Here is a 53,178-nt window from a genome sequence, read left to right as displayed (position 1 = left end):
GCAGAGATGGCAACTAAGGTTGAGGCTGCAAAGAATTTAGTGTATAAGGCAGCTTGGAAAAAACAAACAGGACAAAACTATAGTATGGATGCCTCAATGGCAAAGCTTTATGCATCAGAGACTGCAATGGAGGTTACAACAAAGGCAGTTCAGATATTTGGAGGATATGGATATACAAAGGATTACCCTGTTGAAAGAATGATGAGGGATGCAAAGATAACAGAGATATACGAAGGAACTTCAGAGGTTCAAAAGATGGTTATTTCAGCAAACATTCTAAAGTAGAGGGGTGAGGGTATGAACATATTAGTTTTCACAAAGCAAGTACCAGATACTAACGAAGTTAGAATAGATCCAAAGACAGGAACACTAATCCGTGAAGGAGTGCCAAGCATTATAAACCCAGATGATATGAATGCAATAGAGGAGGCATTAAGAATAAAGGAGGAGGTTGGGGCTAAGGTAACTGTCGTTACTATGGGGCCACCTCAGGCAGAAAAGGCACTAAGAGAGGCACTATCTATGGGTGTTGATGAGGCAGTTTTATTAACAGATAGAGCCTTTGCAGGAGCAGATACTTGGGCAACCTCCCTTGTTCTTGCTAAGGCAGCAGAAAAGTTAGGATATGATTTAATAGTTGCAGGAAGACAGGCAATAGATGGAGATACAGCACAGGTTGGACCAGAAATTGCGGAGCATCTAAACCTTCCACAGGTAACATATGTTGAAAAGGTTGAAATTTTAGATGGTGAAGTTAGGGTAAGACGTGCATTTGAGGATGGATATGAAACACTACGTGTTAAGCTCCCCTGCCTTTTAACCTGTATAAAGGAGCTAAACAATCCAAGATATATGAATATATACGACATCTTTACCTGCTACAGCAAGGACATTAAGGTTATGGGCTTATCTGATTTAGGATTACAAAAGGAAGAGGTTGGTCTTATAGGTTCACCAACTAAGGTTAAAAAGTCCTTCACAAAGGGACCTAAGGCTCAGGGTGAAAAGTTTGATTTACCACCTCACGAGGCAGCAAACATTATTACTGAAAAACTAAAGGCAATGCACCTTATATAAGGAGGCGATAGTATGAAAAAGGGTGTTTTTGTTATTGCTGAACAAAGGGATGGAAATCTTCAAAAGGTTAGCCTTGAGCTTTTAGGTAAGGCAAGGGAGATTGCAGATAAACTTGATGGAGAAGTTGTGGCACTTCTTCTTGGATATGAAGTAGACAAACTCACAGATACTCTAATACACCACGGTGCAGATAGGGTTATATTAATAGATAACATTCACCTAAAACACTATACAACAGATGCCTACACAAAGGCAATTTGCGAAGTTGCAAAAAAGATGAATCCAGAGATAATATTCATAGGTGCAACCTACATAGGACGAGACCTTGGCCCAAGGGTTGCCGCAAGGCTTAAGACAGGTCTTACAGCAGACTGTACAGGCCTTGATGTAGATGATGAAATAAAGAATCTCCTTATGACTCGTCCAGCCTTCGGTGGAAATATTATGGCAACAATTGAGTGTCCAAACCATAGACCTCAAATGTCTACAGTAAGACCAGGAGTATTTAGCGTCCCCTGTGCAGATTATGAAAGAAGAGGGGAAGTTGAAAGGTTTGATATTAACATAAAAGAGGATGATATAAAGGTTAAGATTGAAGAGATAGTAAAATCAATGAAGGAGAAGATAGACATAACAGAGGCAGACATTATAGTATCAGGTGGACGTGGAGTAGGAAGCAAGGAAGGATTTACATTACTTAAGGAGCTTGCAGATACCCTTGGTGGAATAGTTGCAGGCTCAAGGGCAGCTGTTGATTCAGGATGGATTGAAAAGGATAGACAAGTTGGGCAGACAGGAAAGACAGTAAGACCAAAGCTATACATTGCCTGCGGCATATCAGGTGCAATTCAGCATCTTGCAGGAATGCAGGAGAGTGAATATATAGTTGCTATAAATAAGGATTCTGATGCACCAATTATGGCAGTTGCAGACCTTGCGATAGTTGGAGACCTATATAAGGTTGTTCCAGAGCTTATTAAGGAAATTAAGGCCTATAGACAATCCTGTGAAGTAATGTAGGCAGCTGACCATCTTGGCAGTTGACCTTTATATATAAAAAAGGGGGTAAGCTTATGAAGGGCAAAACTATAAATGAAATAAATATAGGAGATAGGGCATCCTTTGAAAAGACAATATCAGAGACAGATATATATCTATTTGCAGGAATAACAGGGGATTTAAACCCTGCACACATAGACCAGTTAGAAGCTGAAAAGGGAATGTTTAAGGGAAGAATAGCCCACGGTATATTAGTTTCAGGATTGATATCAACTGTACTTGGAATGTATCTTCCAGGGCCTGGTACAATATACCTTGGTCAAGAGCTTAAATTTTTAGCACCAGTTAGAATAGGGGATACAGTAAGGGCAGAGGCAGAAGTTATAGAAAAGATAGAGGAAAAGAATAGAATAAAGCTAAGAACCCAATGTATAAATCACGAGGGTAAGGTTGTAATAGACGGCATAGCAACAGTTATGCCCCCAAGATGATTTGAATGGAATATTACTTGTTTAATTTTAAACCCCATAAAAGGATTTTTAGGCAAGTTAGCTTAAAACAAAATCCTTTATGGGGTTTTTATATAATAACCTGTATAGACATTATTCGGATGTAATAAGTTTATTTGATAAAACTAAGAAAAAATTTTTGCACTCTTTTATTTTGAATTTTCAGAATATATAATATAAATATAAATATAAGTTTACTTTTATAAATTTAACATTTTTAGGCGTAATATTTGGGTTATATATTAGAATGATGTTTTATTAAAAATCAAACAAGCATCCTAAAGGGCCTATTGTAAGATTTAGGATAAATTTAATAATACATAATAACTGCTTATTCGTATTATAACTTTTGGCATAAAAGTTGCTAACTAATAAGTAACAAAAGTTATTTATTAGTTAGGAGGTAAACTTATGAGATTACAAGGAAAGGTTGCAATTATTACAGGAGCGGCAAGGGGAATAGGTAAGGCAACAGCCGAAAAGTTTTTAAAGGAAGGTGCAAGTGTAGTAATTTGTGACATCAATCAGGAACAAGTTGATACAGCAGTAAACGAGCTAAAGGCAATAAGCGAGAATGTTATAGGAGTTAAGGTTGATGTTACAAACAGGGCAGAGGTTGATGAAATGGTTAGATTAACTGTTGAAAAGTTTGGTAAGGTAGACTGCCTTGTAAATAATGCAGGTATAACAGCAGACAATACTTTACTTAAGATGACTGAAGCAGAGTGGGATAGAGTAATTGACATTAACCTAAAGGGTGTATTTAACTGTGGTCAAGCTGTTGCAAAGGTTATGGTAGACCAAGGAGGTGGAGTAATACTTAATGCAACTTCTGTTGTTGGTCTATATGGTAACTATGGACAAACAAACTATGCTGCAACTAAATGGGGAGTTATAGGAATGACAAAGACTTGGGCAAAGGAGCTTGGTAAAAAGGGAATTAGAGTAAATGCAGTAGCTCCAGGATTTATTTTAACTCCTATGACAGAAAAGATGCCAGAGAAGGTTCTTGAAATGATGAAGGATAAGGCTCCACTTAAGAGACTTGGTATGCCAGAGGATATAGCAAATGCATATGCCTTCTTGGCTTCAGATGAGTCAAGCTTTATAACAGGTGCTGTTTTAAGTGTAGATGGAGGCATTGTACTATAATTTACTTAATATGATATTAAGAGGACAGTTTAACTGTCCTCTGATAGTTTTATAAAAAAACTGATAAATTTTAAACAAAGGGGTGTATATTATGGCAGTATCAATGATTGGTTTTTATCATTCAAAGGTTGGGAAATTAGAAAACGAAACAATTTATAGTCTTCTTGTTGAAGCAGGTAGAAGGACAATTGAAGATTCAGGACTTGAACCTAAGGATATTGATGCAATATATGTAGGAAATTATAGTGGCGGTGGATTTAATAAACAGGAACACATTGCTCCTTTTGCTGTTGAAATTCATCCTGATTTAAGATTTAAACCCTGCACAAGAGTTGAAAATGCTTGTGCATCAGGATCAACAGCAATAGAACAAGCAATGCTTGCAATAGAGTCAGGAAGAATTAAAAATGCCCTTGTTATTGGCGTTGAAAAGATGACATCTCTAAAAACTGCAGGGGTTACAGAGGTTTTAGCAATGGCATCCTACTATCCAGAAGAAGGTGGAAAGGGATACTCCTTCCCAGGCCTTTACGCAGAGTATGCAAAGGGATATATGGCAAAGTATGGATACTCTAAAGAGGAACTTTGGGATATGCTATCCTACATCACAGTTAAGGCACATAAAAATGCTATGGCAAACCCACTTGCTCAAATGCACGTTGAATATGAAAGAGAATATGTAAGAACAATACAGGAGAAGAATCCTTTAATAGCAGACCCATTAAAACTTTCAGACTGCTCACTTGTTTCAGATGGTGCAGCTGCAGTTGTTTTAACAACAACAGAAAGGGCACTTGCTATCAAGGACAAGGTTGTTGAAATAAAGTCCCTTGCACACACATCAGACTATCTATCAATAGTTGAGGGAAAGAGACCAAACTACAAGCTTGAGGCTGCACAGGCAGCAATTCAAAGGGCTTTAAGGGATGCAAATATGACAATAAATGATATAAATGTAGCGGAGGTTCACGACTGCTTTACAATAACAGAACTATTAATCTACGAAGCTATGGGACTTGCAGAAGAAGGAAGAGGCTTTGAGGCAATTAAAAATGGAGATGTTTATGTTGGAGGAAGACTGCCTGTTAACCCATCAGGAGGATTGAAGGCAAAGGGACATCCAGTTGGTGCAACAGGAGTTTCAATGCACGTTCTTATTGCAAAACAGCTCTTAGGTGAAGCTATAGGTCTTCAAGTAGAAAACGCAAAGGCTGGTTTAACACTAAACATAGGAGGAAGTGGAGCAACCAACATAGCCTCAGTTCTTGTTAGAATAAAGTAAAAAAGTGCCACCCAGGTGAAATGTGACATTTTCTATATAATGGAACACACTCATCTGGGTGGTTCTATTTAAAATAAAGTTGCTTTATATCCTCTATAAATTTTAAGAAGAGGATTTTTTTATTTTGCATTTTGAATATAATAAATAGAATAAGGGGGTGATTAAATGGAGGTATTTAAGAATTTTGAAATGAATTTAGATAAAAAGCACGTACTTGAGGTTTTAGAGGCATACCTTCCTTCGAGTGGAGAGGACAGGGATGTGATATATGACAGACTAATAGATGAACTTTGTGATAATATAGAACCAATTGGATTTTTTAAGTTTATAGAAAAACCAAAGGAGTATGATTTTGAGTCCTTTAAAGAGTGCAGTAAAATAGCACCCTGCCTTATAACATTAGGTTCAAGAATAACAGATAGAATAGATAGTTTGTTTAGTGAAAATAAATTTGTAGATGCTGTTATGCTGGATGTAATGGCAAGTACACTCCTATTTGAATATAACAGCCAGATGTATGAATATATATTTAACTATTTTTATGATTTAGGGTTTGGTATAACCTGCAGGGTTGCTCCAGGTGATGGTGAAATACCTATCGAATATCATGCGGATATAATCGATAGGCTTAACATAGATAAAAGGCATAGCATATACACAGTAAAGGGCTATGCAGTTCATCCACCAAAATCCCTAACCTATGTTCACGGTGTGGATGAGAGACTTGAAAAGGTAAAAAGACGCCATTCCTGCAAAGTCTGTCCTAATATAAACTGTAAAATTAGGGCTGTTAAGGAAAGGGCAAAGGGAATATTTTAAAGCCTTCTATTTTGTAGGAGGCTTTTTTAAATATAAAAAATTATGTTAATAATGGAACAGGAATAGAGCAGGATAATATAATAAAATAGGAAAAGTATGGATAATGTCACATTTCACGTGGGTGGCACTTTTTGGGGGGATGGAAATGTTTTTAAACCCGATAAAGAAGAGCATAGCAAGAACTTCTCAAAACAAATATATTCTAATAAGACTAAATCAGAGGAGATTGTATCTAATTGTAAATGAAAAGGTGTTTTTTTCATTTAAAATCGCAATAGGTAAAAAATCAACACCAACACCAAAGGGACAGTTTAAGATAATTGATAAGGCTTTAAATCCTGGCGGTGCCTTTGGGACAAGGTGGATGAGGTTTTACAAGGGATATGGAATACACGGTACCAACAATCCTTCCTCAATAGGCTATGCAATAACAAATGGGTGTGTTAGGATGTATAACAAAGATATAGAAAGATTATTTCCGTTAGTTCCTGTAGGAACGAAGGTTATAATTACAGATTGATTTTGAATTAATCCTTAAAATTTGCTAAAATAGTAATGTGTTTAGGGAAAATATTATATAATATTATTAGATATAATATACCCAGAAAGGGGAATGAATGTGAAAAAGGATAAAAATATAATGGTATGTGTTACACAACAAAGGACTTGTGAAAGATTAATTAAAAAGGGAAAGGAATTAAGGGATAAAATAGATGGAGAATTACACGTTGTTCACGTGGCAAGGGAGGATGAAAATTTTTTAGGCAACAGCAAACAGGCGGATGCGATAGAATATCTATATGGTATATCAAAATCTGTAGGAGCAGATATGACTGTTCTAAGGTCAAATGATGTATGCGGTGCTATAACTAAATTTGCTGAAGAATATGAAGTTGGGCATATAATCTTAGGAGAACCTCCAAAGGGGTGTGAAGAGGATAGCATTGTAGATAGCCTTAAAAAAAGTATGGAGGATGTTAATTTTTATTTAGTTTCTTAAGTTCCACTTATTTAAGTGGAACTTATTTTTTGAGCTTTAAAAAAGTTTGATTGTATAAAAAATTTTTCTTGGATAAGAATAAAAATAGGCTAAAAAAAGACTTATTTCAATTGCAAAAATTTTCAGAATATAGTATCCTTATATTAAAGGGTAAATAAAAAAAATGGGGTGATTAAAATGGTTCACGTATTAACCGGTGACAAAGGAGCCGGAAAGACCAAAAAATTAATCTCAATGGCTAATGAACTTGTTCAGGATGCAAAGGGTCACGTTGTTTATGTTAGCAACTCTTCAGAAGGTATGTATCAATTAAGTTCAAAAATCCGCCTTGTAAATATTTCAGATTTCCCCATTTCCTCTTATGAAAGCTTCATAGGCTTCCTCTACGGTATGATTTCCGAAGATTACGATATAGAAACAATATTTATAGACAACCTTAATGCGATAATATCAAACGATGATATTGTACGCTTCTTTGCTGATGCCAAAAAGTTTGCTGAGAATAACGCAATAAAATTTGTTGTTGGAGCAAAATGTGAAAATGTAGCACAGGAAGGCCTAAATGTTGAATATATGGCTGTATAAGGGGAGTTTTCTCCCTTTATTTTTTTTGCTATAATTAGGATGCAAAACAAAAGGGAGGAAGAAAGATGAACAAAGGAATATGTGACAAGATAAAGTTTATGCTCTGGGGAATGACATCAAGGTTAAAGGAGAACAAGGACTTTATAAATGATGTTACATTTAGGTTTAAATCAGGTACAAAGGATTATTTTGGAGTTATAGACATAGAAGAGCAAAAGGTAAACTTCAATGGCAAGGATGAAAATATTAGAATAGACGATATACCAAGCTACATAGCAGAACAAGCTCAAAAATATGATGAACTTGAGTTTGTTATAAATGAAAGAGGTAAAAAATTTATATTAAATGCAGATAATAAAAATGTTAAAACAAAACAGGTAGACAGCAAAGAAGAGAAAAATGATGAGCACGCATTTACAAAATCTACTCTATTAAATAGAAATTATTTAATAAGGGTAGGAGAGGCAGATGATCTTCTAAAGGAGATCGGAATACTTACTAAAGACGGAAAAGTAAAGAATGATATGATTAGAAAATATAACCAGATAGATCATTTTGTTGAACTTATTGATTCTATGATAGAAGAGCTTGGTGATGTAGATACCATAAACGTTTTAGATTGTGCCTGTGGGAAGTCCTACCTAACCTTTGTATTAAACTACTACATAAAGGAAGTTAAAAAGAAGAACTGTTATTTTATAGGAATAGATAGGTCAGAGAATGTAATAAATGCATCAAAGGAAATTGCAAAAAGGCTAAACTATAAAAATATGCAGTTTTTATGTATGGATTTAAACGAATATATACCAGATAGAAGAATTGATATAGTAATTAGCCTTCACGCCTGTGATATTGCAACGGATATGGCACTTGGAACTGCAGTAAATGTAAATGCAAGGGCCATAATGTGTGTGCCCTGCTGTCATAGAGAACTTCTTGAACAGTATAGGTTTGATGAGTTTAACTCAATTATAAAACACGGTGTGTTTAGGGCAAGATTTTCAGATATTTTAACAGATGGTGTAAGAGCATTACTCCTTGAAACTCAAGGATATAAGGTTTCGGTTGTGGAGTATATTTCACCCCTTGAAACACCAAAGAACCTACTTATTAGAGCAGTAAAGGTTTCAGATAAAAACATAAAGGCAATTAATGAATATAAGGCAATTAAAGAAAAATTTAATATAACACCATATCTTGAAAGATATATACACATTTAGGAGGGATATTATGCCACACTTAAGGTTTAAGGGAGTAGAAAAGGAGACAGTAAAGACAATAAGTAAAGATTTGGTAGATAATCTTCAGGAGATTATAGGATGCCCAAGGGATTATTTTGTTTTAGAGGTTGTAAATTCCGATTTTATATTCGATGGAGAAGAGGTAAAGATGTATCCATTTATAGAGGTTGCTTGGTTTGATAGAGGAAGTGAAGTTCAGGATAAGGTTGCAAAGAAAATAACAGAAAAGGTAAAGGATGCAACAGGTGCAGAGACTGTAGATGTTGTTTTTGTAAAATATAAAGAGAAGAGATACTACGAAAATGGAGAGCATTTTTAAATAAATTAGAGGCTTGATTGATAATTAAGCCTCTAATTTTATTTTTAATTAATCTTAAATTAATAAAAAAATTTAGACCAACAATGATTATCTTTTTAATTCCTCAACTATGTCCTCAAAATCTTCAATTAAATGGTCTGTTATCTCCTTAAGTTCATCAGGTGTACAAGTTCCATTCTCATCATACACCCCTACGACCTTCATACCTGCAGCACGAGCACCGCGAACTGCGGGAACTGTATCCTCAAAAACTATACACTCTTGAGGAGCAACATTTAATCGCTTTGCTGTTTCTAAAAATACATCAGGGAAGGATTTATCCCTTGGGACTTCACAGGTTGTAACTATCTCATCAAAATATTGAAGTATATCATTTCTTGATAAAACAGCCTCAATAAGCTGACGATTGTTGCTGGTTGCCATACCAATTAGATAACCATTTTCCTTGAGATATTTAAGAAATTTATGTACTCCCTTTTTAGCTTGAATTATGTTCCTATAATAGTGGTCTACCATCTCCATCCACTCATTCATTATTTCTTCTATACTTTCCTTTAAATTAAATCTTTCTTTAAAATAGACAGCAGTTTCTGTAAAGCTAAGTCCCTCAATTGCTCTTTGAAGGTCCTCAGGAAGCTCAATATTTCTCCTTTTTAAAAACTCAACATCAACTTCCTTCCAAACCCACATAGAATCTATTATTGTTCCATCCATATCAAATATAACTGCCTTTACATCCTTTAGCATAAAATCACCTCGCAAAATTTGTCGCAATAAACTAATATCAATTATAACATATAAGGCGTGCATAGGGCACGCCTTACTAATTTTCGTCAGATATAATCAGTATATCAAAGTCAGAGGGTTTTATTTGACCTGCATTCTTATTTGGTATTACTGTAAAATTAATACCATTTTTTTCGAGGGCGTCCTTTATGACCTTGAGGTTGCTGTCAACTGCAATTTTGGTCATCCTAAAACACCTCCTTATAATTATTTTTTCAAAAACTGCAAATAATATAATTATAAAATTTTTGTTACCCTTATAGGGTATATTGACATTTGACGAAACTTGTAATATTATAAAATTACAGTATAGCAATATAGTGATTAATTTAGTGAAGTTTATAACAAAGTTAAGGAGAGGATAATATGTCAAAGAGAGTTTTGATAGTAGGTGGAGTTGCAGGCGGTGCCAGTGCAGCAGCAAGACTTAGAAGACTTGACGAAAATATAGAAATTATAATGTTTGAAAGAGGAGGATATATCTCCTTTGCAAACTGTGGTCTTCCATATTACATTGGTGAGACTATAAAGGAGAGACAAAACCTTCTTGTTCAAACAGAAGAGGGAATGGAACAAAGATTTAATATTGATGTTAGAACACATAGTGAAGTTACAAAGATATTCAGAGACACAAAGGAAGTTGAAGTTGTTTCAAACGGTAAGACCTACAGAGAAAAATATGACTATCTAATTCTTTCACCAGGTGCAGCACCCTTTGTACCACCAATTGAAGGTGTAAATTTAGATGGAATCTACACTTTAAGAAATATGGAGGATGTAGATAGAATAAAGGAACACGTTACAAAGAATAAGCCAAATAAGGCAGTTGTAATTGGTGGTGGATATGTAGGTATAGAAATGGCAGAAAACCTAAAGCACATTGGAGTAGATGTTACTTTAGTTGAGGCTGCCGACCAAGTTATGGGACCACTTGATTTTGAAATGGCAAAGATGATAGAAAAGCATATGATAGACAACGGTGTAAAATTAATAGTAGGAGATGCCGTTGAAAAGTTTGAAAAGAACAATGGATTAGAACTTACTTTAAAGAGTGGTAAGAAATTAAATGCTGATATGGTTGTAATGGCTATAGGGGTAAGACCAGAAACTAAGCTGGCAAAGGAAGCAGGACTTGAAATTGGAGAACGTGGTGGAATTAAAGTTGATGCACATATGAGAACATCAGATCCATATATTTATGCTGTTGGAGATGCAATAGAAGTTGAAGATTATATAAATGGTGCAAACACACTAATTCCACTTGCAGGCCCAGCAAACAAGCAGGGTAGAATAGCAGCAGATAATATTTGTGGTAGAGAAAGTGTATATAAGGGAACACAAGGAACATCAATTATAAAGGTGTTTGATTTAACAGCAGCATCAACAGGAAACAATGAAAAGATATTAAAAAGACAAGGTATTCCTTATGTTAAGTCATATACGCATTCAGGTTCCCACGCAGGATACTATCCAGGAGCCTTTGTTATGACAATAAAAATACTATTCTCACCAGAGGATGGTAAGATACTTGGTGCACAAATTGTAGGTAGAGATGGCGTAGATAAGAGAATAGATGTTATTGCAACAGCAATAAGAGCTGGAATGACAGTATATGATTTAGAGGAGCTTGAACTTGCATATGCACCACCTTATTCATCAGCAAAGGATCCTGTGAATATGGCTGGATTTACAGCAGCAAATATACTAAAGGGAGATATGAAGATTATACACGCTGATGAACTAAAAGATATAAATAAAGATGAATACTTCATAGTTGACGTAAGAACAGACGTTGAATATGAAGGTGGACATTTAGAAGGTGCAGTAAATATTCCAGTAGATGAATTAAGAAAGAGAATAAATGAAATTCCAAAGGATAAAAAGATTATAGTTTACTGTAAGATTGGTTTAAGAGGATATGTTGCATATAGAATACTTGCTCAAAAGGGCTATGATGTATACAACTTAAGTGGTGGGTATGATTTGGTTCTTGCATATAATATGAAATATGGTGAAGGACCAAAGTTAAATGATGAGATGACAAGATTTGAACCTATGGAGGAAAAAAAGGAAGTTAAGCCAAGTGGTAATACAATAAAGGTGGATGCCTGTGGCCTTCAATGCCCAGGACCAATAATGAGAGTTAAAAAGGAAATAGAAAGAATTAATGAAGGTGACGTTCTTGAAATACACGTAACTGATTCAGGATTTACAACAGATATAAAGGCTTGGTGTGAAAGAACAGGTAACACTCTAATTGGGGTTGAAAAGACTTGCTGTGACTATGTTGCCTATGTTATGAAGGGCAAAAAAGAAGAGAGCAAGGCACAGCCTGTAAATGTAGAACTACCACAAGGTAAGACAATGGTTGTATTTAGTGGCGACCTTGATAAGGCTATTGCTTCCTTCATAATAGCAAATGGTGCAGCAGCAATGGGAAGACCTGTTACAATGTTCTTTACCTTCTGGGGATTAAATATTTTAAGAAAGGATACAGCAGTTAAGGTTAATAAGACATTCATAGAAAAGATGTTTGCTAAGATGATGCCAAGAGGAAGCAAAAAGCTTGCTCTATCTAAGATGAATATGGGTGGAATTGGTGCAAAGATGATTCGTGGAATAATGAAGAAGAAGAACATCTCATCCCTTGAGGAACTAATAGAACAAGCAAAGGCAAATGGAGTAAAGCTTGTTGCCTGTGCAATGTCAATGGATGTTATGGGAATAAAGAAGGAAGAACTAATAGATGGTGTAGAAATTGGTGGAGTTGCAGCATACCTTGGTGAAGCAGAGCAATCTAATGTAAATCTATTTATATAATCTATTAATAAAAAATATTGTATAAAAAAAATCCCCCTTTAATATAATGTAGTGTATTTATAATAAAGGGGGATTTTATTATGAAGAATGATGGACTTGCAATTGCATCAATGGTACTTGGCATAGTATCTCTTGTAATGTTATTTTTCCCTATACTGGGCTGGCTGGCAATAGTAACAGCTGTTGTTGGTCTAATTCTTGGAATAAATGCAAAGAATAGAATTAAAGCAAATCCACAGGAACTTGGCGGAATGGGTATGGCTAATGCAGGAGTAGTTATGAATATAGTTGCTTTAGCATTAATAGTTTTAGGAATGATTGCTTGTGGTGCTCTAATTGGTACAATGTCACAAATTTGATATTTAGATAAAATGCCACCAAGTTTTTTTGGTGGCATTTTATAATATTTTCTCTATTATAGACATCACGATTTCAACTATAAAGAGTATAATAACCATCCATTCAAGTTTTGTACCTCTTTTAGCGTGGGTTAGGCTTGTGAATACTTCAGTTATATCAAGCAGAACCTCTGTTTTGTGTCTGATTTTTTCATATCTATCCTTTAACTCAAATAGTTCTGAAAGGTTCATAAAAAACTCTTCAGCATCTTCAAGCTTCCAAGCAATATCAGGTTTATCAAGAAGCATAATGTATGATATGGTGTTGTATTTAAAACGAAGTACCTTTGAAGACATCTTGGCAAGTTGGTTATCACTAAGATGTAGCTTTCCGTGATCCAAATATTCTATTATGTTTTCAATTTCATCAAGAAGGTTATCAATATCTACTTCAATTTTCTTTAGTGCTACGGATTTTGCAAGTATAGTTGCAATAATCTCCATATAATATGGTTTAAAATAATTTACTTTTACTGAGTCGTAGTTTAATTCTACATCTTTTACTCTATTATCGAGTATTAGTTTAAAATCTTCAATGTAATTAAAAGGAGTATTGTTTTTAAGAGTAGTATCTACACGTTTTAGATATTCAATTACATCTCTAAGTTCGTGGAAGGCAAGATTTGCAGAAACAATACATCCAAAGTGGAATATATATACATATTTGTTGTTTGGATGAGGTATGATTCCTTTTAGATTTCTGTCATCTAAAATCAAGGGTTCTTCCCATTTAAATTTTTTGTTTATACCAAAGTGGTTTGCAATTTTATAAAGGTTTATTTCATTACTGATAAAACTTGCTTTAAACTCATAATTCATATTTATAACCCCTATTATAGTGTTGATTTTTGGTTTATAATATTGTTAAAAAGTGTGGTGGTGAAATTATGTTTGATGAAATTAAGGGCTTTTTGGTAGAGGAGTATTTAAGCTTTTATGATGAACAAAAATACCAAAATCATAGGGAGTTTTTTAGTAGAGTAAATAACTTAAAAAATTTAAATGAAGCACTTTTAGAGGTTAATAGGGATTTTAATATTTTGCTATTTTCCGAGGACTACTGTCCTGATTGTTTAGTATTATTCCCATTTATTCAATTTTTATGTACAAAATTGGGGATTGATGTAAAAATACTTAAAAGGCAGGGGAATGAAGAATTTTTAAGAGAATTGACAGGTGAGGCAAAAATTCCAACAGCAATGTTTATAAATAAAGATAACTCATTAAGAGGAATGATTATAGAATTCCCAGAGAGCTTTAAAAGAAGTTTAATTGGTCTTACTAAAGATGATATAAAGAGGAAAACAGTAGAGTATAGGGAAGGAAATTACTTGGAAATGATAGAAAATGAAGTTATAAGCATCATTAATAACTTCTAAAGAAAAGTGCCCTGTTTATAGGGCATTTTCTTTTATCAAATCCTTTTGATCTCTTGCCATTTCCTTTAATCTTGGGTTTACACCTGGTGTAACAATGACTTTGCTAAACCAAAGCAGTGCTTCATCATTGTCTCCAAGCCTTCTTGCAAGTTCACCTATTAAATATGAAAGTGTGTAATTATCCATACCGCAGATTGGGAAGGCCTCCCTTTCAAAGGATTCCTTAAACCCCACGTAGGCCTGTTCTAAAAATTTTCTTTCCTCACTATTATTTTGTAATAGTCTATACATCCAAGCAATTTTTAAACAAATAAATGCCTTTTCGCTACTTTTAGCCTTTTTTACCACCGCATTTAAAAGAGCAAGTTTATACCTTTCAATTGCAATATTTTCATCATAAACTTCGGGATAATTTTTAGGTCTAAACTTTGGAGTAATTACTGACTTAATTAAAAGGGCCTGCTCTTGTTTTACCTTTTCGAAATATTGATTTAGGGCACTGTATCCACAGCTTGGACATATATGAACATCATAAAATAGTGGATTAGGTCCTTGATAAATTGGCATTAAATCGGTATCGCTTCCTACGCGTCTTGTTTTTCCATTTCTTAATGCCTTTGTTTTAAATTCTGTATTACAAACGGGACAGAGCATAGTTTTTTCGTATAAAAATGTATCTACAGTTTTATTTTTTATTTCAACTTCTTTTTTATTTTCTTCTTCCTTTTCAAATATATTAAGTTTTACATTTTTAAATCCCAAATCTTCAAGACCTGAAAATATATCTGACAAATTAATCACTCCTTCTTTTTGTGTTTTTCATCTAAGCTGTATATAAATGCTATGATTCTTGCCACCGCCTCATAAAGCTCTTCAGGTATAGGAGAAGAAGGTTCAACTTTACTTAATTTCTCAACTAAGACTGTATCCTCTACAATAGGTATGTCATTTTCCTTTGCTTTGTTTAAAATTTTCTCTGCAATTTCACCAAAACCAACAGCCGTTACAACAGGTGCTTTATAGTCCTTATTATATTTAAGTGCTACTGCCTTTTTCCTTTTCATACCTTCACATCCAGTTCATTAATTATAAAATCATTAAAGAAGTTTATAATATCTTTATGAGGTGTTTTTATTTCTTCAACTGATGAGTTTATCAAATTAAGTCCAATTTGGTTTAGTGACTCTTTTAAAATTTTTAAGTTTGCTTTAATATAATCTATATATTTTTTATCACATTTAATATTTATAATTATATTATCATTATGTTTGTGTATATAGTTTTCTATTGTTCCTATATTTTCAGTATCAACCTTTATATATAATTTTACATCGTTAATATCTATTACCCTTTTATTTTTATATTTGTTTTTTATTATTATGCTATTTTTGTATACATTGTCATTTACGCTGGTGTTGAAGAAATAAAAATTATAATTTTTACTTAACAAATTAATTATATCAAATTTTTCGATAAAATCAGCATTGTTTTTTAATACTTCAGTATTTTTTAATATTTCCTCGAATATATTTTCTAAAGTATAGACTTTATTCAATGAATGGTTTTGATTTAATTTTTGTATTATGAAATTTATAAAGTCGTTTCCATTTAAAACCTTTTTTGTGTTTAAAAGGTTTTTTATAGATATATCAATTTTGTTTTCAAGCAAGAAGGTTAAAAAATCTATGTCGATGTTTTTAAGAGCTTGAATTTGAATTTTAACAAAAGATAGGTCTTCCTCAGATATTTCAAGGTTTAAAAAGTTTTTAAATATATTTTTTATATCTTCATCCTTTAATGTTTTAAGTGCTTCTAAGGATTTTAAGGAATTAAAGAGAGTTAATACATTTTCATCTGTAGCAGGAAGATTAAATTTAATAAGTGAATTTACTATTTCTTCAACCTTATTAAAGGGGATTGATAGATTATCTGAAATTGATTTTAGGTTAGAATATGAGGGTTTTTCCTTAGAATCACCAATCAATCTTACAATTACTTGGTTTTCTTCTACTTTTTCTATTTTAAATTTTAAAAACTGATTGCCCTTTTTAATATCTTCAGAAACAAATATTGCAGGAATAATAGTACCATCATAGAGCTTAATTGCACCTTTATTATCTTCGAGGGCAATAATTTTTGCGTTAATTGTTGAACCTTCATATAGTTTTTTGTTATTATTTGAGTAGTTGTTTAATAATTTTTCTAAAGCTTCTATCTTCATAAAAATCACCTATTAAGTTATCGGAAAAATATAATAAAGTTAAATATCAAAATAAAAAATAAAATTGGGAAGTGATAATTTGGCACTATATGCAATATCAGATTTACATTTATCCTTATCAACGGATAAACCAATGGATGTGTTTGGAGAATTGTGGAGGGAACATCATTTAAAAATAAAGGAAAACTGGCAACAGAATATAAATGAAGATGATGTTGTTTTAATTGCAGGTGATATATCCTGGGCAATGAAACTTGAGGAGGCATATAAGGACCTTGAGTTTATACATAGTCTAAATGGCAAAAAGGTATTTATAAAAGGCAACCACGACTATTGGTGGACTTCCATTACTAAGATTAACTCATTATTTGAAGATATGTATTTTATTCAAAACACCCATTTTCCTTACAATGAATATGCAATATGTGGAACAAGAGGGTGGATAAACTTAGAAAATACAGATGATGAACACGATATAAAGGTACATAAGAGGGAACTTTTAAGGCTTAAAATGTCCCTTGACAGTGCAAAAAAAGCAGGGTATGAAAAGTTTATAGTTATGATGCACTATCCTCCAGTTACAAAGATTGCAGTTAATCAAGAGTTTGTAGATGTTTTAAAAGAATACAGGGTTGAAAAGGTTGTGTATGGACACATACATTATGATGCAAGATATATATGTGAAAATGGTATTATAGATGGAATAGAATATATATGTACCTCCTGCGACATAATAGATTTTAATCCTATTAGGATTTTATAGTGGCTTTTGGGCAAAATAATAATGGGAGGTGCATATAATGAAGGAGTATTCTTTTAAAGTACCATCGATGCACGATGAAACTTCAGCTAAAGAGATAGCAAGCATAATAACAGGAATAAGAGGTATACAGGATGTTGATGTTGATTACCAAGAGGGTACTGTTAATGTTTATTTTGATGAAAATCAAGTTATAAAGGATAAAATTAAATATATAGTTGAGAAAAAGGGATTTAAGGTAGATGATTAAAATTATACCACGTCGCTTATAGGTGGCGTGGTTATATGTTATTTTATACCATAGAATTTTGAATTATTAGAAAAAACTATTGAGTTGATAAGAGAGTTGTGTTAATATTATGAATGGACTCTCACTGGATTATTTTGCAAAATATTTAGAAAATTAATACAAAATTTATTTAAGATAGGAGGAATAATATGAGCGTACATATTGGTGCAAAGGAAGGTCAAATAGCAGAAACAGTTCTATTACCTGGTGACCCTCTTAGAGCAAAGTTTATAGCAGAAAATTTCTTAGAAAATGTTGAATGCTACAATGAAGTAAGAGGAATGTATGGTTTTACAGGATACTATAAAGGCAAGAGAGTTTCAGTTCAAGGAACAGGTATGGGAGTTCCATCAATATCAATATATGTAAACGAATTGATTAATTCCTATGGAGTAAAGAACCTAATTAGAATAGGAACTTGCGGTGCAATAAATGAAAATATAAAGGTTAGAGATATTATATTGGCAATGACATCCTGTACTACATCAAATATAAATAGAATTAACTTCAATGGATTAGATTATGCCCCTGCAGCAAGCTTTGATCTTCTATACAAGGCTTATGAATACTCAAAAAATAATGGTATAGATGTTAAGGTAGGAAATATATTAACAGAAGACTCCTTCTATCACGATGATAGAGAATTCTATAAGATATGGGCAAAGTATGGAGTTTTAGCAGTTGAAATGGAGACAACTGCACTATACACTCTTGCAGCAAAATATGGAGTAAATGCATTAACAATTTTAACAGTTTCAGACCACGTAATTACAGGAGAAGAAACAACAGCACAAGAAAGACAAACTACATTTACAAAGATGATGGAAATAGCATTAAATTTAGCCTGAAAAAATCCGCCTATGGCGGATTTTTTTCAGATTGTTGAAATAATTATATGATGTTGCATAGCCCAATGAAGGATTTCTTGGGCATTGGTTCATTTCGTTAAGCAAATCTAAGCTTTTCTTTGTTTAAAAAAGTCCTACCCTCGCAATGTCATCGTCCTGATGACTGCTCGGCTCGGCACATCCTGTGCCGAATTACGGACTTTTTTAAAGTCGAAAAGCAAGATTTGCTAAAACTCATGAAAGAGCCTATTGAAATCCTTTCATGGGGCTTTTTCAGATTTTAGATACCAAACAGGTTTGTCAACAATCTGAATCCGCCTATGGCGGATTTTTTACTTTATATCCTTTTGATAAATATAAATCTTCATATTTGGAAAAAATAAAGGGAAGGAGGTGCTATTATGTCAATCTTTCGTGGATATAATTTAGAAAGACATAGAGATGATTATGTACTTATACTTTATGTAAATACAAATTCAGTTGAGATTTCTTCTGAACTTGGCGAAATTATAAAGAAAAACTCTCAGGATTTAAAGGAATATGTGCAAAAAATAATAGAGGATAAATTCCCAAACATAAAAATATCCTCTGCTAAAATAATGCTTGGAACTATGCTCCTTGCAACTATACCTCTTGGGATGGATGCATTAGGGACAAAGGCAAAGGCATCTATTACTACTTCACAGCAAATTCCAGAATTTTATACAGTAAAATCAGGAGATACTATATGGAAAATATCTCAAACCTTTGGTGTTTCTATAGATAAAATAAAGAGCCTCAATGATTTAAAAACCGATACTATATATGTTGGTCAAACCTTAAGATTGAGGGAAGAAATAAAGGAAGCATTAACCTATTATGATACATATACAGTAAAATCGGGAGATACATTATGGAAGATAGCTCAAAGCTTTGGTATTTCTGTATCACAACTTAAAACTTTAAATAATATGACTACGGATACTATATATCCAGGGCAGATATTAAAGGTAAAAGAGAATATTGTCTATGGAAGCTTCTATACAGTAAAATCAGGGGATACACTATGGAAGATAGCCCAAAGTTTTATGGTATCAGTGGATGAGATAAAAAGATTAAACAATTTGACAACAGATATAATAAATGTTGGTCAGAGGCTTTTTATTCCAGAGAAGAATGTAGAGGAAGTAAAACCACCTACAATAACTCCAACTCCTGTATATGAGTGGCCTGCTGTTACTTATGTGGTGCAACCTGGGGATACTGTCTATTCTGTTGCTAAAAAGTTTAACACTACAGTTGACAACATATTAAGATATAATTATATGTCTCCCGATGATTGGCTTGATGCTGGGGATAAAATAGCAATATCAGGATATGCACCAAGGGTATATACAGTTACCCCAGGTGAAGCAACCTATCCTTCAACAAGGGGCAAAATTGTAGATTGGTTTTTAGAGGGACAGTACATAATAAAAAGAGGAGATATATTTACAATAGTCGATGTTCAGACAGGCAAACAGTTTAAAGTAAAGATGATGGGAGGATACAACCATAGTGATGTGGAACCTTTAACAGTAGAGGATACAGAGGTAATGAGGAGCTTATTTGGAACTTGGCAGTGGAATCCAAGGCCAGTTGTTATTTATAAGGATGGTATGAACATAGCAGCTTCATTATCTGGTATGCCCCACAGTGCACAGACAATTACAAATAATGGAGTAACAGGCCATTTTGATTTATACTTAAAAAATAGTCTCCCACACAGTCAGGATACATCAAATGAATATGTTGAGGCACATTATAGGAATATTAACACAGCAGCAGGACTATAATTTAAATAAATATAAATAATTACGATATTTAAGGAAAAAAAGATAAATATAGAGCTTTATTCCCTCTAAGTTTTCTTTACTTTTGTATAATAAAAATGTAAAATAAATTCGTAGATTTTATATAAATATAATAAGATTATATTTTGGAGGAGTTGTAATGTTGGTTAGAGAAGCTATTCCAAGTGATGTCCCGTCTGTCGCCAAGATACACATGGATGTTTGGAAGGATACTTATGAGGGAATAATTCCAAATGAATTTTTAGAACATAGAACCTATGATGAACTTGAGGATACTTGGCTTGATAGACTATTTGAAGATCCAGAAACAAGAGAATTTATGTTTGTTGCAGAAAATGAGGATGGAGAATTAGTTGGCTTTATTGTTTTTTCAACAGATGGTTTTGAAAATTATCAAGGAGTTATTAAGTCAATCTATGTGTATAGTGACTATCAACGTCAGGGGATAGGAACAATGCTTTTTAATGCAGCAGTTGAGAAATTAGCTGAAGAAAATATTAAAAATTTGATTGTTTGGACCTATAAGGATAATAAAAATAGAAAATTCTATGAAAAGATGGGTGGAAAAGTGTTTAGGGAAGTTGTAGTTGATGTTGAAGGTAGAAAGGTTGCAAAAATAGCCTATGTATGGGATAATATAAAGAATTGATAATTAGGCTGCGTTATGCAGCCTTAAATTTTGAGGTGAGAGTATGTTTTTGTATTACATTAATTACAGGCCAGATGAATCCGATTTATGTAATTTAGAAATGAGGGTAATTTTTAATAAGGATTTAAGTGAAAAATATTTTTTAAGTGAAAAGGATTTTGATATAGATAGAAGTGTTTTTATAAAGTATAAAATAGATATTTTAGCAAGTTCAAATAGTTTTGATGAATTAATTAAAAAGGTTGAGAAGCTTAATATAAACCAAGAAAAATACAAAGTAAAGTATTTTGATGTAGATGATAAGGTAAAGGTGGAATTTAATGAAAAGCACAGGCTTGAGGGGATAATAGGAGAGAGAATAGAGGGAGATGTTGATGTTTATAATCCTAAGGTTATGTTTGCATTAACTTTAGTTGATGGAACTTGGATATTTGGAAGATACATAAAAAATAGTGGAGAATGGCATAAGCACGAACATAAACCTGTTTATTACTGCAATGCACTTCCTGTTAGAATAGCAAGAAGTATGCTAAACATAGGTCTTGGGGATAATCTTAATAAAAAGGTTGTAGACCCCTGCTGCGGTGTAGGAACAGTTCTTCTTGAGGCAGCGGCACTTTCAGTAGATATAGAAGGTTATGATATAAATGATAAGGTAGTAGAGAATGCAGTAAAAAATATTGAGTTTTTCGGATATGATGTAAAGGTTGAAAATAAAGATATAGCTAATGTGGATAAAAAATATGATTTGGCTATAATTGATTTACCCTATGGAATTTTATCAATAACCTCCGATGAAGAGATAATGCATATTTTAAAGTCTGCGGCAAGAATAACAAAGGAGGCTGTGATTGCTGCTGTAAGCGACATAAGAAAGGAATTAGATGAGGCTGGATTTAAAGTAGTAGATTATGCAGTAGTGCCTAAAAAGCATTTTAAGAGGTTTATATTTAAATGTATATTGAAATAAGGGGGACGAATGATGAAAACTTTAGCAGTAATATTATTTTTATTGACGTACCTACTTCTAATACTTATGCCAAAATATAGAACGCAGGTAGCAGTTGTTGTGGCATTTTTGTTTGTGATATTGGGAATTCTTCCTTACAACAAGGTCTTTAGCACTATAGATTGGAATGTTATTTTAATGATTACAGGAACTATGGGGATAGTTTCACTTTTTATTGAATCCAAGATGCCTGCTGCAATGGCTGATTTTATAGTCGATAGGGTTGGTTCTGTAAAATGGGTTATTATATCTCTATCTTTATTTGCAGGGATTGTTTCAGCCTTTATAGATAATGTTGCAACAGTTCTTATAGTTGCACCAGTTGCACTAAATTTAGCAAGAAGAATAAATATATCACCTGTATATATGCTAATTGCAATATCTATTTCTTCAAATTTACAGGGAGCTGCAACATTGGTTGGAGATACTACATCGCTGCTTCTTGGTGGATTTGCAAATATGGATTTTTTAGATTTCTTCTTTTTTAAGGGAAGAATAGGATTATTTTTTATAGTTCAGCTTGGTGCGATAGTGTCAGCCTTTGTTCTTGTAGTATTTTTTAGAAAATACAATCAGCCTATCCACCTTGAAGAGAGGGAAAAGGTTGAGGATATGTTCCCAACATATCTTATTTTATCAATGGTTGTTCTTTTAATTTTAGCATCATTTATACCAAATAAACCTTCCATTACAAATGGTTTAATATGTGTTATTTTATTGCAAATAGGATTAATTAAGGAACTTTTAATCAATAAAAATAAAGATGCTCTAAATGTAACTCTATTACAAATAGATTATCAGACAATATTAATTTTGATGTCTCTTTTTATAATAATAGGCGGAATAACAGAAGTTGGAGTTATTAACGACATTAGCAAACTATTTTTAAAGTTTGGTAATGGGGGACTATTTACAATATATTCCCTATTTGTTTGGTTCTCTGTTGTGGTTTCAGCCTTTATTGATAATATTCCATATACAGCAACAATGCTTCCTGTTGCAGCAAAGGTGGCAGCTGGTATAGGGATTGAACCATATGTTCTATACTATGGACTTTTGGTTGGTGCAACATTAGGTGGAAATATTACTCCAATTGGTGCATCGGCTAATATAACTACACTGGGTATTTTAAGAAATGAAGGATATGAAGTTAAGACAAAGGATTTTATGAAGTTAAGCGTACCTTTTACACTATCTGCTGTAATTTCTGGATATGTAGTAGCTTGGTTAATTTGGATGTAGGTTTTTAAGTTTTAAAATAATATTTTTATGACACCATAAACAATTAGTGAAGTAACAAGATGTATGAAATAAGCTTTAGAGCTTATAGGTATATATCTTTTGCTTCACATTGCTTATGGTGTTTTTATTTAATGTGAAACTAATATTTAAAATTTTATGTATATATTGATATAATTTGGGAATAATATTATAATAGATAATGCAAGTTATTTGCAAATAGAGGAGGGGTATTATGGAATTTTTACACGAGGCATTGCACGATACAATAATAGCACTACCTATACTTATAGTAGCCTTTGTTTTCATCGAGTTCATTGAACATAGGATTGGAAAAAAGTATGATTATAAGATAAAAAGTGCAGGAAAGTTTGGACCTATAATTGGTGCAGCCCTTGGTATTATGCCACAGTGTGGTTTTTCAATACTTGGAGTTATGTTTTATTTTCAGGGTTATATTACATTAGGTACACTTTTATCAATATTTTTAGCAACCTCTGATGAGGCACTTCCTGTATTAATTTCAAATACAGAAGCTATGGATAAGGTTCTACCTTTTATTCTTCTTAAGTTTAGTATTGCTGTCGTTTGGGGATATTTAGTTGATTTTGTGCTAAAGTCCAGAGTAAATGAAGTAAACGATACAGGAGCAGAACTTGCAGCCACCGATGAGTGTTTAACAGACCACTTTGATTTCAAAGAAGTTCTATATCACTCAATTAAAAAGAGCCTGAAGATATTTGTATATATGTTTTTAATTAATTTAGCACTTGGATACTTAGTGGAAACCTTCCAAATTGATAAAAGTGTAGGTATTTTAGGTAGATCATCCTATTTGCAGCCTATGTTTGTTTCATTGGTTGGACTTATTCCAAACTGTGCAATTTCAGTTGGAATAATTCAAGCTTTTGTTTTGGGAATAATAAGTTTTGAAAGTGCAATTGCAGGGCTATGTGCAAATGCAGGCTTAGGTTTAATATTTTTAGTAAAGGAGTCTAAAAATAAGCTTGATGCGGTAAAAATTATAGGGCTTCTTTATGGTATAAGTGCCTTAACGGGAGTTTTATTAATGGCAGTCATATCACTTATAACTTATTAATAAGTTTTATATTAAAAAGCCCCAAAAAGGAATTTTAGGTTAATATATCCTTAATGGGGCTAAATTCTATTTTTTATATATTAATATCTAAAAACGTATTTATTTTCATAAAAGATTTTGATTAGGTTTATCGCTAATTAGACTTATGGCATAATTAAAGGCATCCTCTAAAACCTCTTTGCAGCACTTTCCTGATGGATTTTGTGTTTTGCATCGGCAGTTTTTCATAGCACCAGTTGCATTAACTAATTCTTGAAACGTCTTAACCTCCTGCTTTTCAACTACAAGTTCGATGATATCCTTCAAGGTAACATTTCCACAGTAGCACACGATAGGATTTTCTTGATTTTTATACCAAACAGGTACCTTTATATCTCTTTGGAAATATACTTCCGATGTTTCATTATTAAAATAAACTATATCGCAATCTGGATTTTTACATAGACCATATTCGCTGGATTTTAAATGTTTTTTAAAGTGGTCATTAACAAGACTTTCAATAGTTATTCTTTGTACTATGTCTCCTTCAGTTTTACATAATGGGCAAATATATTCCATACCATCCCTCCGAAATACTGTTTTAAATTAGTTTATATTAAAATTATGATTAAGTAAATAGTAAAATGTTAACTTGGATAAATATAAAGAAAATTTTTAAAAAACGTTGATTATTTTCTTAGAATATTATATATTATACTTGAAAAGTAAATATTTTTACAGGTGCCATATTTTATGGTTAAAAGGGAAAACGGTTAAAATCCGTTGCAGCCCCCGCTACTGTGAGTGGTGACGAAGCCTAAGTATACCACCTTATTGGGAAGGTTAGGTAGAGGATGAACCACAAGCCAGGAAACCTGCCTGTAAAGGGATAAAGTTACCTTCGGAGGGAAGGGAGACTTAAAATATTAAGCATAGTATTTTAAGGCCCTTACTGGGCCTTTTTTTTATGATAAAAGGGAATTATAAATAGAAGTATAGTATTTAATAAAATTAACTTAGATATTTTCAATATTTAATCATAGATAATCATTTATGGAGTGAAAAAAATGAATAGAGATTCTTTACATATATTGTCTATAATTTTATATGCACTAATGATGGTTTCTATATCCTTTTTAACTATAAATCCTTTGATTTTATTCAGTATTTTAATTTGTGAATTAGCTGTGTTTTTATATTTTAATAAAAAGGAACTTATAATTTCAACAATAAAGATATTTTTACCACTTTTGGTTATAACAGTTTTCATAAATTCGCTATTTGTTAATGCAGGAGTGTTAGTGCTTTTTAATGTTTTTAACAAGTATATCACTCTTGAAAATTTAATATATAGTGTTTTGTTTGCAGTAAAACTTCTAATAATAATTTATTTATTTTATATATTTGAAATTTTTATAGATTCAGATGCAGCATTATCTTTTTTTTCATCAAAGATGCCAAAAACAACATTGCTTTTTATGGTTTGTTTTAAACTCATTCCTACGATGAAAAAGAAATTAAAGGATTTAAGGGATATTTATCAAGTTAGAGGGGTTGAGTTTAACAGTAAAAGTAGATTCCAAAGGATAAAGGCACAAATTCCACTTATTATTGTTTTAATAGAGGAATCTCTTGAAGCTTCCTTTGATATATCAGAGTCTGCCTACATAAGAGGTTTTTTATCAGGCAAAAGAAGTGTATTTAATAAAAGCAAATTTAAACATATTGATTATTTGGTTTCAATAATAAGTATAATATCTATTTTCTATTTTCTAATTTTTAAAAAGCTTACTGATTACAATGTATATGATGATTATAGATTGCCACTAAATCCTTTTACCTTTTCGGTATGTGTATTAGTTTTTGTTTTAACCTTTGTAATTAATTATTACTACAAGGAGAATGTATATGCAGATTAAGATACAAAATTTAAATTATTATTATCCAAACTCTAATGAAAAGGCGTTAGATAATATAAATTTAGAAATAAAGGATGGAGAGTTTATTTTAGTTGCGGGATATTCTGGTTCGGGAAAATCCACTCTTGCAAAATGTATAACAGGAGCAATACCAAATTTTTATGGTGGTAAAATAGGAGGCAAGGTTCTTTTAGATGACGAAGAAATACTAAAGATAGATGAAAGAAGAAGAGCATCGCTTATTACTATGGTTTTTCAAGATCCTGAAAGGCAGCTTTTGATGAATAAGGTATATAGGGAAATAGCCTTTGGTCTTGAAAATATAGCATTAGATGAAGGTACTATTAAAAAGAGAATATGGGAGTCACTTGAGTTTTGTGGAATTACAGATTTATATGATAGGGACATTTCAACTTTATCTGGTGGACAAAAGCAGAAGGTTGCAATAGCTTCAGCACTTTCATTTATGCCAAGGTGTATAATTTTGGATGAGCCAACCTCACAGCTTGATCCTGTTAGTGCAGATGAAATATTAAATATTGTAAAAAAGATAAATAGAGAGCTTATGATAAATGTGATTGTCATAGAGCAAAGGGTGTCAAGATGGTTTGACAGTATAGATAAACTTATAGTTATGAAGGATGGAAGGCTTGAATTTGTAGGAACAAAGGAAGAGGCTTATAGGATAAATAATAGTGAAGTAAATCAATTTCTTCCTTCAAGAATTAAGGTTGCGAAAAAAATAGGAATTGAACAATATCCTTCAGATAGTAGATTAATAAAAAGTAGGTTGAAGGATATAAGTTTAAAGAGCATTAATAAAGGAGAAAAAAAAGGAGAAGATAGGCTTAAGGTTGATAATATAACAGTAAAATATGGCAGTTTTACTGCTGTAAAAAATGTTGGGTTTAGCATTAAAAGTGGAGAGATAGCTGCCCTAATAGGACCAAATGGTGCAGGAAAATCAACACTTTTAAAGTCAATCATAGGGCTTGTTGATTATAGGGGAAATATACTTTTAGATGGAAAAACTATGAATAAATTAAGCGTAAAGGATAGGGCACAGCAAATAGGATATCTTTCTCAAAATCCAAATGACTATATTACGAAGGATACAGTTTATGAGGAACTTCTATTTACTCTTAAGAATTTTAATATAAAGGATAAAGGCATTGTAGATGATATACTTAAAAAATTAGATTTATATAAACATAAAGATAAAAATCCAAGGGATTTAAGTGGTGGAGAGAAACAGAGGCTTGCCCTTGCAAACACACTTATATTAAGACCTAAGGTTCTTCTTTTAGATGAACCTACAAGGGGAATAGACAATAATAATAAAGGTGAAATAGCGAAAATACTTAAAAGTCTTGCAGATGAAGGTGTATCTATAATTTTGATTACACACGATATAGAGTTTGCAGCAGAGGTTTGTGACAAGTTTATATTAATGTTTAATGGTGAGATAGCAGAGATGGGAGATAGAAAGGTATTAGAGGATTGCATCTTTTATACAACAGAGATAAATAAATTGATTAGAGAATTTAAGGGTGGAATTTTTACCTATAAACAGTTTATAGAAGCTTTGGAGGGAAATAAGTGAACATTGAACTTTTTATAAACCTTTCTTTAATTTTAATTTTATTTGCTGCCTTTATATATTTTGAAAGGAGCAAAATGGGGACAAAGGAGATAGGGCTTATTGCAACATTAGGTGCAATTGCAGGTGTTTTTAGAATTCCTTTTGGTGCAATTCCAAATGTTCAACCAACTACCTTTATAGTTGCAGTATCTGGAAATGTTTTTGGCCCCTTTGTTGGTTTTTTAGTAGGAAATGTAGCTGCCTTTGTTTCAAATATTTTTCTAGGCCACGGTCCCTGGACAATATGGCAGATGTTTGCTTGGGGATTGGTTGGAATGCTTTCGGGTTTTATTAGAAAAAAGATAAAATTAGAGTATTTTTCAATAATATGTTTTCTTTATGGCTTTATGTTTGATTGGATTATGAATCTTTGGCATATTATAGGCTTTATCAGGCCTATTAATATAAAAACAATTACCATAGCCTATTTATCAGGATTAGTATTTGATGTACTCCATTCAAGCTCAAACTTTATTTTCTCAGTTCTATTTTATGATGAAATGTACAAGATACTAAAACGATTTAAAAATAGGCTGGAGGTAACATATATTAAAGAAGTGGGGGGAGATGTATGAAAAAAACAGTTTCCAAAGTAGTTCTTTCTATCTTTATACTATTACAATTTTTAGCAATACTTCCTAAGCAAGCTTTAGCAAATTCAAGCAGTGTATATGTAGTTGTTCAGAGCAATCAGGGGATAATTGCAGAGGGAGAGACACAAAAGACTAACGCCCTTGATGCTTTAGATGAGGTTTTAAAATCAAAGGGAATAACCTATGTATTAAAGGACAGTAGTTATGGAAAGTATATTTCAGAAGTTAATGGACTTAAGGAAGGAAGTTTAGGTGATTATTCAGGTTGGATGTATGCTATCCAAAGGGATGGAAAGTATGAAGTGCCTATGACTTCAATTGATGGAACTGAACTTAAAAAGGGTGAAAAACTATTACTATACTATGGCTGTTATCCAAAGCCATATTTAGCTAATGATATAAGTTTCTCAACCTTAAGTCCAAATAAGGCATTGACTATCACGTTTAATAATTATAATGATTGGACTAATACAGTAACTAAAATAGAGGGATTTAAGGCTGAAATAGATGGAAAAAGCGTAGAGGTTATAGAAAATAGAATAGAACTTCCACAGGGACTTGAAGAAGGAGTACACGAGCTAAAGTTTTATGATTTTAAAGAGGGAAATGAAATTCCTAATATAGTGGCAGATACAATTAAATTTCAAATAAAAAAGCCAAAATTCACAGTAAGAGTAGAGGGATTACTTGATACTATTGTAAGAGGTGAAGTAGAGGAAAAAACTGCCCTTTTAGGATTAGAAAAACTTCTCAGTGATAATAGTATTTCATATAAGGTTACAGAGAGCAAATGGGGCAAATATGTTGAAGAAATAAATGGTTTAAAGGCTGGTAAATTTGGTGGATATGATGGATGGATGTATTATATAAAGAGTAAAAATAAAATAGAGACTCCAATGGTTTCAATAGACTCATATATTCCAAACGATGGTGATGAGATAGTTGTATTCTATGGAGATTCTACAACAGCTTATGCAAATAATATAAAGTTTACTCCAGATGTAGTAGAGCCAAATAAACCTTTTAAAATCCAATTTTCATATACTTATTTTGACTGGTATCAAAACAAGGAGGTAACAACTCCAATTGCTGGTGCTATTGTAACGATTGATGAAAAGAATTATATAACAAATGAAAATGGAGAGATAAACATAGAAGGATTAGAAAAGGGAATCCATAGTTATAGGATTAGTGGTTATAATGTGGATAAGTCACCAACTGTTGTTAAGGATGAGGGTGTATTTAATATTGATGGAGTAAACAGCCCAAGTTTAGATTATAGAGATAGTGCTTATACTGAAGTTATCTCAAAGAATAATAACCTAATAAAGAAGAATATCGAAGAGGACTTAAGTTTAACCTTAGGTTACATTGAAAAGAACCAATTAGATATGTGGGCATTTTTAAGCCTTTCAAAGATGGGAAAAAAGATAGATGAAAAGCTGATTGAGGAAGCAGCAAAGGAACTTAAATCCTATGGAATAGATGAATATACAAATACAGATATAGAAAAGCTAATTATTACATTAACAGCAGCAGGATATAGTCCATATAACTTTGTAGGGTATAATCTAATGGAGGAACTTTATAATAAAAGAAACATTGATAAATTCCTTATAAACGATGCTATTTTTGCACTTATTGCGTTAGACTATACAGCCGATAAGTCAAGCTATAAAATAACAAGGGAAAAACTTGTTGATTTTATACTTGATAAGGCAGTTACAGTTAATAAAAATGGTAAAGAGCTATATGGATGGACTCTAAATTCTGAGATGGGAATAAACCCTGATATTACTGGTGTTGCTCTTGCAGCCCTTTCACCTTATATGTCAAATGAAAAGGTAAAGGCGGCAGTAGATAAGGCTGTTGATAGCCTATCTAAAATGCAGATAGATTCTGGATATATACCCGACAGCTTTGGAAGCTTTAGTGAAACAATTTCATTTGTAATATTGGGACTTACTGCGGTTGGAGAAAATCCAGAGGGACTTAAGTTTACAAAGACAAATGGAGATTTATATTCAGCACTTTTAAGCTTTAGGGTTAATAATGGCCAGTTTGCCCACGAATTGAATAAGAAGGCTGACTATATGGCAACAGAGCAAGCCTTAAGAGCACTTATTGCAATAAGGGAGTTTAAAAGGGCAGGAAAGTATAATTTCTTTGGAAATAATGTGGATGTTAATAAGCTAAAGGTATTTGAATATACTGGTGAGGAGGAAGCAAAGAAGCTACTTCCAAAAACAGGTGATATGTTTGATGCAAATACAGCTGTTGCATTAGCATTTTTAATGATATTAGTAGGTGCAGTTTTAGTTAAAAAGCAAAATAGAGCTTAGGAGGCAGTTATATGAAAAAGAAGTTACTGCTAATTGTAGTAATGCTTGTTTTATCAGTTACAGCAATATCCTTTGCAGGCAGTTTACAAAATATACTTCAAAGGTCAGAAGTAGAGAATATTGAATTGAATAATAAAGAGGGAAAAAAGGTAGAACAAAGGGATCAAAATAAAGATAAGGTTGAAGAAAATAGTGTTAAGGACAAAAGCCAAGGTAATGATAGTGCGGTTGTAAAACAAGAACAGAATAAAGCGAGTGAAATAAAAAAGAAAGAAAGTAAAAATAGTACAAAGAGTGTAAACAAGAATGAGGAGAGTAGGAATAAAACAGAAAAGAGCAATGTCTCAAATGATAATAAATCTACAACTTTAAAACCAAATGTTTATATAATTGATACAGTAAACAATAAAGTAATTTATAAGGGCTATGTAGATATCAATTCAAAAACAGCAGGAGATGTTACATTGAAGGTATTGATAGATAATAAGATATCCTATAGAGCAAAGGGAACAGGAGGTAGTATTTACTTTTCATCGATTGCAGGGTTAAAGGAAAGGGATTATGGTGCAAATAGTGGTTGGTGCTATTTTGTAAATGGTGTAAAGCCTTCTGTAGGTGCAGGTTCATATACTTTAAAGGATGGAGATGTATTAGAGTGGAAGTTTCTTGAGGACGGGCTAAAATAGCCTGTCCTTAAATTTTGAATATAAGTTAAAGTTTATGTTTTATATTTTTATTATTTTATAGTATAATTTTTAGGGAATATTTGCGAAAGGATGATAGCTTTGAAATACAAATTGATAGCAATGGATATGGATGGAACACTATTAAATAGCCAAAAGCAGGTGACTGAATATACTAAGGATGTTTTAAGGAGGGCATCTGAGAAGGGGATTAAGCTGGTTATCTGTACAGGTAGGATTTTCACATCTGCAAAATCCTATGCAAGAATAATAGGTACAAAGGCACCTATTATAGCATCAAATGGAGCATATATTCGTGAAAAGGATAGAAATGAGGTTATATATGAAAAATACATAAAAAAAGAAACTCTATTGGATATAATAAAGGTTACAAGAGAATGGGGATTTTATCCACACATATACACAACTGATACTATATATTCAGAAAAGCTCATACATTCATCCTTGAACTATTCAAAGTGGAATGAAACAGTTCCAGAGGATGAAAGAATAAATATACAGATAGTAGACAGCCTTGAGGATGTTGTTGAAAAAGAGGGAGAGAATTTCTTAAAGGTTGTTGTTATGGCTCTTGAAGATGAGGTAGAGAAGCTTCAGGAACTAAAAAAATATATTAGAGATAATATGGATGTTTCAATTTTTTCATCATATATGAACAACTTTGAGATAATGGATAAAGAAGTGTCAAAGGGTAATGCATTAAAAAGGCTTGCGGAATTTTTTGATATAGATAGAGAAGCGATAGTTTGTTTTGGTGATAATGAAAACGATAAGACTATGTTTGAATTTGCAGGTTTCCCTATAGCAATGGGAAATGCAGAGGAAGAAATAAAAAAGATAGCAGCTTATGTAACAGATACAAATGATAACGATGGAGTAGCAAAGGCTATAGAGGAGTTAATACTTAGGGAGTAGACAAAATCTTACTCCCTTCAATCTGTTGAAAAAGTTATATATTTATTAGCCCCATGAAGGATTTCTTGGGCATTCGTTCATTTCGCTAAGCAATTCTAAGCTTTTCTTTGTTTGAAAAAGTCCTACCCTCGCGATGCCATCGTCCTGATGGCCGCTCGGCTCGGCACGTCCTGTGCCGAATTACGGACTTTTTCAAAGTCGAAAAGCAATAATTGCTAAAGCTCATGAAATATGCCTAATAAAATCCTTTCATGGGGCTTTTTTTATACTTTAGCTAACGAACAGGTTTGTCAACAATCTGTAGGGAGTAGATATTATCTACTCCCTTGTATTTAAAATGATGTTTTCAAGATTTATTAGCTTTTGCCTTTGTTCATCAGATAAGGTCTTTAAAATTTCCTCCCTAAACATCATTCCAAGATTTTTACGTTCCAAATTATTTACTTTAACTTCTGTCCAGTCTATTTTTTTATTTTTATAGATTAAGTCAAAATCAACGATTCTTGTACCGTCGTCTGTGTATTCAAGTCCAAGCAATATCTTTTTTATTTCAGTTGGAGGAAGCAATGTAAATAGTTTTATCTGATATACTAAGACAGATAAAAGAAACCTTGGAGTATCTTTTGTCCACATTTCGCCTAATATAAATCCAACATCTAAATTATCAAGTGCAATGGATAATCTTTTATAATGCATATCGTATTTGCTATATCTATCATATATGCGTATGCTTAATTCATACCAGGGTCTATCAACCAATCCCTCATTTAAAAATCTTAGTGCTTGATTTCTCAATTTAGATGATATAGTAGTAATATTTTCATCTATTAGTAGAGTAGTAGAATCAAAGGAATTTATAGTTAACCTACTGTTAAGAGGTTTTTCAGTAAATAAAATTATTGTTTGGTTAGATTCTCCATTTTCCAAGCTATCAAATATTGGTAGCATTTTGGCTCTATATTCATATGCAACAGAGCTAATTATTTTGTCCTTGTCTCCTTGAGTTCGCATAACTATAATTCCAGGTGCAGTTCTTATATCATTAATTTTTTCACATATTCTATTATTTATGAGATTATTGTAAAATTCGTCAGAAGGCATATTTATATAGATTGTTGTTAAAATATCTTTAATATGTGCTATCTTTTTATTTGGCTCTGTTATAAATATAATTGTTGAATTTTCATAAGTAGAATTTAAGGCATCAATAAGATTTGTTTTAACAGCAGAAAAACTTTTTGATATTTCATTAGAAAGCTCTTCAGGATTTTTGCTCCCTATAACTATCATCTTAGGACCTAATCTAAAAAGTGAAAGCATTTAATTTCCCCCCAAAATTAAATTCCTATTTTTGTTCTAAGTAATCTATAATTGTCAGTTCCCATTGGATATTTAAGATGAAAAACATTCTTAGATTCAATATCTATTATGTTTATTGAATTAATTCCATTTAGTTGATTCCTATTTCCCTTACTTTTATCGTGGCCGTATAAGTAAAAATCACATTTGTATTTTGGAAGATTATTTATCTTATGAGAAACTCCAATATTTATATCCTCAATTGAAATGGAACTACCTTCTTCTACTATGTAAATCTTATCTAATTTTTTTATAACATCAATGTTGTCGTGATTTCCAGGAACAATTATTATACGACTACTTGTGTATTTAACTAATTCACTTATAAATATAGAGGCATAATCCTTGTATTCATTTAATCTATTAGGATATAGCTCTAATTTTATATTATCAACAATATCTCCAGTATGTATTATATATTTTGGATTAATTTTTTTTACCAATTTAATTATCGAAGCATAGATGTTTGAGGGAGTGTCACTAATGTGCATGATGACATTTTTCCTTCCCAAAAGGTGGGTTGGAACATATATCCTTCCTGATAAAAAATATAGTGTATTTATAATATACTTCATTTTAACACCTGCTTTGGTTTTTTAAAATTATATAAAATTATAATTAGATTTTATAACCTTAGCTTTTTTAATTCAACTTAAAAATAATTAAGAAAAGTTTATATTTTTTCTTAAAACAAACAGCTGTTCAAAAAGTTATATATTGATTAGCCCCTTGAAGGATTTCTTGGGCATCGGTTCATTTCGCAAAGCAATTCTAAGCTTTTCTTTATTTAAAAAAGTCCCATCCTCGTGATGCCATCGTCCTGATGGCCGCTCGGCTCGGCACGTCCTGTGCCGAATTACTGACTTTTTCTTCGTCTAAAGCTAAGAATTGCTAAAGCTCATGAAAGAGCCTTTTAAAATCCTTTCTTGGGGCTTTCTTGTATTTAAGTCAACAATCTGATTGTATTCATAAAAATAATTTATGCCAATGTATATTTAAAATATCTTCATATCAATTTTATAAAAAACAAAAAAATATGTTGACTTTTGTCTAATAAGATGGTATATTATTTTCTGTGCCAGAGAGATGGCCCCTTGGTCAAGTGGTTAAGACACCACCCTTTCACGGTGGTAACAGGGGTTCGAATCCCCTAGGGGTCACCAATTGAATATGGAGAGGTGGTCGAGTTGGTTTAAGGCACCGGTCTTGAAAACCGGCGTGGGGGTAACTCCACCGTGGGTTCGAATCCCACCCTCTCCGCCAAAAAGTGCCACCCAGGTGAAATGTGACATTTGGAAGAAAATGAATTATGTCACATTTCACCTGGGTGGCACTTTAGTTATGTAAAGTATTCTATTTCGGCCTTGGGGAATCTTCTTTTTATTTCTGATATCATAAATTCCTTCATATCAGTGGAAATGTCCTTTTTATAAACATATTTATAAACACCATAGGGCCCCCACTTTTGTTGTCTGTTTTCCATTGAAAAGTCTATTTCTGTGTTTGGGAAACGTGCTAATATTGTATCCATAGCCTTTGTTGTAAATCTATGCTGAATAAGTTCAAATGTTATTTCAGCATTATCTGGGTTTTTTATTTTTTCCCTCAGCATATCAAGCAGTTCTCTATATTCCTCCTTATAGTTTTCATAATAGTATATAGGTGCAATAATAAAACCTAAGGGATAATTAGCATCATATACCCTTTGTGCAGCCTCTAATCGTTCCATTAAAGGGCTTACATTAAATTCAAATTTATCTACTACATATTTTGAATTTATGCTAAATCTTATTTTTGTATGCCCTTTGTGTACTATGTTTAGAAGGTTATCTACATAAGCAAATTTTGTAACAAGCCTTAATCTTCCGTATTCTTGCTGTGCAAAGAACTCAATAGCCTTTTTAACAGAACCTGTTAAATGTTCAACAGAAAGAGGATCGCTTGTGCTTGCAAGTTCAAAGGATGTAATTTTGGGCTTATTTTGGTTTATGTATTTTTCGTTGTTTTGTAAAATTTCTTCAACATTTGCATATACTCTTGCAAAGGGCTTTATATTTGGGTTAGACTGTAAATAGCAGTATTGACAGCTTGCGGGACATCCTGTAACAAGTGGAAATTGGTAATCTGCGGAGGGTTTGCAACTATCAAGTTTCATACTTTTTTTAACAGAGACAACAAGAGAACCTTTGGCATAGGCATAGTATTCTTGAATGTTGTCAAAGTCCTTTTCAAAGGTTACAGACTTATTTTCAACAAATACTGGAATATTTAATTCCTTAAGTTTATTATATATATATTGTCCTGTAGGATAATCCAATGTTTTGGGTTCAAAAAAGGCACGTTTTGGGTAAAACAGCATTATAAAACCTCCTTTATAATTAGAATAAATAGAAATAAAAAAAATATGTATTGAGGTGGTAAAATGAGTAGAGTGTATTCTGTAAAATGTAGTGACTATGAAAGGGAAAATGTATATAGAGCAGTTGATGAGATGATAAAACTATATGGAGGCATAGATAAAATAGCCAAAAGGGGAGAGACGGTTTTTTTAAAAATAAATTTAGTTATAAAAAAACACCCTGATGAAGCAGCAACAACACATCCGATGGTTATTGAGGCAGTAAGTAAAAGGCTTGTTGAAAACGGATGTAGAGTTATAATTGGAGACAGCCCAGGTGGTCCATACAATGAAAAGGTGCTTAGAGGGTTTTATAGGGTATGTGGAATAGAGGAGGCTGCTAAAAATAGTGGAGCAGAACTTAATTATGATTGTTCATACAGTGACTACAAAACACCTGATGGTTGTATATCAAGAGTTTTAACTATGATTGACCCACCTTTCAAGTGTGATAGGATAATTACTATTTCAAAGTTAAAAACCCATAGTATGGCAGTTTATACAGGTGCTGTTAAGGTTTTGTTTGGAATGATACCAGGAGTATTAAAGGTTGAATATCATTTCAAAATGCCTGAAATATATGATTTTTCAAATCTACTTGTTGATATATGTGAGACAGTTAAACCATCCTTCTCTATTATTGATGGAATAGTTGCGATGGAGGGGGATGGACCAACTGCAGGTGTGCCTAAAAATGTAGGACTTCTATTAGCTTCGGAAAACCCCTATGAACTCGATGTGTGCGGAGCACATATTATGGGACTTAAGGTAGAGGATGTTCCTACACTAAAAAGAAGTTTAGAGAGAGGAATAATAAAGGGTGGCATAGAAACTGTAGATATAGTAGGTGAGGATTTAGATAAATATGTTTCAAACTTCAAAGTTCCTAAAATTAGAAGTGTAAATTTCTTTAGAGGAAGAGTTCCAAAGAGAGTAGAGGATTTTTTAACCTTTTATTTATCTCCAAGACCAGAGTTTTCAAAGGATATTTGTATAAAGTGTGGGGTATGTGTTGAGAGTTGTCCACCTAAGGCACTTAAAATGGGAGATAAGGTTCCAAGTATAGATTATAAAAAGTGCATAAGGTGCTTCTGTTGTCACGAGCTCTGTCCTAAAAAGGCAATAAGTATAAAAAGACCGTGGATATTAAATAGAGTTTTTAAATAAAAAGTGCTGTAGGGCCTTTACCTACAGCACTTTTTTAAATATTTATGCACCCTTAGACATATTTTTCTTTGCCATCATAATTTCATCAGCCTTTTCGCCCCAAGCCTTTGCATATTCTTGAAGCTTATCGGCAAGTTGATCTACTGTTTCATCATCATTAACTTGTGTTGAGAAGGCTCCAGACTCTTTTACCATCTTTCTTAAGGCATCTGGATTATCTATCATTGGACAAGGTCTTAGTAGATTATTATTAAATGGTTGATTTCTTCTATATGCCATAAATAATGGGGATTGTAGAACTTCCAATAGACTATGTTCCTTTATGTTCATATTTGAATAGTGTATGAACGCACAAGGTTCACAATCTCCATTAGCATTAATATGGAAATATCTTCTTCCGCCAGCTATACATCCATTTGAAAATTCTCCATCATTCCAAAAATCAAGCACAAATATTGGTTCTGTTGCTCTTATTTCATTTATTCTTCTATACATATATTCTCTTTGTTCGATTGTTGCCATAAAGTTTACATCACTGTCGCTTCCAACTGGAACATAGGTAAAATACCATCCAAATCTACAGCCCTTTTGTACCATTAAATCTATATATTCCTTTGATGCAACTACTTCTGTATTGTATCTATGATAGCAGGTTGAAAAACCAAATATACATCCATAGTCTCTTAATATGTCCATTGCCTTCATAACAGCATCAAAACAACCTTCACCACGTCTCATATCAGTTTCTTCTCTAAATCCTTCAACACTAAATGCAAGTGCAAAGTTTCCAACCCTTTGCATTTCCTTTGCAAAATCTTCATCTACTAAAGTACCATTTGTGAAGGATAAGAAGGCACACTCGTTGTGCTTTTCACAAAGTTTTATAATATCATCCTTTCTCATAAGTGGTTCTCCACCTGAGAATATATACATATATATTCCAAGTTCCTTGCCTTCGGTTACAACTTTGTCTAAATCTTCAAAGGAAAGATTCCAAGGCTTGTACTCACCTGCCCAGCATCCTTTACACTTAAGGTTACAAGCAGATGTAGGGTCTATAAGTATTGCCCAAGGTATGTTGCAATCATATTTCTTTTCGTTTTCAAGCTGAACAGGTATACCAAACATAGTTGCATTTAAGAAATAATTTATTCCAACTCTTTCTCTGACATTAGGATGTATCTCTGTTAATAGCTTATATGTGTACTTATACCAGTTACTGTTTGGGTCATCAAGATATTTTTTGATATTAGCTATATATTTTTTGTCCTGTTCTCTTATTGCTATTTTTTCTCCCCATCTTATAATTTTAGGGATATTCTTTTCTGGGTCCTTCAAGATGTACTTAACAGCTTCTTTAATTGCAGCTTCACCAAGTCTTGTCCTTGCTAAATTCATTAAAACCCCTCCCACTTTTTACTATTCATATATATTATATAAAATTAAGAATTATAACTTCTATAACCATTATTATATCACTTAATACTAAAAATGGCTTAATTTAGCAGTTAAATTAACATAAAAATTATACTGACTTGTCACTAAAATTAATTTTACTCAAAAATATTCTTAAACAGTCTGTTTTAAGTTAAATTTTATTTACTTTTTTTTTAGACTCTTGGTATAATAAAATGTATATATGTAGTTTTGGAGGGATAGCATTGAATCTTAATATAGTTTTATATCAGCCAGAAATACCCTATAATACAGGAAATATAGGAAGAACTTGTGTTTTAACAAATTCAAGACTACATCTTATTAAGCCACTTGGTTTTTTAATTGATGATAAGCATTTAAAAAGAGCAGGAATGGACTATTGGAAGCTTGTTGATGTTGTTTACTATGAAAGCTTTGAACATTTTTTAGAACTTAATAAGGGTGCAAGGATATTTTTATCAACAACTAAAGCCGATAAGCTGTATACGGAGGTTCAATACAAACAGGGCGATTTTATAATGTTTGGTAGAGAGTCTTCGGGGGTTCCAGATAGCGTTAGAGAGAAGTTTAAAGATACTTTAATAAGAATACCTATGGTAGAAACAACAGAAAGATCACTAAATTTATCTAATACAGTATCTATTGTTGCGTATGAAGCGTTACGACAAATAGGATTTCCTAATATGAAATAATGGAGGGGTATGATGAATAAAATAGCTATAGTTGTAGATAGTACTGCAGATATTCCAAAGGAGCTTGTGAAAAAGTATAATATCAGAGTTATTCCTTTAACGGTATCTTATAAAGACAGAAACTACTATGATGGTGTAGATTTAAAAATAGATGATCTACTTAAGATGCTTGACGAAGGAGAGGAACTTCCAAAGACTTCTCAAGTTAATCCTGCAAGATTTTGTGATGAATACAAAAGACTTCTTGATGAAGGATACAAAATAATTTCAATTCATATATCATCAAACTTAAGTGGTACTTATCAATCAGCCCTTATTGCAAAGGATATGCTTGAAACAGAGGATGTATATGTTGTGGATTCAAGAACAGTAAGCTTTGGGACAGGTATGCTTGCTTTAAAGGCGGCAAAAATGGTAGAAGAAGGAAAAGATATAGAAGAAATCTACAATACACTAAATGAACTTGCACCAAAATCAAGGGTAGCATTTGCATTGGATAAGTTAGAATACCTTAAAAAGGGTGGAAGACTATCAGGTGCTCAAGCAGCTATTGGTACACTTTTAAACATTAAGCCTATAATTTATATTACAGAAGGAAGACTTGAAATATTAGATAAAACAAGGGGAATGAAGAAGGCCTTAACAAGAATGATAAAATATGTTCAAGAGGAAGGTTTTGAAAAGGATGAACTATTTGCAGTAGGAACTGTAAGAGACTTTGAAAATTTAGCCGAATTTGAAGGTATGGTTAGAAGTGAGCTTGGTGTTGATGAGTATCTTCTTGCAGAGGTTGGAACAGTAGTTGCAACATACTCCGGCCCAGGAGTTATTGGAATATGGTTTTATAAAAAATAATCTGATAACACAGCTATGGTTATGGAATTGCCCCTTGAAGGAATGCCAAGGAAATCCTTCAAGGGGCTTATCTTATTTTGACTTTTTTAACAGCCTAAACATCCCAATAGGGGTGTTATTTATTTTTATAATTAAAACTATTCAAAAAATAAATAGCAAAATTGCTATAATTTAGGTATAATGAAATTAGGAAGTAAATATTCTGGATGAAGCAAATAGGAGAGACCCAAAAGGGCGCCGAAGGGGTAAGTAAAGCTTGCCAAGTTTTATGATACTCTCAGGCAAAAGTACTATTTGTGGACAGAACTCTGTGAAGGCAGAGGATGTAGGCAACTACATCCTTTTTTTATTTGTATATTAGCTTTTATATGTATAGAAACACTTTTGCTTAAAGTAAAATTAATTCCTATGAATTAAAAGAGGTGTAGGATTTGAAACTAAAACCAGTTATAGTAACTAATAATCCCTTAACTAAAGCAAGTTTAGAAACTAAATATGAAGTAATATTTAACCCAGATGCATCTTTGTTAGATATTTTAATAACAGTAAGAGACTATGTTCATAAAGGCCATAGGCTGTTAACCCACCCTTTGATGGGAAGTATAAAACCAAACCAGACACCCTATAAATCTGTCGCAGTATCAAGGCAGTGCTTTGATGAGATAGATTTGATGAGCATTAACATAATAGAAGAGAGTATATTAAAGGCACAACAACTTATAAAAAACAAAAAAATATCTATTTATAACCACAGAATCCTTGAGGATTTTAGTCTAATTGATTTTGATTTAATAAAAAATGCATTAAATTGAAAGGAAGTGATGGGATGAGCCATATTTATGACATTGTAATAATAGGAGGAGGGCCAGCAGGCCTATCAGCAGGACTTTATGCATCAAGAGCAAAACTTGACGTATTAGTAATTGAAAAGGAAAAGTTTGGAGGTCAGGCTGCAACAACTGCAGAACTTGAAAACTACCCAGGTTCAATTGAAAATTGTACAGGTCCAGCTTTAGTTGAAAGGATGAGAAAACAGGCAGAGGAGTTTGGTACAACCTTTTCAAAGGATGAAATAGTAGAGGTGGATTTTTTTGATGATATCAAAATATTAAAGGGAAGAAAGGAAGAATACAGATCAAAGGCTGTTATCATAGCAACAGGTGCAGAATACAGGCTGGCAGGATTTAAAAATGAAATTGAACTTAGAGGTAGAGGGGTTTCCTACTGTGCTACCTGTGATGCGGATTTCTTTGAAGGTTTAGATGTTGCAGTTATAGGTGGTGGAGATAGTGCAATAACTGAGGCACTTTACTTAACAAAGTTTGCCGAAACAGTAACTATTATTCATAGAAGAGATTCTTTAAGGGCTGCTAAATCACTACAGGAAAAGGCCTTTAACAATCCAAAGATAAAGTTTATTTGGGATACAGTAGTAGAGGAAGCAAAGGGAGATGAAATATTAGAGAGCCTTGTATTAAGAAATGTAAAGACAGGAGAGATTAGTGAACTTGCTGTTAATGGAGTTTTTGTTTTTGTAGGACTTGAACCAAAAAGTGAGCTTTTTAAGGGTAAAGTTGAAATGGATGATAGAGGCTATATCTTAACAGATAGAAATATGAAGACAAATGTTGAAGGGGTATTTGCTGCAGGTGATGTAGTTCAAAAATCACTAAGACAGGTTATAACTGCAGCAGCCGATGGAGCAGTTGCTGCTGTTGCTGCAGAGGAATATATAAATGAAAAATTTAATAAATAGGAGGGAAAGTATGTTAGAGGTTAATAAGGACAATTTTGAAGTTGAAGTTTTAAATTACACAGAAAAGCCAGTTTTTGTTGATTACTGGGGAGATAAGTGCCAAAAATGCATTGAACTTATGCCAGATGTTCATAAGCTTGAAGAAAAATATGGAGATAAGATTAAGTTCTGTAGCTTAAATACAAGTCAAAATAGAAGACTTGCAATAGCTCAGAAGGTATTAGGACTTCCAACAATGATTATGTATGTTAATGGGGAAAAGGCAGAAACTCTAACACCAGATAAAATCAATACAGTTGAAGATATTGAAAATATGATTAAAAAGTTCTGTGAATAAGTGAGACAAGGTCTCCTTATTTGAATAAAAAATTAATAATATTCAGCAAAATGTAAACTATAGGGGGTGAAGGTATTGCGACTTGAGCTTGGAAAAATATTTATCAAGGATGTTCAGTTTTCAGATGTGACAAAGGTTGAAAAGGGTGTTTTGTACATTAACAAAGAAGAACTTCTTAAGGAAGTATCAGGGGATGAGAGATTAAAAAGCATAGATGTAGAAATTGCAAGACCTGGTGAAGAGGTAAGAATCATCCCTGTAAAGGATGTAATTGAACCAAGAGTAAAGGTTGAGGGAAAAGGAGGTATTTTCCCAGGATTTATTTCAAAGGTTGATACAGTAGGCTCAGGTAGAACTCACATATTAAAAGGAGCAGCAGTAGTAACAACTGGAAAAATAGTTGGTTTCCAAGAAGGTATAATAGATATGACAGGCGAAGGTGCAAAATATACTCCATTTTCTAAAACAAATAATGTTGTTTTGGTATGTGAACCAGTTGACAATCTTCCACAGCACGAACACGAAGAGGCTGTTAGGATGGTAGGTTTTAAGGCTGCCTGCTATCTTGGAAGGGCTGGTAAAGATGTAGAACCAGATGAAATTAAGGTTTATGAAACGCTTCCTCTTCTTGAACAAGTAAAGATGTATCCAAGTCTACCAAAGGTTGTTTATGTTTATATGCTTCAAAGCCAGGGACTTTTACACGACACCTATGTATATGGGATTGATGCAAAGAAGATTATTCCAACATTTATTTATCCTACAGAGGTATTTGATGGTGCAATTGTAAGTGGAAACTGTGTTTCTGCCTGTGACAAAAATCCAACCTATGTTCATATGAACAACCCAATTATAGAAGACTTATATGAAAGACACGGAAAAGATATTAATTTTATAGGTTGCATAATAACAAATGAAAATGTTTATCTTGCAGACAAGGAAAGGTCATCCAATTACACAGCTAAACTTGTTGAATTTATAGGTGCAGATGCAGCAATAATTTCAGAAGAAGGATTTGGAAATCCTGATGCAGACCTTGTAATGAACTGTAATAAGATAGAAGAAAAGGGAATAAAAACGGTACTTGTTACAGATGAATATGCAGGAAGAGACGGAGCTTCACAATCCCTTGCAGATTCAACTCCAAAGGGAGATGCAGTTGTAACTGCAGGAAATGCAAATGAACTTATAGTGCTTCCACCAATGAAGAAGGTTATTGGGCATAAGGAGGCTGCGAACATCATTGCTGGTGGATATGCAGGCTCACTAAAAGAAGATGGTTCAATAGAGGCAGAAATTCAGGTTATTACTGGCGCAACCAGTGAAGTTGGATTTGGTTATTTATCAGCAAAAGGATTTTAAAGGGGGTAATACTATGATATTAAAGGGAAGAAAGGTTATAGCAATAGGAGATAGAGATGGTATTCCAGGACCTGCAATTGAAGAATGTGCAAAGAGTGCAGGGGCAGAAGTTGTTTTTGCTTCAACAGAATGCTTTGTTTGAACTGCTGCAGGTGCAATGGATCTGGAGATCCAACAAAGAGTTAAGGATTTAACTGAAAAATATGGTGCAGAAAATGTTGTTGTACTACTTGGTGGTGCAGAGGCGGAGGCAGCTGGCTTATCTGCAGAAACAGTTACAGCAGGAGACCCAACCTATGCAGGACCATTAGCTGGTGTACCATTAGGACTTAGAGTATATCACATTCTTGAGGAAGAGATTAAAAATGAATGTGATCCAACTGTTTATGATGAACAGTGTGGAATGATGGAAATGGTTCTTGATGTTGAGGCAATTTCTAATGAAGTACGTTCTATGAGAGAAATGTACAGTCAATATAAAGATTGACACAGGGGAGGTGGGAGTAGATGATTAAGGTTGTTCACTATTTAAATCAGTTTTTTGGACAGATAGGTGGAGAAGATAAGGCCCATATTGAACCCTTTGTGAAGGAAGGATTTGTAGGACCAGGGATGGCACTTAATGCGGCTTTTAAAGGACAGGCACAGATAGTAGCAACAATAATATGTGGTGATTCCTACTATGCTGAAAATGAGGAAAAGGCAAAAAATACTATTCTTGAGATGATAAAAAAATATGAGCCAGACTTATTTATAGCTGGTCCAGCCTTTAATGCAGGAAGATATGGAAGTGCTTGTGGAAGTATCTGTAAGCACGTTAAAGAAAATTTAAGCATACCTGTTTTAACTGGTATGTATATAGAAAACCCAGGTGTTGATCTTTATAAAAGGGATATTTATATAATTTCCACAAAGGATAGTGCAGTAGGTATGAGGGATGCTATACCAAAGATGGCTTCTCTTGCACTAAAACTTATAAATGAGGAAGAAATAGAAAGTCCTGAGAAGGAAGGATATATAGAAAGAGGAATCAGAATAAACTATTTTGCATCAGAGAGAGGTTCTAAAAGAGCTGTTGATATGCTCATAAAAAAGATAAAGGGAGAGGAATTTGATACAGAGTTTAAAATGCCAGATTTTGATAGAGTGGCACCAAATCCTCCAATAGTTGATATCGAAAATGCAAAGATAGCTCTTGTAACCTCTGGTGGTATTGTTCCAAAGGGAAACCCTGATAAGATTGAATCTTCAAGTGCATCAAAATTTGGAAAATACGATATTGAAGGTGTATATGATTTAACAAATGAAACCTATGAAACAGCCCACGGAGGATATGACCCAGTATATGCAAATAAAGATGCAGACAGGGTTTTACCTGTAGATGTATTAAGGGAATTAGAAAAAGAGGGAAAAATAGGTTCGCTCCACAGATATTATTATTCAACAGTAGGAAATGGAACAGCTGTTGCAAATGCTAAAAAGTTTGGTCAAAAAATTGCAGAGGAGCTTATAAAGGATGGTGTGCAGGCTGTAATTTTAACCTCTACTTGAGGTACTTGTACTCGTTGCGGTGCAACGATGGTAAAGGAAATTGAAAGGGCAGGATTGCCTGTAGTTCATATGTGTACAATTGTTCCAATTTCAAAAACTGTAGGTGCAAATAGAATAGTTCCAACAGTCGCAATACCTCACCCACTTGGAAATCCAAATCTATCCTATGAAGATGAAAAGGCATTAAGGAGAAAACTTGTAGAAAAGGCATTAAAGGCACTACAAACTCCAATTGAAGAACAAACAGTTTTTGAATAAAAATAAGTTCCGTTTAGGTTTATCCTAAACGGAACTTATTAAAAATCAATTTGATTTATGGGAGGTAATTTTATGTATCCTGTTATAAGGGGCGTTAGTTATGTTTTAGTTCATACTCCTGATATGGTTTTACACAATGGTACTACACAAACTCTTGAAAGGGAGACAAACTCCGATTCGGAATATCTAAAGGTTATTAGAAATCATTTAAGAAGCTACGATGATGTAATTGCATATCCAGTTAATCAAACCTACATAGGAAATATAGAACCAGAAGAATTAGCAAATCTTGAAAGACCCTGGTTTAATAAGAAAGTTGAAAATGCAAATAGATATGGAAAATTTGGAGAGATAATGCCTGAGGATGAGTTTTATGGGCTTATAAAAAGTTGTGATGTTTTTGATTTAGTGAGATTGGAAAAGAGTTTTACTCAGAATTTAAAGATAAAGTTTGAAAATAGTAATTACTTGAAGGAGCTTTCAAATAGACTTGGAGAGGGCAGCGAATTAGAGGAAATAAATAAATTGGTTGAAAATGGAGTAGCAGAGGGCCTATATTTAGATGACAAATTAGTAGGTTGTGTAAAGAGAGCTCACGAGTTTGATATAAACTTATCAGCCCACGTAATAACTGAAAATTTAGCAGTTAAGGCATCGGGGGTTTTAGCAGCACTTCATATTATTGAAAAGGCAAATATAAACAAAGAAGATATAGACTACATTATTGAATGTTCAGAGGAAGCCTGTGGAGATATGAATCAAAGGGGTGGAGGAAACTTTGCAAAGGCAATAGGAGAGATAGCAGGTTTAAAAAATGCAACTGGATGTGATGTTAGAGGATTTTGTGCAGGGCCAACCCACGCGTTATTATATGCTTCAACACTAATACAGTCTAAGGTATTTAAAAATGTTCTTGTTGTTGCAGGTGGGGCTACTGCAAAGCTTGGAATGAATGGACGTGACCACGTAAAAAAGGGAATGCCTATAATGGAGGATGTTTTAGGTGGTTTTGCAATTTTAGTTTCTGAAAATGATGGAGTAAATCCTGTTGTTAGAACAGATTCAGTAGGAAAGCATTCAATAGGTGCAGGTGCTTCGCCACAGGCAGTAATTGAGGCGATTGTCGCTCAGCCTCTTGAAAGGCTTAATCTAAAATTCACTGATGTTGATAAATATGCACCAGAGATGCAAAATCCTGAAGTTACAGAGCCTGCTGGTGCTGGAGATGTTCCAACTCAAAACTATAAGATGATTGCAGCACTTGCAGTTAAGAAGGGTCAACTTGAAAGAAGCCAAATAAATGAATTCGTTAAAAAGCACGGATATGTTGGGTATGCGCCAACACAAGGACACGTTCCTTCAGGTGTTCCAATACTTGGATTTGCAAGGGAGAAGATGCTAAAGGGAGAAATGAATAGAGTAATGATAGTTGGGAAGGGAAGTCTTTTCCTTGCTCGAATGACAAATCTATTTGATGGAATTTCCTATTTGATTGAGAAAAATTCGGGAATTTATGAGGATAAAAAGGAACTAATTACAAAGGATGAAGTTAAAAAGATGGTAGCAGAGGCTCTTAAGGATTTTGCTTCCCACTTACTTGATGAATAAGGGGTGGTTATATGTCTAAAAATATAAAAAAAATGGTTGCAGAAGTATTTAATGATATAGCAGATATTTTAGAAAACGGATATGCTGAAGAAAAAATAAAAATTGGATTAACTACCTTAGGAAGTGAGCTTGGAGAAGAAGAAATTATAAAGGCAGCATATCTTGCTAAAAATAAATATAGTGATTTTGAAGTAGTGCTAATTGGCCCAAGTGAAGTTGAGGGTTTTTCCTGTATTAAAGCAGAAAGTGAAGATGAATGTCATAAAATAATGGAAGAGCTTATAGATGAAAAAGTTTTAAAGGGATGCGTAACAATGCATTATAATTTCCCAATTGGCGTTTCAACTGTAGGTAGAATAATTACACCAGCAAAGGGAAAGGAAGTTTTTATATCAACGACAACTGGAACTTCGTCGGCAGATAGAATTGAGGCTATGGTTAAAAATGCGTTTTATGGAATAATAGCTGCGAAGGCCTGTGGTATAAAAAAACCAACGGTAGGTATACTAAATGTTGAAGGTGCAAGACAAGTTGAAAAGATACTAATAGAACTAAAAAATACAGGATATGATATTGAGTTTTGTTCATCAATAAGAAAAGACGGAGGTTTTATATTAAGGGGAAATGATATTTTAGCAGGTTCAGCAGATGTGGTTGTAACTGATTCCCTTACAGGAAATGTATTGATGAAGATATTTTCGGCATATACAACAGGTGGAGACTATGAGTCATTAGGCTATGGATATGGACCAGGAATAGGTGAAGGTTATAAAAGACTAATAAACATAATATCAAGGGCATCAGGTGCTCCTGTAATTTGTGAAGCATTAAGATATTGTGCAACCTGTGCTAAAAACGAAATAAATAAAATATTAGAGGATGAGTTTAAAAAATTAGAGTCAGTTAATCTTAAATATATTTTTGAAAAATTGAAAAAAGTAAATGGTAAATCAACTGAAGATGTTAAGTGCCCTGATAAAAAGGTTGTTACCTCCACCATATCAGGAATTGATATTTTAGAGCTTGAAAATGCAGTGAAAATGCTTTGGGTTAAAGGAATATATGCAGAAAGTGGTATGGGATGTACAGGTCCTGTAGTTATGGTGGCAGATGAAGATTTAGATAGAGCTATGAAAATATTAAAGGAATGTAATCTTATATAAAGGGGCAATTGCCCCTCAAATATTAAAATTCGACAATTTGCGACAGTAGCCAAATTTTAAAATTATTATTTTTTTGAAAAAATTTAAATAACATATTGAAATTATACAAAAGTTATCGTATATTATTATATGCAGGGTAATATGATAAAGTTAAATAAAAATATGATAAAATATATTTTTTTGCAACTTTTAAATAGTATAGCACAATACGTTCTGAAATTGGAAGAACTTGAAATTATGACATTTAAAAATAATTTTCTGAAAAATAAAATGGTAAATATTTTATTAAATTCATTTTTTACATAATGGGTTCGTTATAAAATTGTATCCTTTTAGGAATATTAAAAATATAAACACCAAAAAGAAGGGGGAAAAAATATGAAAATGAAAAAAGCTCTTGCCCTTGTTCTTTCAGCTTCATTAATAGCTGGTGTATTTGCTGGCTGTGCAAAGAAGGAAGGAGAACAAGGAACACAACCAAAGTCAAGCATTAAGGTTGGTATGGCAACAGACCAAGGAGGTCTTGGTGACAAGTCCTTTAATGATTCAGCTTATGAAGGATTAAAGAAGGCTGAAAAGGACTTTGGAGTAAAGGTAGATGTTCTTCAATCAAAGCAACAAGAAAATTATGAACCAAACCTTACACAACTTGGACAAAGAGATGATTTAACATTTGCAATTGGTTTCCTAATGGAAGGTTCACTTAAGAATGTTGCTCAAAAGATGCCAGATAAGAAGTTTGCTATTATCGACGCAGTTGTTGATCTACCAAACGTAAAATCAATTACATTTAAAGAAGAAGAAGGTTCATTCTTAATGGGTGTAATTGCTGGTAAAATGACAAAGACTAACAAGGTTGGTTTCATTGGTGGAATAGAAATGCCACTTATTGAAAAGTTTGAAGCTGGATTTGCAGCAGGGGTTAAGGCGGTAAATCCACAAGCTGCAGAAGGCTTAATGAACAAAACAACTGTTAAGTATGCTGGAAGTTTCAATGATGCTAATAAAGGTTATGAATTAGCAAAGGCTCTTTACAATGATGGATGTGACGTTGTTTACCACGCGGCTGGTGGAGTAGGACTTGGATTATTCAAGGCTGCAAAGGAAATGAAGAAGTGGGCAATAGGTGTTGACCAAGACCAAGCTGAAACAGCACCAGATTATAAGGATGTAATTCTTTCATCAATGATAAAGAGGGTTGACGTTGGTACTTATACTGCTACAAAGGAATTAGTTGAAGGAAACTTCAAGGCTGGGCATACTGTGCTTGGATTAAAAGAAGATGGTGTAGGCTATGCTCCAACAACTAAGAACAACACACCAGCAGATGTTATAGCTGTAGTAGATAAATACGCACAAGCTATTAAGGATGGAAAGTTTACAGTTCCAGAAAAAAGAGATGACGTTAAGAACTTTACAGCTCCTGAAGTTAAGTAATTTAATATAAAGCTAGATGCCGCCGCATCTAGCTTTTTTAACCAAAAGAAGGGAGGAAAATTAATGCAAAAAGTTGTTGAAATGAAGGGGATAACAAAGGTTTTCCCAGGTGTTAGAGCAAATGATGATGTAAACTTTGAACTACTAAAGGGAGAAATACACGTTCTACTTGGAGAAAATGGAGCTGGAAAAACAACTTTAATGAACATACTATATGGACTTTACCAACCTGATGCTGGAGAAATATATGTAAATGGACAAAAGGTAAACATAAAAAGCCCAGGAGATGCAATAAAGCTTGGTATAGGAATGGTGCATCAGCACTTTATGCTTGTGCATAATTTTACAGTTGCTGAAAACATAGTGCTTGGTGCAGAACCTAAAAAGGGTATAAAAATTGATATGCAAAAGGCCATAAAGGATACTGAAGAAATAGCAAAGAAGTATGGATTTAAAATAGATCCGAATGCAGTAATAGAAGATATAACTGTTGGACAACAACAAAAGGTTGAAATATTAAAGGCATTATATAGAGGTGCAGATATATTAATACTTGATGAACCAACAGCAGTATTAACACCTCAAGAAATAGAAGAGTTAGGGGTTATTTTAAAGAACTTGGTTAAAGAGGGTAAGTCAATCATATTGATTACTCATAAGCTAAAAGAAGTTATGGCAATGAGTGATAGGGTTACAATCGTAAGAAGGGGAAAGGTTATAGATACAGTTTATACAAAGGATACAAATATAGATGAACTTGCTGAAATGATGGTAGGTAGAAAAGTTAATTTGGTAGTAGAAAAGAGTGAAGCAAAACCAGGTAAGGTTGTATTAAAGCTTGAAAATGTTTCAGCTTTAGATCACAGAAAACTTCCAGCTGTTAAAGGTGTAAATTTAGAAGTTAGAGCTGGAGAAATAGTTGGTATAGCTGGTGTTGATGGAAATGGTCAAACTGAACTTATAGAGGTTATAACTGGTCTTAGAAAACCAACCGATGGCAGGGTTTATATAAACGACAAAGATGTAACTGGAAAGACTCCAAGGGATGTTATTGAAGCAGGAGTTGGACATATTCCAGAGGATAGGCATAAGCGTGGTCTGGTTTTAAAGTACTCACTATATGAAAATGCAGTTTTAGGTAACCATTATAAGCTTCCTTTCGCAAAGGGAATTATGATGAATTATAACAAAATAAAGGAATATGCAAGAAAATTAATTGATGAGTTTGATGTTAGAACTCCAAATGAAGAAGTTTTTGCATCAGCTCTATCAGGTGGTAACCAACAAAAGTTTATTGCTGCAAGAGAAATAAATAAAGACCCAGAACTTATAATTGCAGCACAACCTACACGTGGTATCGACGTTGGTGCAATTGAGTACATCCACAAGAGGCTTGTAGAGGAAAGAGATAAAGGTAGAGCAATACTACTTGTTTCACTTGAACTTGATGAAATATTAGCGTTATCCGACAGAATTGCTGTAATATACGACGGACAAATAGTTGATATATTAGATGCTAAGAGTGCAACTGAACACGAACTTGGAATACTTATGGCAGGCGGCACTCTTAAGAAGCAGGCATAAGGAGCATTCCTGTAATGAAATAATTTGAGAGTGGATAAAAAAAGCACCTCCTGATAGAATACAGGGTATAAGGCACTAAACTTATCCCTAATTAATAAAACTATCATTGGAGGTACCTAAAATGAATTATAACCAAAATAAAAGAATAATGCAAATAAATGAACAAACATTAATTATCGGTATTGATATTGCAAAAGAAAAGCATGTTGCGAGAGCACAGGATTTTAGAGGAATTGAATATGGTAAGGCACTTAACTTTACAAATGATAATAAAGGATTTATCGAACTTTATAACTGGATGAAAAAGCTATGTGCGGAGCACGGTAAGAATAATGTGATTGTTGGTATGGAACCTACAGGACATTATTGGTTTTGTTTAGCTAAGTTCCTTACACACAATGGAATAAAAGTAGCTATTGTTAATCCTATGCATGTAAAGAAAAGCAAAGAGCTGGATGATAATTCTCCTACTAAAAACGATACAAAAGATGCTAAAGTTATAGCACAGCTTGTTAAAGATGGTAGGTTTGCAGAGCCTAATTTACCTCAAGGTATATATGCCGATTTAAGAATAGCTATGGATTTTAGAGATATATTGATAAAAGAACTAAATAGTGTAAAAGCAAGAATAGCACGTTGGCTGGATATATATTTCCCAGAATTTGAGGATATATTTTCATCTTGGGAAGGTAAAACAGCGTTATTAACACTAAGGAACTTATCCACACCATCTAAAATCGTTAAATCAACCATTGAAGATATTCTAAAACTGTGGAAAACAGAAGTTAAAAGAGCCGTAGGCGTTAAACGTGCAGAACTACTTATGGAAAAAGCCCAAATATCTGTAGGAGTAACAGAAGGTCTTGAAATGGCTGAATATGAACTCCAATATCTTTTAGATAAATATGATTCTGTGATGCTTAAATTGAATGACTTGCTGGTTAAGGTTGAGGCTATTATTAGTGAAATACCTGGAGCAAAAGAAATGCTTCTTATTCCCGGACTTGGCCTTGTTACTGTTGCGGGCTTCCTGTCTGAAGTTTGTGAATTGACTCAGTATGCACATCCACGTCAGATTCAGAAACTTGCCGGGCTCACATTAAAAGAACATAGCTCAGGTAAACATAAAGGACAAACCACTATAACCAAAAGAGGAAGGCGAAAGCTTAGAGCATTACTTTTTAAGGCCATTATGCCTTTAGTAGCTATAAATAATGAATTTAAGGCACTGCATAAATACTATACAACTCGTGCTAATAATCCTCTAAAGAAAAAACAATCGCTTATAGCCCTATGCTGTAAACTAATAAGAGTTCTTTATGCAATAGGAACAAAGGGAGTTCATTATAATCCACAGAAATTTATAAATGATATTAAACATCCAGAAGTTACAGGTAAGGTTGCTTAACAAATGTGTATAATTATTTCAATTTTAATATAAATTATTCACTGATTTTTAGATTGTAGTTCTTTGATAAATGGAGCTTGGAGTAGTCGGTAATATAATTCACCATACGGGCGTAGACCCTGCAAAGGAGCATAACCGACATCCACCTCATGGATAGGTTGAACGAAGGAATTTAGGGACAATGATCCTGTGAGACATGGGAGGGTAGACCACCTTGAGCATTGTGGATATCCATTTGCTAACATAAAATACCAAATCAACACTATGTCTATTAAGAACACCCTTATTATTCCAAATTATATCATAAATAATAATTCTATCCATACGCTCCAAACTATAAATGATGAAAATCTAAGAATAAGTGAGTAAATTAAAGAAAATTAAAGATTATAGAGGGAGG

The 53,178-nt window shown here is 33.1% G+C and carries 53 protein-coding genes, 2 tRNA genes, 2 pseudogenes and 2 riboswitches; of the genes and pseudogenes, 46 read left to right on the top strand and 11 right to left on the bottom strand.

Annotation, left to right across the window (positions count from 1 at the left end; genetic code table 11):
* The 12 genes from BUB63_RS04090 to BUB63_RS04035 all read left to right on the top strand — a co-directional run.
* Window positions 1–285: acyl-CoA dehydrogenase family protein (locus tag BUB63_RS04090; protein ID WP_278298291.1), on the top strand; the 285-nt coding region annotated here is incomplete at its 5' end.
* A 12-nt stretch (window positions 286–297) separates the two neighbouring features.
* Window positions 298–1,077, top strand: a complete 780-nt coding sequence (locus BUB63_RS04085) for an electron transfer flavoprotein subunit beta/FixA family protein (RefSeq protein WP_073248042.1) — start codon at window positions 298–300, stop codon at window positions 1,075–1,077.
* 12 nt (window positions 1,078–1,089) lie between these two features.
* Window positions 1,090–2,097, top strand: a complete 1,008-nt coding sequence (locus tag BUB63_RS04080; RefSeq protein ID WP_073248041.1) for an electron transfer flavoprotein subunit alpha/FixB family protein — start codon at window positions 1,090–1,092, stop codon at window positions 2,095–2,097.
* Window positions 2,098–2,150: 53 nt separating this feature from the next.
* Complete coding sequence (locus BUB63_RS04075; RefSeq protein WP_073248040.1) at window positions 2,151–2,567, top strand: MaoC family dehydratase; 417 nt, start codon at window positions 2,151–2,153, stop codon at window positions 2,565–2,567.
* Window positions 2,568–2,996: 429 nt separating this feature from the next.
* Window positions 2,997–3,737 carry a 3-oxoacyl-[acyl-carrier-protein] reductase gene (gene fabG, locus BUB63_RS04070; RefSeq protein ID WP_073248039.1) on the top strand — a complete coding sequence of 247 codons (741 nt, stop codon included), beginning with the start codon at window positions 2,997–2,999 and terminating at the stop codon, window positions 3,735–3,737.
* A gap of 91 nt (window positions 3,738–3,828) precedes the next feature.
* On the top strand, window positions 3,829–5,019 hold the full coding sequence (locus BUB63_RS04065; protein WP_073248038.1) for a thiolase domain-containing protein: 1,191 nt from the start codon (window positions 3,829–3,831) through the stop codon (window positions 5,017–5,019).
* Window positions 5,020–5,184: 165 nt separating this feature from the next.
* Entirely contained in the window at window positions 5,185–5,838 is a 654-nt protein-coding gene (locus BUB63_RS04060) for a hypothetical protein (protein WP_073248037.1), read from the top strand.
* A gap of 139 nt (window positions 5,839–5,977) precedes the next feature.
* Window positions 5,978–6,358: a L,D-transpeptidase gene (locus BUB63_RS04055; protein ID WP_027308996.1), complete on the top strand. Its 381-nt coding sequence runs from the start codon at window positions 5,978–5,980 to the stop codon at window positions 6,356–6,358.
* A gap of 99 nt (window positions 6,359–6,457) precedes the next feature.
* Window positions 6,458–6,838, top strand: a complete 381-nt coding sequence (locus BUB63_RS04050; RefSeq protein ID WP_027308997.1) for an adenine nucleotide alpha hydrolase family protein — start codon at window positions 6,458–6,460, stop codon at window positions 6,836–6,838.
* Window positions 6,839–7,015: 177 nt separating this feature from the next.
* Window positions 7,016–7,423: a hypothetical protein gene (locus BUB63_RS04045; protein ID WP_051350675.1), complete on the top strand. Its 408-nt coding sequence runs from the start codon at window positions 7,016–7,018 to the stop codon at window positions 7,421–7,423.
* Window positions 7,424–7,488: 65 nt separating this feature from the next.
* Window positions 7,489–8,643, top strand: a complete 1,155-nt coding sequence (locus BUB63_RS04040) for a class I SAM-dependent methyltransferase (RefSeq protein ID WP_073248036.1) — start codon at window positions 7,489–7,491, stop codon at window positions 8,641–8,643.
* 10 nt (window positions 8,644–8,653) lie between these two features.
* A complete protein-coding gene (locus tag BUB63_RS04035; protein WP_073248035.1) occupies window positions 8,654–8,983 on the top strand; it encodes a DUF1904 domain-containing protein in 330 nt (109 codons plus the stop codon).
* An 87-nt stretch (window positions 8,984–9,070) separates the two neighbouring features.
* On the opposite strand, the gene BUB63_RS04030 is transcribed toward BUB63_RS04035, so the two are convergent.
* Window positions 9,071–9,730 carry an HAD family hydrolase gene (locus tag BUB63_RS04030; protein WP_073248034.1) on the bottom strand — a complete coding sequence of 220 codons (660 nt, stop codon included), beginning with the start codon at window positions 9,728–9,730 and terminating at the stop codon, window positions 9,071–9,073.
* A gap of 76 nt (window positions 9,731–9,806) precedes the next feature.
* Window positions 9,807–9,956, bottom strand: coding sequence for a hypothetical protein (locus BUB63_RS13580; protein WP_159431453.1), 150 nt, complete (start codon window positions 9,954–9,956; stop codon window positions 9,807–9,809).
* 179 nt (window positions 9,957–10,135) lie between these two features.
* On the opposite strand from BUB63_RS13580, the gene BUB63_RS04025 reads away from it, so the two are divergent.
* The gene (locus tag BUB63_RS04025) at window positions 10,136–12,589 is read left to right on the top strand and encodes an FAD-dependent oxidoreductase (RefSeq protein ID WP_073248033.1); all 2,454 of its coding nucleotides are present in this window, start codon (window positions 10,136–10,138) and stop codon (window positions 12,587–12,589) included.
* An 80-nt stretch (window positions 12,590–12,669) separates the two neighbouring features.
* Window positions 12,670–12,948, top strand: a complete 279-nt coding sequence (locus BUB63_RS04020; protein WP_084106497.1) for a DUF4190 domain-containing protein — start codon at window positions 12,670–12,672, stop codon at window positions 12,946–12,948.
* Between the two features lie 39 nt (window positions 12,949–12,987).
* On the opposite strand, the gene BUB63_RS04015 is transcribed toward BUB63_RS04020, so the two are convergent.
* The gene (locus tag BUB63_RS04015) at window positions 12,988–13,806 is read right to left on the bottom strand and encodes an RMD1 family protein (RefSeq protein WP_027309003.1); all 819 of its coding nucleotides are present in this window, start codon (window positions 13,804–13,806) and stop codon (window positions 12,988–12,990) included.
* A gap of 68 nt (window positions 13,807–13,874) precedes the next feature.
* Between BUB63_RS04015 and BUB63_RS04010 the strand changes: the two genes are divergently transcribed.
* Window positions 13,875–14,366, top strand: a complete 492-nt coding sequence (locus BUB63_RS04010; RefSeq protein WP_073248031.1) for a thioredoxin family protein — start codon at window positions 13,875–13,877, stop codon at window positions 14,364–14,366.
* Between the two features lie 15 nt (window positions 14,367–14,381).
* Here BUB63_RS04010 and BUB63_RS04005 read toward each other — a convergent pair whose 3' ends face one another.
* From BUB63_RS04005 to fliK, 3 genes are read right to left on the bottom strand one after another with little or no spacing between them, the layout of a single operon-like run.
* On the bottom strand, window positions 14,382–15,167 hold the full coding sequence (locus BUB63_RS04005) for a DUF2225 domain-containing protein (RefSeq protein WP_242947341.1): 786 nt from the start codon (window positions 15,165–15,167) through the stop codon (window positions 14,382–14,384).
* Entirely contained in the window at window positions 15,164–15,430 is a 267-nt protein-coding gene (locus BUB63_RS04000) for an EscU/YscU/HrcU family type III secretion system export apparatus switch protein (protein WP_073248030.1), read from the bottom strand. The genes BUB63_RS04005 and BUB63_RS04000 overlap by 4 nt, the downstream gene beginning before the upstream one ends.
* Window positions 15,427–16,587: a flagellar hook-length control protein FliK gene (gene fliK / locus BUB63_RS03995; RefSeq protein WP_073248029.1), complete on the bottom strand. Its 1,161-nt coding sequence runs from the start codon at window positions 16,585–16,587 to the stop codon at window positions 15,427–15,429. Before fliK ends, BUB63_RS04000 begins: the two co-directional genes overlap by 4 nt.
* Window positions 16,588–16,666: 79 nt before the next feature.
* Between fliK and BUB63_RS03990 the strand changes: the two genes are divergently transcribed.
* The 8 genes from BUB63_RS03990 to BUB63_RS03955 all read left to right on the top strand — a co-directional run bounded on the left by BUB63_RS03990 (window position 16,667) and on the right by BUB63_RS03955 (window position 24,312).
* Window positions 16,667–17,350, top strand: coding sequence for a metallophosphoesterase (locus BUB63_RS03990; protein WP_073248028.1), 684 nt, complete (start codon window positions 16,667–16,669; stop codon window positions 17,348–17,350).
* A 37-nt stretch (window positions 17,351–17,387) separates the two neighbouring features.
* Window positions 17,388–17,597 (top strand): heavy-metal-associated domain-containing protein, encoded by a 210-nt coding sequence (locus BUB63_RS03985; RefSeq protein ID WP_073248027.1) that lies wholly within the window; start codon window positions 17,388–17,390, stop codon window positions 17,595–17,597.
* A gap of 188 nt (window positions 17,598–17,785) precedes the next feature.
* Window positions 17,786–18,484: a purine-nucleoside phosphorylase gene (gene deoD, locus BUB63_RS03980; RefSeq protein ID WP_027309008.1), complete on the top strand. Its 699-nt coding sequence runs from the start codon at window positions 17,786–17,788 to the stop codon at window positions 18,482–18,484.
* A 401-nt stretch (window positions 18,485–18,885) separates the two neighbouring features.
* Entirely contained in the window at window positions 18,886–20,298 is a 1,413-nt protein-coding gene (locus BUB63_RS03975; protein WP_073248026.1) for a LysM peptidoglycan-binding domain-containing protein, read from the top strand.
* 157 nt (window positions 20,299–20,455) lie between these two features.
* Window positions 20,456–20,965, top strand: a complete 510-nt coding sequence (locus tag BUB63_RS03970) for a GNAT family N-acetyltransferase (protein WP_073248025.1) — start codon at window positions 20,456–20,458, stop codon at window positions 20,963–20,965.
* A gap of 43 nt (window positions 20,966–21,008) precedes the next feature.
* Window positions 21,009–21,935: a TRM11 family SAM-dependent methyltransferase gene (locus BUB63_RS03965; RefSeq protein ID WP_073248024.1), complete on the top strand. Its 927-nt coding sequence runs from the start codon at window positions 21,009–21,011 to the stop codon at window positions 21,933–21,935.
* A gap of 12 nt (window positions 21,936–21,947) precedes the next feature.
* Window positions 21,948–23,216, top strand: a complete 1,269-nt coding sequence (locus BUB63_RS03960) for an ArsB/NhaD family transporter (protein WP_073248023.1) — start codon at window positions 21,948–21,950, stop codon at window positions 23,214–23,216.
* A gap of 232 nt (window positions 23,217–23,448) precedes the next feature.
* Window positions 23,449–24,312: a putative manganese transporter gene (locus BUB63_RS03955; protein WP_073248022.1), complete on the top strand. Its 864-nt coding sequence runs from the start codon at window positions 23,449–23,451 to the stop codon at window positions 24,310–24,312.
* Between the two features lie 105 nt (window positions 24,313–24,417).
* Here the strand turns inward: BUB63_RS03955 and BUB63_RS03950 are convergent, their stop codons facing one another.
* Window positions 24,418–24,870: a (2Fe-2S)-binding protein gene (locus BUB63_RS03950; RefSeq protein ID WP_073248021.1), complete on the bottom strand. Its 453-nt coding sequence runs from the start codon at window positions 24,868–24,870 to the stop codon at window positions 24,418–24,420.
* A gap of 143 nt (window positions 24,871–25,013) precedes the next feature.
* Window positions 25,014–25,188: riboswitch (cobalamin riboswitch) on the top strand.
* 170 nt (window positions 25,189–25,358) lie between these two features.
* Here BUB63_RS03950 and BUB63_RS03945 point away from each other — a divergent pair.
* The 7 genes and pseudogenes from BUB63_RS03945 (at window position 25,359) to BUB63_RS03920 (ending at window position 32,406) form a co-directional block, all read left to right on the top strand.
* The gene (locus BUB63_RS03945; protein WP_073248020.1) at window positions 25,359–26,210 is read left to right on the top strand and encodes an energy-coupling factor transporter transmembrane component T; all 852 of its coding nucleotides are present in this window, start codon (window positions 25,359–25,361) and stop codon (window positions 26,208–26,210) included.
* Window positions 26,194–26,904, top strand: a pseudogene (locus tag BUB63_RS14100) (energy-coupling factor ABC transporter ATP-binding protein); the annotation flags it as partial. The gene BUB63_RS03945 and the pseudogene BUB63_RS14100, both read left to right, overlap by 17 nt.
* A gap of 204 nt (window positions 26,905–27,108) precedes the next feature.
* Window positions 27,109–27,813 (top strand): annotated as a pseudogene (locus BUB63_RS14095) (energy-coupling factor ABC transporter ATP-binding protein); the annotation flags it as partial.
* On the top strand, window positions 27,810–28,427 hold the full coding sequence (locus BUB63_RS03935; protein WP_051350682.1) for an ECF transporter S component: 618 nt from the start codon (window positions 27,810–27,812) through the stop codon (window positions 28,425–28,427). The pseudogene BUB63_RS14095 and the gene BUB63_RS03935, both read left to right, overlap by 4 nt.
* Entirely contained in the window at window positions 28,424–30,787 is a 2,364-nt protein-coding gene (locus BUB63_RS03930; protein ID WP_073248018.1) for a DUF4430 domain-containing protein, read from the top strand. Before BUB63_RS03935 ends, BUB63_RS03930 begins: the two co-directional genes overlap by 4 nt.
* 11 nt (window positions 30,788–30,798) lie before the next feature.
* Window positions 30,799–31,473, top strand: a complete 675-nt coding sequence (locus BUB63_RS03925; RefSeq protein WP_073248017.1) for a DUF4430 domain-containing protein — start codon at window positions 30,799–30,801, stop codon at window positions 31,471–31,473.
* A 99-nt stretch (window positions 31,474–31,572) separates the two neighbouring features.
* The gene (locus tag BUB63_RS03920) at window positions 31,573–32,406 is read left to right on the top strand and encodes a Cof-type HAD-IIB family hydrolase (RefSeq protein WP_027309014.1); all 834 of its coding nucleotides are present in this window, start codon (window positions 31,573–31,575) and stop codon (window positions 32,404–32,406) included.
* 318 nt (window positions 32,407–32,724) lie between these two features.
* On the opposite strand, the gene BUB63_RS03915 is transcribed toward BUB63_RS03920, so the two are convergent.
* Window positions 32,725–33,726 carry a hypothetical protein gene (locus BUB63_RS03915; RefSeq protein WP_073248016.1) on the bottom strand — a complete coding sequence of 334 codons (1,002 nt, stop codon included), beginning with the start codon at window positions 33,724–33,726 and terminating at the stop codon, window positions 32,725–32,727.
* 17 nt (window positions 33,727–33,743) lie between these two features.
* A complete protein-coding gene (locus tag BUB63_RS03910) occupies window positions 33,744–34,340 on the bottom strand; it encodes a metallophosphoesterase (RefSeq protein WP_073248015.1) in 597 nt (198 codons plus the stop codon).
* 513 nt (window positions 34,341–34,853) lie between these two features.
* On the opposite strand from BUB63_RS03910, the gene BUB63_RS03905 reads away from it, so the two are divergent.
* Together BUB63_RS03905 and BUB63_RS03900 are read left to right on the top strand one after the other, a co-directional pair.
* Window positions 34,854–34,928 (top strand) — tRNA-Glu (locus BUB63_RS03905).
* A 9-nt stretch (window positions 34,929–34,937) separates the two neighbouring features.
* A tRNA-Ser gene (locus BUB63_RS03900) sits at window positions 34,938–35,028 on the top strand.
* 76 nt (window positions 35,029–35,104) lie between these two features.
* Here the strand turns inward: BUB63_RS03900 and splB are convergent.
* Window positions 35,105–36,124 carry a spore photoproduct lyase gene (splB, locus tag BUB63_RS03895; protein WP_073248014.1) on the bottom strand — a complete coding sequence of 340 codons (1,020 nt, stop codon included), beginning with the start codon at window positions 36,122–36,124 and terminating at the stop codon, window positions 35,105–35,107.
* Between the two features lie 63 nt (window positions 36,125–36,187).
* Between splB and BUB63_RS03890 the strand changes: the two genes are divergently transcribed.
* On the top strand, window positions 36,188–37,330 hold the full coding sequence (locus BUB63_RS03890; protein WP_073248013.1) for a DUF362 domain-containing protein: 1,143 nt from the start codon (window positions 36,188–36,190) through the stop codon (window positions 37,328–37,330).
* Between the two features lie 42 nt (window positions 37,331–37,372).
* On the opposite strand, the gene BUB63_RS03885 is transcribed toward BUB63_RS03890, so the two are convergent.
* Window positions 37,373–38,728, bottom strand: a complete 1,356-nt coding sequence (locus BUB63_RS03885; RefSeq protein ID WP_073248012.1) for a radical SAM/SPASM domain-containing protein — start codon at window positions 38,726–38,728, stop codon at window positions 37,373–37,375.
* A 263-nt stretch (window positions 38,729–38,991) separates the two neighbouring features.
* Between BUB63_RS03885 and trmL the strand changes: the two genes are divergently transcribed.
* The 13 genes from trmL to BUB63_RS03805 all read left to right on the top strand — a co-directional run bounded on the left by trmL (window position 38,992) and on the right by BUB63_RS03805 (window position 52,778).
* Complete coding sequence (trmL, locus tag BUB63_RS03880; RefSeq protein WP_073248011.1) at window positions 38,992–39,459, top strand: tRNA (uridine(34)/cytosine(34)/5-carboxymethylaminomethyluridine(34)-2'-O)-methyltransferase TrmL; 468 nt, start codon at window positions 38,992–38,994, stop codon at window positions 39,457–39,459.
* Window positions 39,460–39,471: 12 nt separating this feature from the next.
* A complete protein-coding gene (locus tag BUB63_RS03875; protein WP_073248010.1) occupies window positions 39,472–40,314 on the top strand; it encodes a DegV family protein in 843 nt (280 codons plus the stop codon).
* A 206-nt stretch (window positions 40,315–40,520) separates the two neighbouring features.
* Window positions 40,521–40,617: riboswitch (glycine riboswitch) on the top strand.
* Window positions 40,618–40,745: 128 nt separating this feature from the next.
* Window positions 40,746–41,126 (top strand): GrdX family protein, encoded by a 381-nt coding sequence (locus tag BUB63_RS03865; RefSeq protein ID WP_073248008.1) that lies wholly within the window; start codon window positions 40,746–40,748, stop codon window positions 41,124–41,126.
* A gap of 14 nt (window positions 41,127–41,140) precedes the next feature.
* Entirely contained in the window at window positions 41,141–42,070 is a 930-nt protein-coding gene (trxB, locus tag BUB63_RS03860; protein WP_073248007.1) for a thioredoxin-disulfide reductase, read from the top strand.
* Window positions 42,071–42,080: 10 nt separating this feature from the next.
* The gene (trxA, locus tag BUB63_RS03855) at window positions 42,081–42,407 is read left to right on the top strand and encodes a thioredoxin TrxA (protein ID WP_073248043.1); all 327 of its coding nucleotides are present in this window, start codon (window positions 42,081–42,083) and stop codon (window positions 42,405–42,407) included.
* 75 nt (window positions 42,408–42,482) lie between these two features.
* A complete protein-coding gene (locus BUB63_RS03850) occupies window positions 42,483–43,769 on the top strand; it encodes a glycine/sarcosine/betaine reductase component B subunit (protein ID WP_073248006.1) in 1,287 nt (428 codons plus the stop codon).
* A gap of 13 nt (window positions 43,770–43,782) precedes the next feature.
* Window positions 43,783–44,256, top strand: a complete 474-nt coding sequence (grdA, locus tag BUB63_RS03840) for a glycine/sarcosine/betaine reductase complex selenoprotein A (RefSeq protein WP_084106493.1) — start codon at window positions 43,783–43,785, stop codon at window positions 44,254–44,256.
* Between the two features lie 20 nt (window positions 44,257–44,276).
* Entirely contained in the window at window positions 44,277–45,578 is a 1,302-nt protein-coding gene (grdB, locus tag BUB63_RS03835; RefSeq protein ID WP_084106491.1) for a glycine reductase complex selenoprotein B, read from the top strand.
* Window positions 45,579–45,650: 72 nt separating this feature from the next.
* The gene (grdC, locus tag BUB63_RS03825) at window positions 45,651–47,186 is read left to right on the top strand and encodes a glycine/sarcosine/betaine reductase complex component C subunit beta (RefSeq protein WP_073248002.1); all 1,536 of its coding nucleotides are present in this window, start codon (window positions 45,651–45,653) and stop codon (window positions 47,184–47,186) included.
* Between the two features lie 11 nt (window positions 47,187–47,197).
* Window positions 47,198–48,349, top strand: coding sequence for a glycine/sarcosine/betaine reductase complex component C subunit alpha (gene grdD, locus BUB63_RS03820; protein WP_073248001.1), 1,152 nt, complete (start codon window positions 47,198–47,200; stop codon window positions 48,347–48,349).
* 378 nt (window positions 48,350–48,727) lie between these two features.
* Window positions 48,728–49,786: a BMP family lipoprotein gene (locus BUB63_RS03815; protein WP_073248000.1), complete on the top strand. Its 1,059-nt coding sequence runs from the start codon at window positions 48,728–48,730 to the stop codon at window positions 49,784–49,786.
* 63 nt (window positions 49,787–49,849) lie between these two features.
* Window positions 49,850–51,370, top strand: coding sequence for an ABC transporter ATP-binding protein (locus tag BUB63_RS03810; protein ID WP_073247999.1), 1,521 nt, complete (start codon window positions 49,850–49,852; stop codon window positions 51,368–51,370).
* A 121-nt stretch (window positions 51,371–51,491) separates the two neighbouring features.
* A complete protein-coding gene (locus tag BUB63_RS03805) occupies window positions 51,492–52,778 on the top strand; it encodes an IS110 family RNA-guided transposase (RefSeq protein WP_073247998.1) in 1,287 nt (428 codons plus the stop codon).
* The last annotated feature ends 400 nt before the right edge of the window (window positions 52,779–53,178 follow it).

The organism is Caloramator proteoclasticus DSM 10124 (assembly GCF_900129265.1).
Lineage (GTDB): Bacteria > Bacillota > Clostridia > Clostridiales > Caloramatoraceae > Thermobrachium > Thermobrachium proteoclasticum.
Note: the sequence above shows the minus strand (reverse complement) of the source record. Positions and strands in the feature narration are given on the sequence as shown.

Bases quoted from the DNA above. Each gene is read 5' to 3' on its own strand.
- BUB63_RS04085 (WP_073248042.1), top strand. From the start codon at position 298: ATGAACATATTAGTTTTCACAAAGCAAGTACCAGATACTAACGAAGTT.
- BUB63_RS04080 (WP_073248041.1), top strand. From the start codon at position 1,090: ATGAAAAAGGGTGTTTTTGTTATTGCTGAACAAAGGGATGGAAATCTT.
- BUB63_RS04075 (WP_073248040.1), top strand. From the start codon at position 2,151: ATGAAGGGCAAAACTATAAATGAAATAAATATAGGAGATAGGGCATCC.
- fabG (WP_073248039.1), top strand. From the start codon at position 2,997: ATGAGATTACAAGGAAAGGTTGCAATTATTACAGGAGCGGCAAGGGGA.
- BUB63_RS04065 (WP_073248038.1), top strand. From the start codon at position 3,829: ATGGCAGTATCAATGATTGGTTTTTATCATTCAAAGGTTGGGAAATTA.
- BUB63_RS04060 (WP_073248037.1), top strand. From the start codon at position 5,185: ATGGAGGTATTTAAGAATTTTGAAATGAATTTAGATAAAAAGCACGTA.
- BUB63_RS04055 (WP_027308996.1), top strand. From the start codon at position 5,978: ATGGAAATGTTTTTAAACCCGATAAAGAAGAGCATAGCAAGAACTTCT.
- BUB63_RS04045 (WP_051350675.1), top strand. From the start codon at position 7,016: ATGGTTCACGTATTAACCGGTGACAAAGGAGCCGGAAAGACCAAAAAA.
- BUB63_RS04040 (WP_073248036.1), top strand. From the start codon at position 7,489: ATGAACAAAGGAATATGTGACAAGATAAAGTTTATGCTCTGGGGAATG.
- BUB63_RS04035 (WP_073248035.1), top strand. From the start codon at position 8,654: ATGCCACACTTAAGGTTTAAGGGAGTAGAAAAGGAGACAGTAAAGACA.
- BUB63_RS04030 (WP_073248034.1), bottom strand. From the start codon at position 9,730: ATGCTAAAGGATGTAAAGGCAGTTATATTTGATATGGATGGAACAATA.
- BUB63_RS13580 (WP_159431453.1), bottom strand. From the start codon at position 9,956: ATGACCAAAATTGCAGTTGACAGCAACCTCAAGGTCATAAAGGACGCC.
- BUB63_RS04025 (WP_073248033.1), top strand. From the start codon at position 10,136: ATGTCAAAGAGAGTTTTGATAGTAGGTGGAGTTGCAGGCGGTGCCAGT.
- BUB63_RS04020 (WP_084106497.1), top strand. From the start codon at position 12,670: ATGAAGAATGATGGACTTGCAATTGCATCAATGGTACTTGGCATAGTA.
- BUB63_RS04015 (WP_027309003.1), bottom strand. From the start codon at position 13,806: ATGAATTATGAGTTTAAAGCAAGTTTTATCAGTAATGAAATAAACCTT.
- BUB63_RS04010 (WP_073248031.1), top strand. From the start codon at position 13,875: ATGTTTGATGAAATTAAGGGCTTTTTGGTAGAGGAGTATTTAAGCTTT.
- BUB63_RS04000 (WP_073248030.1), bottom strand. From the start codon at position 15,430: ATGAAAAGGAAAAAGGCAGTAGCACTTAAATATAATAAGGACTATAAA.
- fliK (WP_073248029.1), bottom strand. From the start codon at position 16,587: ATGAAGATAGAAGCTTTAGAAAAATTATTAAACAACTACTCAAATAAT.
- BUB63_RS03985 (WP_073248027.1), top strand. From the start codon at position 17,388: ATGAAGGAGTATTCTTTTAAAGTACCATCGATGCACGATGAAACTTCA.
- deoD (WP_027309008.1), top strand. From the start codon at position 17,786: ATGAGCGTACATATTGGTGCAAAGGAAGGTCAAATAGCAGAAACAGTT.
- BUB63_RS03975 (WP_073248026.1), top strand. From the start codon at position 18,886: ATGTCAATCTTTCGTGGATATAATTTAGAAAGACATAGAGATGATTAT.
- BUB63_RS03970 (WP_073248025.1), top strand. From the start codon at position 20,456: ATGTTGGTTAGAGAAGCTATTCCAAGTGATGTCCCGTCTGTCGCCAAG.
- BUB63_RS03965 (WP_073248024.1), top strand. From the start codon at position 21,009: ATGTTTTTGTATTACATTAATTACAGGCCAGATGAATCCGATTTATGT.
- BUB63_RS03960 (WP_073248023.1), top strand. From the start codon at position 21,948: ATGAAAACTTTAGCAGTAATATTATTTTTATTGACGTACCTACTTCTA.
- BUB63_RS03955 (WP_073248022.1), top strand. From the start codon at position 23,449: ATGGAATTTTTACACGAGGCATTGCACGATACAATAATAGCACTACCT.
- BUB63_RS03950 (WP_073248021.1), bottom strand. From the start codon at position 24,870: ATGGAATATATTTGCCCATTATGTAAAACTGAAGGAGACATAGTACAA.
- BUB63_RS03945 (WP_073248020.1), top strand. From the start codon at position 25,359: ATGAATAGAGATTCTTTACATATATTGTCTATAATTTTATATGCACTA.
- BUB63_RS03930 (WP_073248018.1), top strand. From the start codon at position 28,424: ATGAAAAAAACAGTTTCCAAAGTAGTTCTTTCTATCTTTATACTATTA.
- BUB63_RS03925 (WP_073248017.1), top strand. From the start codon at position 30,799: ATGAAAAAGAAGTTACTGCTAATTGTAGTAATGCTTGTTTTATCAGTT.
- BUB63_RS03915 (WP_073248016.1), bottom strand. From the start codon at position 33,726: ATGCTTTCACTTTTTAGATTAGGTCCTAAGATGATAGTTATAGGGAGC.
- BUB63_RS03910 (WP_073248015.1), bottom strand. From the start codon at position 34,340: ATGAAGTATATTATAAATACACTATATTTTTTATCAGGAAGGATATAT.
- splB (WP_073248014.1), bottom strand. From the start codon at position 36,124: ATGCTGTTTTACCCAAAACGTGCCTTTTTTGAACCCAAAACATTGGAT.
- BUB63_RS03890 (WP_073248013.1), top strand. From the start codon at position 36,188: ATGAGTAGAGTGTATTCTGTAAAATGTAGTGACTATGAAAGGGAAAAT.
- BUB63_RS03885 (WP_073248012.1), bottom strand. From the start codon at position 38,728: ATGAATTTAGCAAGGACAAGACTTGGTGAAGCTGCAATTAAAGAAGCT.
- BUB63_RS03875 (WP_073248010.1), top strand. From the start codon at position 39,472: ATGAATAAAATAGCTATAGTTGTAGATAGTACTGCAGATATTCCAAAG.
- trxB (WP_073248007.1), top strand. From the start codon at position 41,141: ATGAGCCATATTTATGACATTGTAATAATAGGAGGAGGGCCAGCAGGC.
- trxA (WP_073248043.1), top strand. From the start codon at position 42,081: ATGTTAGAGGTTAATAAGGACAATTTTGAAGTTGAAGTTTTAAATTAC.
- grdC (WP_073248002.1), top strand. From the start codon at position 45,651: ATGTATCCTGTTATAAGGGGCGTTAGTTATGTTTTAGTTCATACTCCT.
- grdD (WP_073248001.1), top strand. From the start codon at position 47,198: ATGTCTAAAAATATAAAAAAAATGGTTGCAGAAGTATTTAATGATATA.
- BUB63_RS03815 (WP_073248000.1), top strand. From the start codon at position 48,728: ATGAAAATGAAAAAAGCTCTTGCCCTTGTTCTTTCAGCTTCATTAATA.
- BUB63_RS03810 (WP_073247999.1), top strand. From the start codon at position 49,850: ATGCAAAAAGTTGTTGAAATGAAGGGGATAACAAAGGTTTTCCCAGGT.
- BUB63_RS03805 (WP_073247998.1), top strand. From the start codon at position 51,492: ATGAATTATAACCAAAATAAAAGAATAATGCAAATAAATGAACAAACA.